Below are 54,595 nucleotides of genomic sequence, written 5' to 3' on the forward strand. Positions count from 1 at the left end.
CGTTTTGCGCTTATGCGCCACCTTTGAGGTTGTCAAAGGCCTTGAGCAGGTTGTCCATTGCCAGCTTGCAGTCTGCGGGGTTGGGCGTGCTGGCGCGCAGGGCTTCCAGGGCCCGGTCGATGGCCTTGTCCAGCACATGCCAGTCGCTGGCCGCGCGTGGCTTGATGCCGGCTTCGGCCGCATCCCAAGCGGTTTCCAGGTCCTTGATGCGGGTTTTGGCCGCCGTCAGATCGTTGTTCGCCACCAGTGCCCCGACCTCTGCGGCAATGGCATGAAACTGCGACAGGTCACCCAACTTCGAGGCACTCGGGTTCTGGCTGGCGCTGACCTGGTGAGTCGGCGCGTCGGCGGGTTTGGAGCAGCCGGCGTTCAGGCCCAGAACCACGAGTGTGGTGGCCAGGGCGAAGTGACGGATAACGCGGTGTGCATGGCGCATGGGGATGTCCTTGATTGACGGTGAAGGGTTACTCGGTGATCGCCTTGCGGTTGCTGCCGGCATTGAGTTGCGCGGCGCCGACCAGCAGCACGATCACGCACAGGAACAGCGCGCTGGTCCAGCTGGCGCCCATGCCCAGCCCGCCGTAGGTTTTGGCCTGGGTCAACAGGTCACCCAGGGACGCGCCAAACGGTCGGGTCAGGATGTAGGCGATCCAGAATGTCAGCACCGCATTGGCGCCCATGCGCCAGGCCAGTAGCGTGACCCCTATCAGCGCCGCGAAGATCACCGCGCCGAGGGTAAAGCCCAGGCCCAGGGCCTCGGTGGCCAGATCCCCTGCCGCAGTGCCCAGGGCGAAGGTGCAGAGCACCGTGGCCCAATAGAACAGCTCGCGCCGCGCAGTGGTGATATCGCGGATCGACAGGCTGCGCTCGCTGCGATACCAGAGCGCAAAAGTGACCGCCAGCAGCAGCGAAAACAGCGCCGTGCTGGTGTACAGGCTGACGTCCAGCTTGTCGGTGAGGATATCGGTGATCTGGGTGCCCACCACGCTCACCAGCACCACGTTCAGCCAGTAGAGCCAAGGGGTGCAGGCGCGGGTGCGCAATTGGCAGAACAGCGTTACGGCCAGCAGCATGGCCATGCCGAGGCTGGTGGGGCCGGCACCGAACCCGGCATCGACGGCCAGATAATCGGCACCTGTTTCGCCCACGGTGGTGGACATGATTTTGATCACCCAGAAGGACAGGGTCACCTCGGGCACTTTGTTCAGCCAGCGGGCTGCGTTGTTCATGGTCTTGACCTCTGCGATATGGCGCGTTGTGTGGCGCAGGGCAAAGGTACGGTGCAAGACTTAGCCGGGACTGAGCCGGCACGCATCTGTAGAGCCGGCGCTGAGAAAAAATCGTCAAATAAACGGTGAATGGGTGTGATCGTGTGAGGTGGATCGCCTGCGATGCAAGTGGAGCATTCGCGTTACAGCTTAGGCAATAATCAGCCTCAACCCCCCTGTGGGAGCGAGCAAGCCCGCTCCCACAGGGGAGGAGGCGTTCACAGCCTGTTTACCCCAGTGTGCCGATGATATTTACGCTGACGTTCTCCGGGATTTCATTCTGCGACAGCACATGCAGCCCCGGGCTGAAGACCCGCGCATAACGTGCCAGCAACGGGCGCAATTGCGGCATGACGGTGAGCACCGGCGGGTGGCCGTCCTTGCGCAGTTTTTCCTTGACCACCGGCATCGCATTTTGCAGCTGGTTAAGCAGGTTGGGCTCCACGGGAATGTTGTCCAGGCTCACCGGACCTGCCTGCTGGGCAATGCTCAAGGCCCCCAGCAGGGTGTTTTCCAGGGCATTGTCGAGCACGAATACGCTGATTTCATCGCGGCGCCCGCTGATACTCGCCACAATGTTGCGGCGCAAGGCATAGCGCACGTCGGATGCCAGCAGCACCGGGTCCTTGGTGGTCTCGCTGCTTTCGACCAGCGCCGTGGCTACGGTGACGATGTCGCGCACCGAGATGTTCTCAACCAGCAATTGGCGGTACACCCGGTGTTGTTGGGTATACGACAGCTGGCTTCTGAGGTTTTCGGCCAGCTTGGGTGCCAGTTCGGTCAGGCGCTGCATCAGGCTGTCGACGTCATCATGTTTGAAGATGTCCGCCAGGTTGTCGCGAATCACCTTGTTCAGATGCGTGGCGATCACCCCCGCGCAGTCCACCACCTGGTAGCCCAGGTTCAGGGCGCGGCTCTTTTCGGCGGGGTTGATCCACACCACCGGCATCTTGTAGGCCGGGTCGATGCCAAGAATACCGTCCACTTCGCCGTACAGGTCGGCCGAAGGAATGGCCATCAGGTGGTCGGCATGGATTTCGGCGCCCTCGATCTGCTCGCCGTTGATGTGGATGCTGTAGTGCGCCGCCTTGAGTCGCAGGCTGTCACGGATCTGGATCTCGGGCAGGAGAAAGCCCAGGTTCTCCGAGAGGGTCTGGCGCAGGCCGCGCACGCGCTGGGTCAGGGGGGCGCCCGCGGCCTCATTGACCAGACCCACCAGTTTGTAGCCCAGTGACACCGACAACCGCTCAACATGGGGGATGTCATCCCAGGCCAGGCTGTGGCTGCGCTCGTTGTGCATGGCCACGCTCAATGCGCTGACGGCTTCAAGTTCAGCGGCTTCGGCGGGTGGCTGAAAGCGCGACACACTCCAGGCCACACCGCCGACAATGGCGGCAAACCCGAGGAAGGCCAGATGCGGCATGCCGGGCACCAGGCCCAGTACCAGCAGGATCCCGGCCACGGTGTAGAGCAGTGCAGGCGAGGCCAGCAACTGACGGCGCACCTGAGTGGTGATTTCGGCAGATTCGTTGATCCGCGTCACGATCAGCGCGGCGGCGGTCGACAACAGCAACGCCGGGATCTGTGCCACAAGCCGTCACCAATGGTCAGCAGGGCAAATTGCTTGAAAGCCAGGCCCGCGGGCAGGTCGTAGACAAACAGGCCGATGGCAAAGCCGCCGAACAGGTTGATCAGCAGGATCAGGATCCCGGCAATCGCGTCACCGCGCACAAACTTCGATGCACCGTCCATTGCCCCGTAAAAATCGGCTTCCTTGGCGATGGTCTGGCGGCGCTGCTTGGCCTGATCCTGGGTGATCAGCCCGGCATTGAGGTCGGCATCAATGGCCATCTGTTTGCCGGGCAGGGCGTCCAGGGTAAAACGCGCCGTCACCTCGGAAATCCGCTCGCCGCCCTTGGTGACCACCATGAAGTTGATAATCATCAGGATCACGAACACGATCATCCCGACAATGAAGTTGCCGCCGATCACCACCTCGCCGAACGACTCGATCACCTTACCCGCCGCGCCCGTGCCATTGTGGCCCTCAAGCAGCACGATACGGGTCGAGGCCACGTTCAGGGTCAGACGCAGCAGGGTGGTAATCAGGATTACCGTGGGGAACAGCGAGAAGTCCAGCGGGCTTTTGGATGACACGCTGACCATCAGCACCAGCACCGCCATCGCGATATTGAAGGTAAACAGGATATCCAGTAACAAGGGCGGCAACGGCAGGATAATCATGGCCAGGATGGACAGGATAACCAGCGGGATCCCGATCCGGCCGCTGCGCAGCGTCGGGAGGAATATGTTCAGTACGTTCATGATTACGCCTTGTTCGCCATGCAATGACGAAGGTTGGGTTAAGTCGGTAGCCGCGACGCGGAACGGTCTGAATGATCTGCAGGTTTTTTTCGTCACCCAGGATCTTGCGCAGGGTGTACACCTGCTGGTTGAGGCTGCCGGGACCTACGACACGGTCCGCCCAGGCATAGGCCACCAGGGTGTCCCGCTCAATCACTTCACCCGGTTGCTGTAACAGGCGCTCAAGCAGCCTGCCAGCAGAATAGCCCAGTTCGACTGTGCGTTTTTCTTCGTCCCTGAACAAGGTCAGCGTGTATAGCACCGGGCAAAAGACAGCATGTTGCTGGCTGTGCATGGCAGTGGCATGTGCAAAAAGAGTGTTCATCAAGAGCATTCACCATGTAGGGAATACCACTTTACTATTAGGGGTATTTCGCCTTCTGTAGGGTAATTCTGAAGTTGATTTGCAAGATATATCTTATCTCCATTCCCCATGGGCTCCCGCCAGGGCGCAGAGGCGGAAGTGGCGCTTCCTGCAGGGGGAAGCGCTTGCGCAGAAAAGGGAAGCCAAGGCGTTTTATATAACCCTGCTGTCTTTTGAAAAAATACATATAGATCAAGTAGATAAGTCATCTTTTTGGGGTTGGCACGGCTTCTGCATTTGAGTGGCAGGCTGCCTGTTTCAGCCGGGTTTTCATCCCGGTTACAAGACGGCGGCCATGCCAATCGGGCCGATACTGCGCCAGGCCCGGTCTCGCGCTCCCTTCGGATCGCCGAACCCTTTGAAGATGCTGTTCATGGACCACGATATTTATGTAACCAGCCCCTTGCTGCCGGAATTGCAGGCATTCATGCCGTACCTGCAGCAGATCTGGGACAGCAAGTGCCTGACCAATAACGGCCCCTTTCATCAGACCTTCGAACGTCGATTGGCCGAGTATCTGGGGGTGGAACATCTGTCATTGTTCAACAATGGTACGACCGCCCTGTTGACCGCACTGCAGGCCCTGCAAATCGAAGGCGAGGTGATCACCACGCCTTATACCTTTGCCGCCACGGCCCATGCGCTGGTGTGGAATCACCTGACACCGGTGTTTGTCGATATAGACCCGCACACCTTCAACCTTGACCCCGTTGCCATTGAGGCGGCCATCACCGAGCAAACCCGCGCCATCCTCGCCGTACATTGCTACGGAGTACCGTGCGATGTGCGCGCCATAGAGCAATTGGCCGACCGTTACGGGTTACGCGTGCTATATGACGCTGCCCACGGGTTTGCAGTCGAGGAGGGCGGCGGCAGTGTATTGCGCCACGGCCACATGAGCGTTTTGAGCCTGCATGCCACCAAGGTGTTCAACACCTTTGAGGGGGGCGCCATTGTCTGCCCCGACGCGGCAACCAAGCTGCGGGTGGACCAGTTGCGCAACTTCGGCTTCGTCAATGAAACCTCGGTGGTGAGCTGCGGTATCAACGGCAAGATGAGCGAGTTCAACGCGGCTTTCGGCCTGTTGCAGCTTGAGCATATCGACCGGGCCCTGGAGCGGCGTGCCGCGATCGACGGCCTGTACCGCGCGCGGCTGGCTGATATCCCCGGTATCACCCTGTGCCGTGAGGCGCAGAACCACGGTTATTTCCCAATTCTGGTCGAGGACACGTTCCCGGTCAGCCGCGATGCCCTGTACGAGTTTTTCAAGACGCGACAGGTGTATGTGCGGCGCTATTTCTACCCGTTGGTCAGTGACATGCAGGCCTACGCCGATCGTACCGGACATGTGCAACAGCCCTTGCCGGTGGCCACGCAAATCGCCCGCAAGATCCTGTGCCTGCCGATTCATCCAGACCTGAGCCCGAGTGATGTCGAGCGTGTGGTGGCTGCTGTTCGCCACTGCGCTGTCGCCTCGCCCGGCTATCACCAGGCGCCATAGCGGCGCTGCAACCTGAGACACCACCATGACTGCTGAAAACTTTATTGCCAATTTTATTAACGCCACGGGTTTGTCACCCCGGTGGATATAAGCCTGGACAGCGAATTTCGTACCTTGCCCGAATGGGACTCGCTGGCTGCGCTGGGCGTGATCGTGATGTTTGACATGGAGTATCAAAAACCGTGTCCGGCGATGACCTGTACCAGGCCGTGACAGTGGGCGACCTGTACCGCTGGGTGGGTTGAGTCAATGCCGCAATGTGTCCTTCAACATGTCCGCTTTGCCGGCAGGGCCAGTTGTGTGCCCAAGGGCCGGGTTTCCAACATCACCGATTGCCCGCAGCCCATGCGCGGCGAACTTGAGCGTCTGGTACGCAATATCGGCATCGAATACCGCCGGGTGGCGCAACCCTGGTTACGGGCAGCCTGGCCCGGGCCGGCAGCGAAGTGGGCAAGCGCTGCGAGTGGCTGCTGGGGGCGACGCTGCCTTCGCAATTGGCGGACTACAGCTTTTATGACGCGGTATTGCCCGAAGGCGCCAGGATTTACCGCCATTGAAAATCCCTTTATCCCTCCCTGGCGCATGGAGGCAGGCCAGGCCTGTTTGTGTCGAGGTTCTCATGTTTTTTTTCCGGTTTCTCCCCGCAGCTCCCTTTGCTAACAGAAGTGTAACGCCATGAAAGATTTGCCTCTGGTCAGTGTGATCATACCGGCCTACAAAGCCTCCTGGTTTGAAACGGCGCTTGCCAGCGCTTGCGCGCAGACCTATGCCAACCTGGAAATCATCGTTTGCGATGACAGTGACGGGGCCATGATCGGCGCCATCGTCGAGCGCTATGCGGGCAGCCAGCAGGTGCCCATTCGCTATCAACGCAATCAGCAGCCCTTGCATGAAATGCGCAACACCGTCGAGTGCATACGGCTGGCCCGCGGTTTTTACATCAAGTTCCTGCACGACGACGATGTGCTGGCCCCGGACTGTGTGGCCCGCCTGGTTGCGACGATGGAGGCCGATCCGCACATTGCCCTGGCAACCTCCAGGCGCGAGCGCATCGACAGTGCCGGGCAGCCCCTGGCGGATATTCTGGCCACCGTGACAGCCTTTCCCCAGCCGGTGCGGGTCGATGGCCCGGGCCTGGTCTCGCTGCTGGCCGAGCACACCCTGAACTTTATCGGCGAGCCCAGTTGCGTGATGTGCCGACGGGCAGATGTGTTGGCCTACGGCGATCAATTGATGTCGCTTAATGGCCAGCCCATTGACTGGGTCGGCGACTTGAGCATTTACGTCAAGCTCCTGCAGTGCGGGCACCTGGCGTACTTGCCGCAGACCCTGACGTGGGTGCGGGTGTCGAGCGAGCAGTTCAGCCAGCAGGGGCGCGACACACCCGGTATTGGCCAGCAGGGGCATGACAACTTTCGTCACCAGCTTCGTGAACTGGGTTGGCACCAGCCAGTGGAGGGGCCACGGCAGGTGGCCGTGGCGCGACTGGACAACCCCGAGGTGGTACAGCAGGTTGATATCACTGCCCACCTCAATGACGTGCGTAACACCCTTGTACAACAGGAGCAGCAACGCCAGTGGCTGGCAGCGCGGGTGCCTAGCGAGCCGCAGTCGCGACTGATTGGCCAGCGCCTGGCACAAATGGCTGGGGGGCCGACGATTGCCGTGGTGGTGCTTGACCCCGCAGGCGACAGCCAGGCGCTGCAGGCGACCCTCGACAGCATTGCCCATGCACGCAGCACAGGGGTCATGTTGCAGGGGATTGTGCTCACGCCGCAGTTCCGCCGCCAGTCACCGGGCGATGACATGCAGTACTGCAGCTGCCAGCGCGACGGCTTTGTCGCACAGATCAACCGGATTGCCCGCAGTGGCGATCATCGCTGGTTGATGCTGGTGGAGGCGGGGGACCGCCTGACCGACAGCGGGATGCTGATCTCGTCCCTGGAGTTGCTGGACGACCCCCAATGCCGAGCCATCTACGGCGATGCAATGGTGCATGAACACGGCGATGTCATAAGCCCGGCCCTGCGCCCGGATTTTAACCTCGACTATCTGCTCAGCATGCCGGGTGTGATGGCCCGCAACTGGCTGTTTCGCGCCAGCGCGGTGGCCGAGGCGGGTGGTTTCAATGAGCAGTATCCAGCGGCGCTGGAGCTGGAGCTGATCCTGCGCATGATCAACCGCCAGGGCATGGTCGGCTTTGGCCATCTGTGCGAGCCGCTGGTCATCAACCAGCGCGCTGCGCTGGCCGACAGCCCCGAGTTTGCCGAAGTGCTGGGCTTGCACCTGCAGGAGCGGGGCTATGCCCAGGCGCAGGTGCTGAGCCTGCGCAGCGGTCAGTTCAGGATCCGCTACGGTCACCCACAGCGACCGTCGGTGTCCATCGTGCTAGTGCTCGATACGGACCTGCCGGCCCTGCAGCGCTGCGTTATCAGCCTGCTGGAGCACACCCGCTACCCGAATTACGAACTGTTGATCGTCAACAATGCCTGCGCCGATCCGCAGGCCGCCGCCTGGCTTGCCGGCAGCCGACAGCTGCTGGGCGAGCGCCTGCAGGTGGTGGACTTGCCGCTCGCCCGGGGGCGGGCATCGGCCATTAACCTGGGCGCGGCACAAGCCCGGGGCGAATACCTGCTGTTGCTGCGCAGCGACACGGTCCTGATGCAGGAGCAATGGCTGGATGAGTTGCTCAACCACGCCCAGCGTCCGGAGGTGGCGATTGTCGGGGCCAAGGCGGTGTCTACTGCACGCACGATCACCCATGCCGGGATCATCCTCGGCCTTGAAGAGAGCGCCGGCCACGGTTTTGCCGGGCAGGCGATGAGTGCTTCGGGCTATATGAACCGCCTGTTTGTCGACCAGAACTACAGTGCGGTGTCTGACGTGTGCCTGATGATTCGCCGAGAGGTGTTCGAGGCGGTAAATGGCCTGGATGCCGAGGTTTTCGAGCAGGGTGCTGCGGATATCGACCTGTGCCTGCGCGTGGCCCGCACGGGCTATCTGACTGTATGGACACCCCACGCCGCGATCATTCATGACCACCCGCAAACCGCCGTGCCCCTGGCTGTACGCCAGTCATTCCAGCGCCGCTGGGCAGCCGAGTTGCCCCGCGACCCGGCCTACAACACCAGCCTGTCCCTGAGCGATGCCGGCGGCTTCAAACTCGCCGATGCCCAACTGGCCTGGCAGCCGCTAAGCTGGAAACCCCTGCCGGTCATTCTGGCGCGGGCTGCGGATGTGTATGGGTGCGGGCATTACCGCATCATCCAGCCACTGCAGGCGCTGAAAAACGCCGGGCACGCCGAGGGCGCATTAATCCACGGTTTGCCCGGGCTGATGCAGCTGCAACGCTATGCCCCGGATACCCTGGTCATGCAACGGCCCCTGCAGGAGCAGAGCCTGGAGGCGATCGAAAAAATCAAGGCCTTCAGCCAGGTGTTCAAGGTCTATGAGCTGGACGACTACTACCCCAACGTTCCGCTGAAAAGCGTCCACCGTGGCAGTGTACCCAAGGACATCATGCGGTCGCTGCGCCGGGGCCTGGCTTGCGCCGATCGTTTTGTGGTGTCCACTGAACCGCTGGCGGAGGCCCTGGGCAACTTTCACTCGAAGATCCATGTGGTCAAGAACCGCCTTGACCCGCAGTGGTGGGCAGGCCTGCCGCCAAGCGCACGCAGGACTTCGCGCAAGCCCCGGGTCGGCTGGGCCGGAGGCTCTGGCCATACCGGTGACCTGGAGCTGATCGCCGATGTGGTCAAGGCCTTGTGCGACGAAGTCGACTGGGTGTTTTTTGGCATGTGCCCGCAGCGCTTGCGGCCCTTTGTCAAAGAATTCCACCCGGGCATCCGCATTGACCTGTACCCCGCGGCACTGGCCCGGCTGGATCTGGATCTGGCCGTGGCACCACTTGAAGATAACCTGTTCAACGCCTGCAAAAGCAATCTGCGCCTGCTGGAGTACGGTGCCTGTGCCGTCCCGGTAGTGTGCAGCGACGGTCCGAGCTATCGCGGTGACCTGCCGGTGACCCGGGTCAATAACCGTTTTCGTGACTGGGTGGAGGCAATCCGCATGCATGTCAACGACCTGGATGCGGCGGCTGTGGCGGGGGATACGCTGCGCGACTGCATACATCGGGACTGGATGCTGGACGAGGTCGGCCTGCAACAGTGGCGCAAGGCCTGGCTGGCGGATTGACCGCCAGGTAGACACGGCCCGCCTGGCGGGCCATTTTTTTGCTCAACGTAAAGCTGCCGTTAAAAAAAACGCCCCCGAATCACTTCGGGGGCGTTTTGTTGATACCGGGTTTGCCTGTAGGGGTTAGCCCAGCAACGACATGACCATGCTTGGCATTTGCCCGGTTTGCTTGAGCATGGAAATACCCGACTGCATCAGCATGGAGTTCTTGCTCATCATCGCGCTTTCGCTGGCGAAGTCGGCATCCATGATGCGGCCACGGGCCATTTCGGTGTTGTCCTTGATATTGGCCAGGTTGTTGGCGGTGTGGTTAAGGCGGTTGATATTGGCGCCGAACTGGCCACGCAGCTCACCGACTTTGTCCAGTGCGCCGGTCAGTTTATCGATCATGTCCTGAGCGCCGCTGACGCTGGTGATTTCGCTGCCCGACAATGTGCTGTCGCTGAACGGAACGGAAACCCCCGACAAGGAGGTGGCCAGGTCCGTGGCACCGCTAGAAACGTTCAGCTCCAGGGTCTCGGCCGTTGTGGCGCCGATCTGGAAGTTGACCGCGCTATTGAATTTGGCGGTGCTGTTGGTTGGGTCACTGCTGAACAGCTTTTCACCGGCAAAGCTGGTGTTGTCCATGATATTGCCCAGCTCTTTGCCCAGCTCGTTGTATTCGGCCTGCATTGCATTGCGGTCGGCATCACTGTTGGTGCCGTTGGCAGACTGGGTGGCGAGGTCTTTCATGCGCTGCATGATATCGGTCATTTCATTGAGCGCGCCATCGGCGGTCTGCAGCAGCGAGGAGGCGTCGCTGACGTTGCGCAGGGCCACGGCCATGCCTTTGGTCTGCGCGTTCATGCGGGTGGCGATCTGCAGGCCGGCGGCGTCGTCGGCTGCCGAGTTGATGCGCAGGCCGGTACCCAGGCGCTGCTGGTTGGTGGCCAGGGCGTTGTTGGTCTTGTTCAGGTTGGTCTGGGTCAGCAGCGACGAGTAGTTGGTGTGGATGGTCAGGGCCATGATCGAAATTCCTGTTGTGCATTGAGTGTCGGAGTAAAGGGCGGCGCAGTTTTTGTTGCTCGCTGACACTTAAAGGCGACGGATTGTTCGTTGCACTTAAACCGTATGGGCCATTATTTTCCAGCCTTTGCAGGTGCTGCTGTGCCTTGCCGGGAGCAAATATAAGGCAGCTGAAAAAGCGCCCCCGAATCACTTCGGGGGCGCTTTGTTGGTACCGGGTTTGCCAGCAGGAGTTAGCCCAGCAACGACATGACCATACTTGGCATTTGCCCGGTTTGCTTGAGCATGGAAATACCCGACTGCATCAGCATGGAGTTCTTGCTCATCATCGCGCTTTCGCTGGCGAAGTCGGCATCCATGATGCGGCCACGGGCCATTTCGGTGTTGTCCTTGATATTGGCCAGGTTGTTGGCGGTGTGGTTAAGGCGGTTGATATTGGCGCCGAACTGGCCACGCAGCTCACCGACTTTGTCCAGTGCGCCGGTCAGTTTATCGATCATGTCCTGAGCGCCGCTGACGCTGGTGATCTCGGTGCCCAGGGTGGAGCTGGTATACGACTCGGAGATATCGCCTATACCACTTGCCAGTGCTGAGACACTTCCGGAAACATTCAGCGCCAGGGTTTCATCCTTGGTAGCACCGATCTGGAAGGATACTTCGGCGCCGAACTTGCCGCTGGTACCGTCTTTGCTGAACAGTTTTTCACCGGCAAAGCTGGTGTTTGCCATGATATTGCCCAGTTCTTTGCCCAGCTCGTCGTATTCGGTCTGCATCGAATTGCGGTCGGCATCGCTGTTGGTGCCGTTGGCAGACTGGGTGGCGAGGTCTTTCATGCGCTGCATGATATCGGTCATTTCATTGAGCGCACCATCGGCGGTCTGCAGCAGCGAGGAGGCGTCGCTGACGTTGCGCAGGGCCACGGCCATGCCTTTGGTCTGCGCGTTCATGCGGGTGGCGATCTGCAGGCCGGCGGCGTCGTCGGCTGCCGAGTTGATGCGCAGGCCGGTACCCAGGCGCTGCTGGTTGGTGGCCAGGGCGTTGTTGGTCTTGTTCAGGTTGGTCTGGGTCAGCAGCGACGAGTAGTTGGTGTGGATGGTCAGGGCCATGAGCGAAATTCCTGTTTTGCATTGAGTATCGAAGTTAAGGGCGGCGCATCTTTTGTTGCCGCTGACACTCAAGGGCGACAGGTATCGGCGCCCGCTTAAATCCCGCTGAGAATTATTTTCCGGGGCGTTCCAGGATGCTGGTGACTCTGGCGCGGCCGATCACCCGGGCCTCGATAACCTTGCCGCTGGCGGTGTTCCTGACCCGGATCAGCATGCCCATGTGCCCGTCCTGCAGGGCTTCGCCTTCGGTGCTGGCGTGTATGTCGCCGTGATTGGCCACCACCGTGACGCGCTTGCCGCGGCGCACCTGCCAGGGCTCGACCAGCATGTCGCGGCTAAGCACTTGCTGGCTGCGGGTGCGACGCTTGGCGCTGAGACCGGCGACCTGGTCAATCCGGTTGAAATAGCCGCTGCTCTGGCGGCTCACCGCCACTTCCTGATAGCCGAGCATGGCGCTGGTGATGAGCTGTTCGCGCTCGATCACCCGGGTTGCCATCACGGCCTGGATATAGACCGTGGCCTGGACGGTCACGTCAACCGACCATGCCGGTGCAGAGCAGGCAAGGGTCAGGCGCAGGCGCCCGTAGCCACTCCAGTGCTGTTCTATGCCTCTGGCCTGCAATGGCTGCTCGCAGGGCCCGGTGGGGGCGCTGTCGGGCAGGGCAAAGACCTTCTGGGTAAAACGCGGGTTTTGCCAGCCTTCCTCGGCGGCCTTGTCGGCCAGCTGTTGCGTGAAGTACTGGTGTACGGCCTGGTCGACTTGCCGGTCCAGCGCTTCATTGGCTGGCGCGTTGCTGCTAGCCAATGCCAGCAGCAGGGCACACAGCGCCCCGGCGGGGGAAGCACCGCTTCCTCCCGATTGCCCGTCAGGGCCTGGAAGCGGAAGCCGGACGGTCACCGATTGTTCTGTGAGTTTCATAAATAGTCTTATAAATCATGATGTTACTGTTGTTTTTAGAAGTGGGCACGGTTCCTGCTATTACCTGCGGGCAAGAGGCACGGCCTCACCTTCAATCAATGGTACCTGCAATGAGTATAAGGATAGATGAGGCCCTCGGTGTGCATACGCGTGCGCTTGGGTTGCATATGAAACGTACCGAAATACTGGCGGCCAATCTGGCCAACGAAGACACCCCGGGGTTCAAGGCCCGGGATCTGGATTTCGCTGCAGAAATGAACCGCAACAGCGCCGCGTCCGGCAACCGTGCTCAGGCTCTCCTGCAATACCGTGTGCCGGCCCAGGCATCGCAGGACGGCAACACCGTGGAGTTGAGCGTTGAACAGGCGGCCTTCGCCAAGAGCACCTCGGATTACCAGACCAGCCTGACCTTTCTCAACATGAAATTTCGCGGCCTCAAACAGGCCATTGAAGGACGCTGACCCTTATGGCTTTTGACTCTATCTACCAGATCGCCGGCTCTGCCATGAATGCCCAGACCGTGCGCCTGAACACTGTAGCCAGCAACCTGGCCAACATCGACTCGGCCGCAGGTACCGCCAAGGATGTATACCAGGCCCGCAAGCCGGTGTTTGCCGCCGTCTATGAAAACAACCAGTTGACCCGTGGCGTTGGCATGGGCGGAGCCCATGTGCAAGTCATGGATGTGGTGACCTCGGGGCGCGAAGCGAAAAAACGTTATGAGCCCGACCATCCTCTGGCCGACAGCAGCGGCTCGGTGTTCTACCCGGACATCAGTGAAATCGAAGAAATGACCGACATGATGTCCGCGACCCGCAGTTTTGAAACCGGGGTGGAAGTCCTCAATCGTATCAAGAGTATGCAGCAAGGCCTGCTCAAACTGGGAGAAGCCTGATGAGCACCGTCAATAACGACACACGCAACACGGGTAATACCGGGCAGCAGGGGCCAAAAACTAACGGCGCTGAAATGCAGGACACCTTCATTCAATTGATGGTTGCGCAAATCAAGAACCAGGACCCCACCAAGCCGGTGGACAGCAGCGAGTTCCTTAGCCAGTTCGCCACCATGTCCCAGGTGCAAAGCCTGGAAAAAATGTCATTTCTGACCGAAAACAACATGGTGCTGCTGGAAAACCTGCAGTACCTGAGCGCGTCCACCCTGGTGGGCCAGACCGTCAAGGTCAGCACCGAACAACTGGACCTGGGCGACAAGAAAGTGCAGGCCGAAGTGGAGTTGCAACACAGCGCTTCGGACCTTGTTGCGGTACTGACCGACGCCAACGGCGTGAAAACCGAAATCCCGCTGCCACCCAGTGAGCCGGGCCGGGTCGGCTTTGATATCGACCCCCAGGCATTGGGCTTGAAACCGGGCAAGTACGCTATTGAAGTCAAGTCTGCCAGCGGTGAAAGCCTGAAGGTTGAAGTCAAGGGCAAGGTCAACAGCGTGCGCCTGGGCAGTGATGGCCCGGTGTTGTCCATCGAAGGTGTCGGTGAGGTGCCTTTCTACAAAATCACCGAATTCAGTGAAGACTCGGTGTTTGCCGGTGTCATGGCGCCCACCGGGCTCAATCCTTTCCAGCGCTCCCTCAGTCAATTTGCAAAAGGTCAACGTTCATGAGTTTCAATATCGCCCTGACCGGGCTCAATGCCGTGTCCCAGCAGCTCAATACCATCAGCAACAACATTGCCAACTCCGGCACCGTGGGCTTCAAGTCGTCGCGTACTGAGTTTGGCAGCCTGTACTCCGGCACCCAGGCGATGGGGGTCGGAGTGTTGGGGCATACCCAGAGCATGAGCCTGGGTGGCTCGCACTTTGCCACGGGCAACAACCTCAACCTGGCAATCTCCGAAAGCGGCTTTTTCGTAACCCGCAGCCCCAGCGGCGATATCAACTACACCCGCGCCGGCGCCTTCGGCAAGGACCGCGACAACTTCCTGGTGGATGCCAGCGGCCAATACCTGCAGGGCTACCCCGTGGATGCAGCGGGTAATCTGCAGGTGGGTATCGTCAGCGATCTGCGCCTGCAGAACGGCAACCTGCCGGCCAAAGCCACCGACCGGGTCGATTTCGTGGCCAACCTGGATGCCAACAAGGCAGTGGTCAGCGTCACGCCATTCGATCCGGCCAACGTCAACAGCTACACCAGCAGCCAGACCACGCCGGTGTACGACTCCCAGGGCAAGCAGCATTCCCTGACCCAATATTTCGTCAAGACCGCGGACAACACCTGGGAGACCCATTACTACGCTGGCAACACCGCAGTGGGTGGCCCCGAAAGCATGACGTTCGATACCTCGGGCCAGCTCAGCACGCCGCTGGCGCCGGTCAATATCAGCTTCACCCTGCCGGGGGTGAATGCCATGAGCATCGATATCGACTACACCCGCAGCACCCAGAGCGCCTCGGATTTCTCAGTCACGACCAACAACCCCAACGGCTATTCCGCCGGTGAAAACACCGGTGTCACGGTCGAGAAAGACGGCAAGGTCTACGCCACTTACAGCAACGGTGAACGGATGCTGCAAGGCCAGGTGGTGCTGGCCAACTTCGCCAACCCCAATGGTCTGAAAAACGAAAACAACACCCGCTGGAGCGCCACGGGCGAATCGGGTAACCCGCTGATCGGCGCCCCGGGCACCGGCCTGTTTGGCGACCTGACGGCAGGCGCGCTGGAAAGTTCCAACGTCGACATGACCCAGCAACTGGTCGGCCTGATGGAAGGCCAACGCAACTACCAGGCCAACAGCAAGGTGCTGTCGACCAACAAAGAGCTGACCCAAGTGCTCTTCAACTCCATTTGAGGATGACCGATGGATCGTTTGGGATACACCGCAATGACCGCCGCCAGCCGCACCATGACGGCGCTGGACGTGCGCGCCAACAACCTGGCCAACGTCAATACCCCGGGCTTTCGCAGCGACCTTGAGCAATCGGCCAGTGTTGCCGTGCAGGGCTACGGCTATGACAGCCGGCACCTGGCCCACTCACAGGGCAATGGTGTCAGCCTGGCGCCCGGCGCGCTGATGGCCACCGGTCGGGACATGGATTTTGCCATCAAGGGCCCGGGCCTGATCGCGGTGCAAGGGCCGGAAGGTGAAGCCTATACCCGTCACGGCAGCCTGCAGGTGGATGCCGACATGCAACTGACCCTCAACGGCCGTGCCGTGCTGGGCGAGGGCGGGCCGATCGTACTGCCTCAGTTCGACTCTATCCGCATTGCCGGTGACGGACGCATTTCGGTGCTGCCCCGCGGCGAGCCGCTAATGGTCGAAATCGATCAGATCAAACTGGTGGACGTGCCAGCCGGGCAATTGAGCAAGGACAGCGCCGGGTTGCTGGTGACCCGCAATGGCGTGCCAGCGGCAACCGACGACAACGTGCAACTGGTGTCCGGGTTTCTGGAAGCCAGCAATGTCTCGGCCATCGATCAGTTGGTCGGGACCATGAGCCTGAGCCGGTTGTTCGAGACCCAGGTAAAGATGATGAAAGCCGCCGAGGACTTGTCCACGTCGGGTAACAGTTTGATGCGCGGCAATTGATGCCCGCCAGGAATTGACACATGAGCTCTGCACTCTGGATCAGCAAGACCGGCCTGGCCGCGCAAGACAAGGCGATGGCCGCCGTGGCCAACAACCTGGCCAACGTCAACACCGTCGGTTTCAAAAACGACCGCGTGGTGTTCGAAGATTTGTTCTACAGCATTGAAGTCCCGCCCGGCGCCCAGGCTGACGAGGTCAACACCGTGCCTACGGGCATTCAGCTTGGCAGCGGCGTGCGAGTGGTGGGCACGCAAAAGGTGTTTACCGAAGGCAACGTGCAGACCACCGGCCAGCCGATGGATCTGGCCATCAGTGGTCCGGGGTTCTTCCAGATTGAAGGCCCCAACGGTGAAACCTTCTACACCGAAAACGGCCAATTGCAACTCAATGCCGAAGGCATGCTGGTCAACACCCAGGGCCTGCCGCTGAGCCCGGCAATCCAGCTGCCGGTAGGGCACAAGAATTTCATGGTGGGCACTGACGGGATTGTCACTGCGATTTTGCCCGGGGGTACCGAGCCGGTTCAACTGGGGCAGATCACCCTGGTCAACTTTGCCAACCCGGCCGGCCTGCAGGCCCTGGGCGGCAATTTGTACCAGGAATCGGTTGCCAGTGGTGCGCCGGTCGAAGGCGTCGCCGGCCAGGATGGCCTGGGGCAGATCAAGCAGGGCCAACTGGAAGGCTCCAACGTGGAAGTGGTGGAAGCAATGGTCTCGATGATGGCCATCCAGCGCGCGTATGAAGCCAATGCCAAGGTACTGGACGCCTCGTCCGGTATGTTGAAATTCCTTAACCAGACTGTCTGAGCAGGCCTATGCGTATTTTCATCCTGTTGTCTCTGGCGTTACTGCTCGGTGGTTGCCAGAGCTTCAACGAAATGCTGCCTGATGAGGACTCCAGTGTCTTCGAACCGCCGCCGCTGGATTACAGCGTGCCGGCCACCAGCAGTGGCGGGCTGTACCGTCAGGGGTACGGCGGTTCGCTGTACCAGGACAAGCGGGCAGTTCGGGTGGGCGACATTCTGACCATCGTGCTCGATGAGTCGACCCAGTCGAGCAAAAGTGCCGGCACCAGCTTCGGCAAGAAGTCGGGTGTAGGCATCGATATCCCGACCATCATGGGCAAGGCCTATCCCAATCTGGAAACCAAGCTGGGCGCGGGTCGGGACTTTTCCGGCTCATCCAACAGCTCGCAGCAGAACACCCTGCGCGGCTCGATTGCGGTGACGGTGCATCAGGTCCTGCCCAACGGCACCTTGCTGGTCAAGGGTGAGAAGGCGCTGCGCCTGAACCAGGGGGACGAGTTTATTCGCCTGGCGGGGCTGGTGCGCATTGACGACATCAACCGCTACAACCAGGTGTCTTCCCAGAGCGTGGCCAACGCCCGTATTTCCTATGCCGGGCGAGGGGTGCTCAATGACAGCAACTCGCCAGGCTGGCTGACACGCTTTTTCGCCAGCCCCTTGTTTCCGATGTGAGTGGACAGTTTTTTATGCGTAGCGTTCTCAATAGTGGGCTGATTGCACTGGCCCTGTTGCTGGCCTTGCCCGTGCGGGCAACCCCGCTGATGGATCTGGTGGATATCGAAGGTATCCGTGCCAATCAGGTCATCGGTTATGGCCTGGTGGTGGGGCTTGATGGCAGTGGCGACAAGAATCAGGTCAAGTTTACCAATCAGTCAGTGGTCAACCTGGTCAAGCAGTTCGGCATCAACCTGCCGCCCAATGTCGATCCCAAGTTGAAAAACGTGGCAGCGGTGACGGTAACGGCAACCATTCCTGCTTCGTACAGTGTCGGGCAGACCCTGGACGTGACGGTCTCGTCCCTGGGCGATGCGAAAAGCCTGCGCGGAGGGCAACTGTTGCTGACCCAACTGATGGGCGTGGACGGTGAGGTCTATGCCCTGGCCCAGGGGGCGGTAGTGGTGGGTGGGGTCAAGGCCTCGGGGCGCAGCGGTTCGAGTGTGGCGGTCAACAGCTCCAACTCGGGGCTGATCCCCAACGGGGCGACGGTCGAGCGGATGATCCCCAGCGATTTCAATGAGCGCGCCGACGTCATGCTCAACTTGCGCAAGCCCAGCTTCCAGACCGCCAGCCGGGTTGCCGAAGCGGTCAATGCGCGCTTTGGCGCCGGCAGCGCCACGGCCCTGAGCGGCACCAAGGTGGCGGTAACCGCGCCGATTTCCAGCAACCAGCGGGTCAGCTACATGGCGGTGCTGGAGTCGCTGGACGTGCAGGAAGGCCGGGTGCGACCCAAGGTGGTGTTCAACAGCCGCACCGGCACCGTGGTGGTGGGGCAGGGGGTGCGGGTCAAAGCTGCGGCCGTATCCCACGGCAGCTTGACCGTGACCATCAGTGAAACCCCGCAGGTCAGCCAGCCGGGGCCGTTCTCCGGCGGGCAGACCGCCGTTGTACCGCGCACCGACATCGACGTCAGCCAGCAGCGCAACCCCATGTTCGCCTGGCCCGATGGCGCCGACCTGGACAACATCATAAAGACGGTGAACAGCCTCGGGGCAACACCGGATGATGTGATGAGCATCTTGCAGGCACTGGAACAGGCAGGTGCCCTGAACGCTGAATTGATCGTGATTTAAGGTCCATCGCCATGAGCATTACCCCTATTTCGCAACACCGTAAACCGCTGCAGCACACCCCCGGCGATGCAGCTGTGGCGCGTCAGGCCAAACTGGAAAATGTCGCGGAGCAGTTCGAAGCGATGTTCCTGCAGCAGATCCTCAAGCAAATGCGCAAGGCAGGTGACGTACTGTCCGAAGACAGCCCTATGCGCAGCCGCCAGGGCGATACCTTGCGCGAGTTCCATGATGAAGCCTTGGCCCAGAATCTGGCTGGCCAGCGCAAGAGCGGCATTGCCAACATGCTGGTCAAGCAGTTGTCCCATGGCCAGGCACCTGTCACACCGGCGGTTGCGCCGCTGCAGAACGGGCAGTGCGCCACGCCAGTGGCTCCTGTGGGGTTACTGGAGGCAAACAAGGCGTTGACCGCGGTGCGGGCAACCCATTACGACATGCCGCCTGCCGCCCCGAAACCGCACATGGTGGACAGCCTGCTGGCGCCCATTGTCAACACCTGGCAGCGCGGTATCGACAGCCTGGGCAAAGGTGCCGCCGGGTTGATGGCGTTGGTTGAAAAAGTCATCCAGTACGAGTCCGGTGGCCGCGTGGCGGTGGTATCGCCCAAGGGCGCCCGTGGCCTGATGCAACTGATGCCGGGGACCGCCCGGGAAATGGCCCAGGAGCTGAACCTGCACTACAGCGAGCAGCGTCTGGTCCGTGATGGCGAGTACAACAAGCAGTTGGGCACGGCCTACCTGGACAAGTTGCTCAAGCGCTATGACGGTGCCACGGCGCTGGCGGTGGCCGCCTACAACGCCGGCCCCGGGCGGGTAGACGAATGGCTCAAGAGCAATGGTGACCCGCGCAAGGGTGCGATTAGCGTCAGCCAGTGGGTTGAGCGCATTCCCTTCAAGGAAACCCGCAACTATACCCGGTCGATCCTGGCTGATCTGGGCAAGCCCGCGCTGCCGCGCACGGTGCGTGTTGAGGAGGCGGCATTTAAGTCCGCGGCCGATAGGGTCGCCTTAAACACTCAGGCCCCCACTTCCACCGTCAACCGTGCAACCGAACGCACTTCACCGGCCTTTGCCCAGAATGTGCGGGTTGCGCGCAAGGAGATTGAAACATGAGCCTTATGAGCCAGATCGGTTATTCCGGTGTATCAGCGGCACAAATCGCCCTGAACAGCGCTGCGCAGAACATTGCCAACGTCAACACACCAGGCTACAGCCGGCTGACTACCCAGTTGGGCTCGGTCGGCGGGCAAGGCCAGCAACAGGTGGGCGGCGGGGTCCATGTCATCGGCGTCAAGCGCATGAGCGACAACTTCAAGACTCAACAGCTGTGGCGCGCTACCACCGACATGCATTACTACCAGGCCGGCCAGGACTACCTCAGCTCGCTCGAAGGGGTAATGGCGGGCGAAGGCTCCAGCCTGGGCACCGGGCTCAACAACTTTTATGCGGCCCTGAGTGCGGCCAGCAGCAGCCCCGGTGATATCCCGTTACGCCAGCAGATCCTGTCCGAGATGAAGAACCTCAGCCAGCGCTTCAACGGGCTCAACAACAATATCGACAACCAGCTCAAGGCCCTGCATGAGCAGCGTTCGGCCATGGGCAACGAAATCAACGGCCTGACCCAAAACCTGGCGCTGCTCAACCAGAAGATCATCCAGGCCGAGTCCGCCGGTGCCGACAGCTCGGCGCTGCGCGACCATCGCGAGTCGCTGGTGGGCGAGCTGAGCAAATACGCCGACCTGCGCGTCAACGAAAGCCGTGACGGTTCGCTGACCGTGTCCCTGGCCAACGGCCAGCCGCTAGTCAGTGGCAAGACTGCCGGGCAATTGTCGATCAGCCTCAACGCAGCGGGCGAACAGGAAGTGGCCCTGACCTTTGCAGGTACCAGCTTCCCCTTGCGCCAGGACAGCCTGGGTGGTGCCTTCGGCGGGCTCTACAGTGTTGAGCAGAACAGCCTGCTGCCAGCGCGTGAAAGCCTCAAGGAGATGGCGCAGGCCCTGGCCACCCTGGTCAACGATACCCTGGCCGGCGGCTACGACCTCAATGGCAACCCGGGGCAGCCGCTGCTTGCGTTTAACCCCAACAGCAGCAACGGTCTGCTCCAGATCAATGACCTCAAGCCTGAGGAATTGGCGTTTTCTGACACGGCCGGGGAAAGCGGTAACAACAAGGTGTTGTTGGCGCTGATCGAACTGAAAAACACCCGGGTCACGGTGGGCGGCAATTCAGTCACTCTCAATGAAGCCTACAGCGGCATGCTGGGTGACGTGGCCAGTGCCAGCCGGCAGAACCAGGCCGATCTCAAGTCCGCCTCGACCGTCGTTGAACAAGCGCAGAACCAGCGCGACAGCGTGAGTGCGGTGAGTGACAGCGAAGAAGCCCAGGCCGTTATGGAATACAACAAGGCCCTGCAAGCCAACATGAAGGTCATCCAGACGGCCAACAGCATTTTCGACACCATTCTGGCGGCTGTTTGACACCCGGCCCCGACTTGATTAAAGGCTTACGACCATGCGAATCAGCAACGCCCAAACCTCTGCCCTGATGCACGCCAACATGAACCGCAATGCCGAAGCCATTGGCAAGTTGCAGGCGCAAATCGGCAGCGGCCTGCGCATCCAGAAACCTTCGGACGACCCGATTGCCAGCGCGCGGTTGATGCGCATCGAGCGCGAGCAGGCCAGCCTGGGGCAGTACAACCTCAATATTGGCCGCGTATCGGACAACCTGATGGTGCAGGAGACCTATTTGAAATCCGCCTCCGACGCCATGCTCAGCGTGCGCGACCTGCTGTTGTGGGCCAGCAACGACAGCAACAGCGGCGAGGATCTGTCAGCCATCGCGGGGGAAATGTCGAGCCTGGAGCAGAGCATTGTCAGCTACTTCAATGCCAAGGACGAGGCGGGCAATTACCTGTTCTCCGGCACGCTGAGCAACACCCCGGCGGTCACCTTCGATGCGGCCACTGGCAGCTATACCGTCACTGGCAATGACCAGTACCGCCAGGCGGTGGTCGGCAACGGGGTAATGATTGATGACAACGTGACTGCCCACTCCATTCTGGGCAGCGGTGCCGACCTGCTCAACGATCTGCACGGTCTGATCGACAGCCTGAAGAGCGCGCCCAATGACCCGGCCACCCGCCAGCAGCTCAAGGACACGCTGGAGTCCCTGGACCAGACCCACGGCCGGGTGCTGGGCCAGTTGACCGAGCTGGGCGGGCGGCAGAACACCCTGAGCCTGCTGGGCAACGGCAATGCCGATGTGTCGCTGGTCAACCAGAAGATCCAGGGTGACCTGTCGCAGCTGGATGTGGGCGCTGCCTTCTTGCAGGTCAGTGGCTACGAGCTGTCGATGCAGGCCAGCCAGAAGGTCTATACCCGCGTGGCGGCTATCTCCCTGTTTGACCTGATGTAAACCGAGCCGGAACACCAGACATGAAAGTTGTAAACGAACGTTCGGCCATCGCCTCCTATGACCTGGGCATGCGTACCCGGGCCCAGTTGCGCGATACCACCCCCCAGCAGCGCGTCGGTAATGCCAGGTCGCCCGAGGCTGCCCCTGCGCCGCGTCAGCCGGGTAAAATGGCGGGGCTGAGCCTGCAATTGAACCAGCAGTCGTCCTCTATCCAGGCCGCGCACCGTTACCTGACTCAGGTGACCGAGCAACTGAGCAGTTTTAAACGCGATCTGGGCCGTGGCCTCAGCGGCGCCACCAAGGGTGGCCCGGACGTTGAAACCCTGGGGCGCTCGGTCAAGCGCCTCAACCACCTGCTGGAGAACCGCAGCCGGTTGTCCGCCGCCAGCGTCGATGCGCAGCTGGGCCTGAATCTGGATCAGCCCTTGCGCAGCCGTTTTACCATCAAGGGCCTGGAATCACTGCAGGGTGTGCAGGCCTCGGGCAGCGAGACCCTGTTGTTCAGTGCCGGGCGCCACATGCCGGGGCCGATTGCCGTGGTGCTGGACGATGACCTGAGCGACAGCCAGATCCTGCGTCGCTTCAACACCAGCCTGGCCCAGGCCGGCCTGCATGCCGAAGTCACCGCGCAGTCGCAGTTGCGCTTTTCGGCCGCGGAGTCGCAGTGGGGCAAGCTCAAGGACCAGATGTCGATCCAGGGTGAAGACAAACTCTTCCCCCGGGCCAGTTTCAGCCCGGTGCAAAGCCGGGAAGAGAACCTGCTGGGCGCGCCGCTGGTTGCTCCCCAAGGCACCAGCCGCGCCGAACTGCGCCAGTTGCTGGACACGGTGGACAAAGGGCTGGTCAGGGTCAACGGGGTGATCGAGCAGCTCAACCAGCGCCAGGGGCACGCCCGGGAGCAGATCGGCCGCCACGAAAGCCGGGATGAAAAACGCTGGGCCCATGATTTCGCCACGCGGGCCTTTGCGCATGACACGGGGCAGGGCCGTGACTACCTGCAGGTGGCACAACTGGTGCAGTGCCAGGCCAATGTGTCGCGGCACCGGGTGGTCGGGCTGATGGGCTGACGCCACGGGCTGGCTGCGCCAGTACCTTGCCCTGCAGCCGTCAAGCCTCTTGCGGGAGCAACAGTGACTGTTCGTAGGCGCGGGTCATGACCTGCCAGGTGCCGGCATCGGCCGGTATCAGGTGCTCGATGCGCAGTGACGTGACGGTGATGTCCAGCGGCATGCCGAAGGTGGTGAAGGTGGACATGAAGTTCAGCTCGCCATGAGGGCAGGCAATACGGGTCAAGACCAGTGGCGGCATTTCCCGTGGTGGGGCTGCGGGGGTGTCCGGGGCTTTGAGGGTTTGCATAAGGCTTGCCAGTTCGGGGTTGGCCAGGGCCTCGCGGCTCGCCCGTTGCCAGGCCAGGTTTCTTATTTCTTCGTGGTTGATCAGGTGATCGCCCAGGCCACCGGGTTGCACCAGGGTGGTCAGCAGGTTCAAACCTTGGGCCGCCTCTGCGGGCAACCCGACCAGATTGAACAGGGCTGCAGTACTGGCGTTGGCTGCCAGCACCTCCCAATGACTGCCCAGCACGATCGCCGGAGCCGGATTGTTGGCGTGCAACACATGGCTGATGGCTTCACGCACGGCGTCCATTGCCGGTGAAGACAGCGGTGTGGTTTCGTAACGTGGCGCATAACCCGAGGCCAGAAACAGGCTGTTGCATTGCTCCAGCGGAACCTCAAGGGCCATCAGCAGGTTATGCAAGGTGCCGGGCCCGGGTTTGGCGCGCCCGGTCTCGATACAGCTCAAATGGCGTTGGGAAATTCCTGTGACCAAGGCCAGCTCCAGCTGGCTCATGCGGGCCTGACGGCGCAGCAAGCGCAGTTGCGGGCCAGCAGTTGTCGGGGCGTTGATGCGGGGAAAGGTCGGGTTGTTCATCCATAAACTCTGACAGGGGTAAACGGCCGGGTCCATGACCCGTGAGGTCATTGCCGGTGGGGCAAAAGTATCACTAACTGGGCCCTTATCCACTTCGTCAATTCGGTAAATCCAATGAAAAAGCCCTATCTCGCCCTTGCCGCCTTGCTCGGTTTCTCTGCTTATACGGCCTTCACGATGTTGACGGCCCAACAGTCCCTGGTGGCTTTCGCACTGGAGTTGATGGCCAGCCCGGACACCGCCCAGGTGGTGATCGACCTGTACCTGCTGGCGGCGCTGGCATGCGTGTGGATGTACCGCGATGCACGCGGCAAAGGCCGCTCGCTGGCCAGTGTGCTGCCATACCTGCTGCTGACGGCGGTGTTCGTTTCCATCGGCCCGCTGCTGTATATCGTGGTCGAGGGGTTTGCCCGCACCCCGGCACCATCTGCCGGGTATCGCTGAAAACGCCCCGCAAACCTTGTTATTGCGACATCTCGGACATTTGCACACTGGTGTGGATTGGATTCACCCCCGCATAATGCTGGCACAAAAACAGTATGGCGTAGCGCAGAAGGGGTGATGGGTTGTCGAACAGTGATAACAGCGTGGTCGAGCTGAACTGGGCCGAGGTAGGGGATGGTTTCAAGCAACTGTTGCCCATTTCCATGTTTGTCGTGATCTTCGGTGTGGCCTTCGGCCTGGCTGCCGCGCAGACCGGTTTGGACAACAGCGCCAGTTTGTTGATGAGCGCGTTGGTATTTGCCGGGGCCTCGCAGTTTGGCGCCCTTGATCTGTGGGGCGCACAGGTGCCGGTCGTACCCCTGATCGTCACGGTGTTTGCCATCAATGCCCGCCATCTGTTGATGGGCGCGACCTTGTATCCCTGGCTGCGCGAGCTGCCTGCGGCCAAGCGCTATGGCGTGATGATGGTGATCTCGGACGCCAACTGGGCGATGTCGATGCAGGCGTTCAACAGCGGCAAGTCGGGTATCGGCCTGATCCTGGGCGGTGGCCTTGCTCTGTGGGCGGCCTGGGTGCTGGGCAGTTGGCTGGGGGTGTATTTTGGCAGTGAAATCCAGGACCCGGTCAGCCTGGGGCTGGACATGGTCATGGGCTGCTTTTTGCTGGCGATGGTGATTGGCGGGCAAAAAAACCTGCGCATGCTGATTATCTGGTGCGTGGCAGCTGCTTCGTCGCTGCTGGCGTACCGCTATTTGCCTGAAAACAGCCATGTGGTGGTCGGCGCATTGGCGGGCGGTGTGTTGGGCGCGGTGTGGATGGAGAAGAAAAAATGAGCATCGATACCGCCGGCTACGGCACCTTCATCATTGTTTTGATCATGGCTGTGGTCACGCTGATCACCCGTTTGGGCGGGGTTTTCGTGATGTCCTTTGTGCCCATCAACTACCGGGTGCAGCAATTTATCAGTGCCATGTCGGGCTCGGTGCTGGTTGCCTTGCTCGCGCCCTTGGCCCTCAACGGGGATAACGGCGCACGACTGGCGTTGCTGACCACGGCGGCAGTGATGCTGCTGCTCAAGAAACCGCTGCCGGCGATTGCCGCCGGGGTGATCGCGGCTGCGCTGTTCAGGCATCTGTAAAGGGCTGTTGTTCAAATTGACGGCTGATTGACTCGCTGGCTCAGCTCCTGGGCCGACTCCTTGCGCTCGGAATAGCGGTCTACCAGATCCGGACGATCGCGCAGCAACAGGGTGAACTTCACCAGTTCTTCCATGACATCGACCACGCGGTCATACAGCGCAGACGGTTTCATGCGGTTGTGCGAGTCAAACTCCAGATAGGCCTTGGGTACCGAGGACTGGTTGGGGATGGTGAACATGCGCATCCAGCGGCCCAACACACGCAGTTGATTGACCACGTTAAAGGACTGGGAGCCGCCGCACACCTGCATCACGGCCAGGGTTTTACCCTGCGTCGGGCGCACGGCACCCAGGGCCAGTGGCACCCAGTCGATTTGCGCCTTGAACACCGCCGACATGGCCCCGTGACGCTCCGGTGAACACCACACCTGGCCTTCAGACCATTGCATCAGCTCCAGCAGCTCCTGGACTTTGGGGTGATCATTCGGCGCATCATCGGGCAGCGGCAGGCCAGAGGGGTTGAAGATCCGTGTCTGGGCGCCGAAGTGTTCGAGCAATCTGGCTGCTTCCTCGACCAGCAGGCGGCTGAACGAACGTTCGCGGGTCGAGCCATACAACAGCAGGATGCGTGGCTTGTGCGGGTTGTCGGGTTGAGCGGTTTTGGCAGGAATCAATGTGCTGTCGAGATTGGGCAGTGTGTCGTTCATGGTGGCTCCGGTTACAGGGTACTGATGCGGTCGAGTTCGCGTTTGAGTGCCGCGGGCTCAAGCCGGGCAAAGGGCAGGGCAAGAAAGGCCCGGCAGCGCGTTTCGATATGTGCCAGGGTGGCGTGGAACGCGGCGGCTACCGTGGCCTCGCCACCCTTGACCTCCGAGGGGTCTGCCAGCCCCCAGTGGGCTTTGATGGCCGGGCCGAAATACACCGGGCACGCCTCGGCGGCGGCCTTGTCGCAGACGGTAATGACAATATCCGGCGGGTTGTCTTCAAAGGCGTCATTGCCCTTGCTGCTCAGGCCGTCAATGCCGATGCCGGCTTCTTGCAGGGTCATCAGGCTGCGGGGCAACACCTGGCCCCTGGGAAAGCTGCCAGCACTGATGGCCTGGAACCCTTGCGGCGCCAGGTGGTTGAACATGGCTTCGGACAGGATGCTGCGACAGCTATTGGCGGTACACATAAACAGAACGCGCATGGTATTTGCTCTTTGCGGGGGTAGTTAAAGGCTCAGGCGCAAAGCCAGGGCAGACAGGGTGACCAGCAGAATCGGCAGGGTCAGGATCAGCCCCACCTTGAAGTAGTAACCCCAGGTGATACGAATTCCCTTGCGTGCCAGCACATGCAACCACAGCAACGTGGCGAGGCTGCCGATGGGGGTGATTTTCGGGCCCAGGTCGGAGCCGATGACATTGGCGTAGATCATGGCTTCGCGGATCACCCCGCTGGCCTCACTGGCCTGGATCGACAGGGCGCCGAGCAAGACCCCGGGCATGTTGTTCATCACCGAAGACAACAGCGCGGCGAGCGCGCCGGTGCCCAGGGTGGCGGCCCAGAGGCCGGATTCGCCCAGCTGGTTGAGGGTCAGTGTCAGGTGGTGGGTCAGCCCGGCATTTTTCAACCCGTACACCACCAGGTACATGCCCAGCGAGAATGTCACCACCTGCCAGGGTGCTTCGCGCAACACCCGCCGTGTTGAAATGACATGGCCGCGGGCAGCCACAGCGAACAGCAGGGCGGCGCACACGGCGGCAATCGCACTCACGGGGATACCCAGCGGCTCCAGCGCAAACAGGCCCGCAAGCAGCAAGGCCAACACCGCCCAGCCCACCTTGAAGGTCAGTGGGTCGCGTATGGCGCTGCGTGGCTCGGGCAGTTGCTCCAGCGAGTAGTGGCGCGGAATGTCCCGACGGAAAAAAACGTACAGCACCAGCAGGGTGCTGGCGATGGCAACCAGATTGACTGGCACCATGACGGCAGCATATTCGCTAAAGCCCAGATGGAAGTAGTCTGCCGATACGATATTGACGAGGTTGGAAACCACCAGCGGCAGGCTGGCCGTATCGGCAATAAACCCCGCAGCCATGACGAATGCCAGGGTCGATGCGGCACTGAATCGCAGGGCGAGCAGTATCGAGATAACAATCGGGGTGAGGATCAGCGCAGCGCCGTCATTGGCAAACAGTGCTGATACCCCGGCCCCCAACAGCACGCTAAATACAAACAGGCGCCGGCCGTCACCCTTGGCCCAGCGAGCCACATGCAAGGCTGCCCACTGGAAGAAACCGGCCTCGTCGAGCAACAGGCTGATAATGATCACGGCGATGAAGGTGGCAGTGGCATTCCAGACAATGGCCCACACCAGGGCAACATCGCTGAGCGAGACCACACCTGCCAGCAATGCCAGGCCCGCACCCAAAGATGCGCTCCAGCCTACGCCCAGGCCTTTGGGTTGCCAGATGACCAGAACCAGAGTGACTAAAAAAATAGCGAAAGCGCTAAGCATGATAAATCTCGGCTGGTTATAGGGTCAGCAGCAGGCCGGCGTACTGAGCGGGCGGTCGCCCATGGCAGCAAGTCGTGCGCTGTCATGGGCCAGCCAGTCGGTATTGGCGCTCAGGGTTGTGTCGATGACAGTGCGTACCCAGTCCGGCAGTTGCGGGTTAAGCCGGTAATACACCCACTGCCCCTGGCGGCGGTCGAGCAACAGCCCGCAACCACGAAGCTGGGCCAGATGGCGCGAAACTTTTGGCTGGCTGTCGTCAAGGGCACAGACCAGCTCACATACACAGAGCTCGCCCTCGCGGGCGATCAGCAGGGTGGCCCTGGCGCGGGTTTCATCAGACAGGCATTTGAACAGGGCGGCGGGACTGAGCATGGTGATTCGCTTTGTATATGTGGAAATACGAATATACGGATATCCATATGTGATGGCAACCCCGATCTCCCGCAAGGCGTGCTCGATAAAGGTGGGAGCCGGGCTTGCCCGCGATGGCTACGCCGCGGTGTGCCTGACTGACCATATCGCCCGAATCGCGAGCAAGCCCGCTCCCACAAGGTCGGCGCAATGCCTGTGGGAGCCGGGCTTGCCCGCGATGGCCGCGCCGCGGTGTGCCTGACTGATCATATCGCCCGAATCGCGAGCAAGCCCGCTCCCACAAGGTCGGCGCAATGCTTGTGGGAGCCGGACTTGCCCGCGATGGCCGCGCCGCGGTGTGCCTGACTGACCATATCGCCCGAATCGCGAGCAAGCCCGCTCCCACAAGGTCGGCGCAATGCTTGTGGGAGCCGGGCTTGCCCGCGATGGCCGCGCCGCGGTGTGCCTGACTGACCATATCGCCCGAATCGCGAGCAAGCCCGCTCCCACAGGGGGGGCGCGTGCCGGTGCTTTACCCGGGCCTGCTCACCGCGCATCATGTGCCGCCCCCACACTGGCGGGCATCCGTGGTGAAAAGGAACAGCAGTTGAACGAACACACATTGTCCATGCGCCTGGAACGCGTGGCGGCACATATGCCGGCCGGTGCGCGGCTGGCCGATATCGGCTCGGATCATGCCTATTTGCCGGTGGCGTTGCTGCGCCGTGGTGCCATTGCTGCCGCAGTGGCGGGCGAGGTGGCCTTGACCCCGTTTCACGCTGCCCGGCGTACCGTGCGCGAAAATGGCCTTGAGCAACACATCAGCGTGCGCCATGCCAATGGTCTGGCGGCGATTGCTGCGCAGGACGAGATTAACGTGGTCAGCATCTGCGGCATGGGCGGCGAGACCATCCGCGATATTCTTGCAAGCGGCAGCGCCCACCTCAGCGGACGGGAGCGCCTGGTCCTGCAACCCAATGGCGGCGAGCAGCCCTTGCGCCAATGGTTGATGGAAAACCACTACCACATCCTCTGCGAAGAGTTGCTGCAGGAAAACCGCTTCTACTACGAAATCATCGTCGCCGAACGTATCGGGCCGGTCAGTTACAGCGCTGAGCAACTGTACTTTGGCCCCTTGCAGATGCAGGCGCGCAGCCCGTTGTTTCTGGGCAAGTGGCAACGCATGCTGGTTGAGAAGCGCAAAGTGTTGAGCAATCTGGCCCAAGCGCGCCAGGCCGTGCCCGAGGCCCGGATGGAGGAAATTGCCCAGCAGGCCAGGTGGATCAGCGAACTGCTGGCCTGACCTTCAACTCATGCTGCGCAGCCATGCCAGCAAGTGTGCCTGAGGGCTGGCGGCGGGCAACGCGGCGGGTGACAGCAGGCAGTAACCTGAACCGTCCTCGACAAAACCCAGGGGTGCGCTCAGCACGCCGCTGTGCAGATCGTCACGCACCAGATGCCAGGGGCCGATGGCCACGCCCAGCCCGGCGACGGCTGCCTGCAGGCTGAAATAAAAGTGCTCGAAATACTGCCCCGCCGCCTCGGGCAGCGCCATGCCCGTCGCGCCGGCCCATTCCTGCCAGGCCTGGGGCCGTGTACGCGAGTGCAGGGGTGGCGCGTCGGGGCGCAGCACGGCGCCGGCAGGCTGCCCGGCGAACCACTGCGCCACTTTGTCCGGGCGACACACCAGGCCGATCTTTTCCGCAAACAAGGGCTCGGCGTGGTAGCTGTCAGGCCAGGGGAAATCGTCCCGGCGGATGGCCAGGTCGATGGTGCCATTGAACGTGAATGGTCCGCCGCCCGCGACCAGCTGCATGTCGATCTGCGGGTGCCGGGCCTGAAAGTCCGGCCAGCGCGGGATCAGCCAGCGCATCAGTAATGTCGGCTCACACGACAGCACCCAGCTGCGCTTCCGGGCGGCGTTGGCGCGCAGTTCGTTGATGGCCCGGGATATCAGGCCGAACCCGTCGCCGGTGGCCCTGGCCAACACGCGCCCGGCATCCGTGAGAAACACGCGGCGGCTGCGGCGTTCGAACAGCGCCACGCCCAGCTCATTTTCGAGCAGGCGCACGGCACGGCTGACGGCCCCGGGAGTGAGGTGCAGCTCGACGCCAGCGTGGCTGAAGTTTTCCAGGCGAGCGGCTGCTTCGAAGCAGCGCAGGGCCAGCAGTGAAGGCAGGCGTGTCTGGTTTAATGGTGAGTCTGGCTCACAATGGTTGTCAGAAAGCATCGTTATTGCTCAGGGACCGTTGGCCATAACATGGCGTGTATGTGAATTGTCGACAGGATACGCCATGACAGAATTGATAGCTGTAATCACAATAACCATGCTGGCCATCATCAGCCCGGGGCCGGACTTTGCAATGGTCACGCGCAACAGCTTGCTGCAGTCGCGCCGCGCCGGGGTGTTCACGGCCCTGGGTATCGGCCTTGGCGTGCTGGTGCATGTGGCCTATACCCTGGTGGGTGTAGGTCTGCTGATTGAGCAGTCACCGTGGCTGTTCAATACCCTCAGGCTGGCGGGTGCCTGCTACCTGATCTACCTCGGAGTGAAGATGCTGCGGGCCAGGGCAGGAGGGGTGGCAGCGGCTGGCATGCTGGCACCGCTGTCGGATCTGGCGGCGCTGCGCACAGGTTTTTTCGCCAATGTCCTGAACCCCAAGACCACCCTGTTTATTGTCAGCCTGTTTATCCAGGTGGTACGACCCGAAACGCCGCTGGCCGTGCAGATCGGTTATGGCGGCTTTATTTCAGTAGCACATATGGCGTGGTTCACGCTGGTTGTACTGTGTTTTTCAACGGGGACGGTACGCCAGCAGCTGCTGGCCGTGCGGCACTGGGTAGACCGTGTATTCGGCGGGCTGCTGGTGGGGTTTGGGGTGTTGCTGGCAGTGGGGCGCTGAGCCTGGTCAGGGCTCCAGGTTGCTGTCGAACATGGCAATAAAGCGCTGGATCAGCGGTGACGGGTTGTTGGCATGCCAGTTCATGTACAGGCCGATGGTCGGGTTGGCAGGCCCTGTCAGCGGCCGGATCGGGCGGAACGCAACCTTGTCGCGCAGTGTCGAGGCGGCAATCGACTGTGGCACCAGGGCCACGCCAAAACCACAACTCACCAGGCCGATCAGGGTATGCAGCTGTGCAGCCTCCTGGACCACCCGGGGAGAGAACCCGGCGGCTTCGCACAGGCCGACCAGTTGGCCGTGATAGCCGCTGCCCAGGGCTTGTGGGGTGAAGACAAAGTCTTCGTCGGCGAAATCGCGCAGCTCGACAGGCCCTGACTGGGCCTTGGGATGATCCAGGGGCAGGGCCATGACAATGGCTTCGTCGAGCAACAGGCGCGATTCGAGGGCGGCTGCGCTGAAGGGCAGTTTGCGCATAAAGGCGATATCGGCTTCGGCGGCCAGCAGCGCCTTGGCCTGGCAGGAGGAGGGCATCTCCTTGATCACCAACTGGACCAAGGGGAAGGCCTGGCGAAACTGCCTGAGCGTGTTGAGCAACGGCTCGTAGTACGCAATAGACACCGCAGTGACCGTGAGTACGCCGGCAACCCCTTGCGCCACCTGGCGTGCGTATGCGACCCCCTGTTCCAGCTCCTTGAGTGTGCGATAGGCCGTCTGCACAAAGGCCTGGCCTGCCGGTGTCAGCACCACCTCGCGCCTGCTGCGGGTGAACAGGCGCAAGCCCAGCTTGTCTTCCAGACGGCTGATCGCCTGGCTCAGGGGGGGCTGGGCCATATGCAGGCGTTCGGCTGCCTTGTGAAAATGCAGCTCCTCGGCCACCGCGATAAATTGGCGGAGCAGTCGGGTTTCGATCATGTGCAGTGTTCCTTACTTTGAACCGTGGTATCTACGCGGTGGGAGCGGGCTTGCTCGCGATGCAGGCGCCGCGCTGCTTCGGTTGAACGGCGTCAATACTATCGCGCGCCAGCCGAACCGTCGCACTGGCGCTCCTGTCAGGGGGCGGCGCTGATATGCACCGGGTATCAATCGGTCTGTCGATCGGTATTAAACAACGCGTCTGTTGATTGCTACGGTGACGTCTCAATCAAGAGGACAGCCCTATGGACTTTACCGGCAAAACCGCAATTGTCACGGGCGCTGGCCGGGGCCTGGGCTTGAGTTATGCCAGCGAGCTGGCACGGCTGGGCGCCCATGTGCTGATCAGTGATATTGGTGCAGACAGCCAGGGTGCGGCGGCGGATGCCAGCGTTGCCCTTGATGCCGCGCAGGCGCTTGCCGCCCGGGGCTACAGCGTGATTGGCCATCACGGTGAGCTGGTCAGCGAGGCGGGGTGCCGGCAGTTGGTCGAAACAGCCGTCGAAGCGTTCGGGCAACTGGATATTGTGATCCACAACGCCGGCTGGGTCGGTTACCAGGCCATTGAAGAGGCACAACCCGAGTTTATCGAGCGGACGCTGGGGGTCAATGTGTATAGCCCGATCTGGCTGTGCAAGCATGCCTGGCCGTACCTGCGCCAATCATCGGCGGCGCGGGTGGTGCTGACGTCTTCGGACCGGGCCATGTACCAGCCCTATGCCCAGCCGGGTCTGACGGCCTACGCCGCCGGCAAGATGGCACAACTGGGCATCATGAATGCCCTGAGCATGGAAGGCGCGGTCGATGGCATTCTGGTGAACGCGATTTCGCCGGTGGCCAAGACCCGGATGTGGGGTGTCAACGGCGAACCGGACAATCTCAAGCCCCAGTGGGTGACCCCGGGGGTGATCTTTCTGGCCTCGGATCAGTGCCAGGACAGCGGCTATATTTTGCGGGCCAGCAATGGCCAGTTCACGGCAACCCGGTTTGTCGAGAACCCGGGGGTGGACTACCCCCTGGATCTGGCCCGGATCAAGGCCGGCAGCGCCGAGCAGGTCGCCCGGCTGTGGGCGCGGATCAAGGAGTGTTGAGGCCGGGTTCGGTCGGGTTAATTGTGCTTAACACTTAAGTAGGGAGGGGTTGGCGCAATGGCTTGAAAAAGCCCGGGGCGGGTGGATCAGCGGCGGTTTTTATCACTGCAGTATTAGTCCTTAAGTGCAGTCACGGCCGCCCTATAGAGAGTGTTAATACCAAGGAGTGAGTTGTGGGTTCGCGCGCGTGGCGTTGTCATGTTTCAAGGATGGAAACTCCCTCTGATGCGAGTGCAGGGAGCTTTCGAACTCAGGCATGACAGATTCAAGGGAGCTGATTATGAACACCTCACTCTGGTTGAAAACAAGCACGGCCCTGTTGTTGGTCATGAGCGCCAGCCTGGCGGGCTGCCACAGCGGCGGTGGCGGCCATCACAGCAGTGACAGCGCAAGTACGCCAACGACCCCGACCGATCCGACCACACCCACGGATCCCACTACACCGACTGACCCGACCGATCCAACCACACCGACCAACCCTTCAGTTACCCCGCCTCTGGTCACGGGGCAGGTAGCCGGTGAGGTCGGCACTGGCTTGGGCGGTGTTGGTACCCTGGTCAGCGGCGTGGGCACCACCCTGACCAGCGTTCCGGTGGTCGGCGCGGCGGGCGGGCTGGTGGTCAATACCGGCAATGCGGTGACGTCCATTACCGATGGCGTCACCAACGGCCTGGGTTCGCTGGGTACGGACAAAAACTCGCTGGGGATCACCGTTGCCGGTGTTACCAACGGGGTCAGTGATATTGGCAAAGGGGTTTCATCACTCGGTACCGGTGTCAGCGGTCTGGTCGACAACACACCGATCAGCCAGGTGCCGCTGGTGGGCGGTGTTGTCGGCAAGGTCACCGACACCGCAGGCGGGCTGGTGAACAAGGTCGGCACCACCGTGACCATGCTCGGCAACACGCTGACCACAAATGTGACCAGCGGGCAGTTGGGCAAGGCTACCGGCGGTTTGAATGACAAGGTCGTGGTCCCCGTAATCTCGCTGGTGGAAAACGTCACAGGCAAGGTGGGCACCACCACCGGCCTGGGGCAGCCAGTGGACGGGCTGTTGACGAAGGTTGGCGGCGTGGTCGGCGGGTTGGGTGACAAGGTGGTCGATACCGGCAAAAACCCGCTCACCAATGTGGTGGGTGGTGTACTGGGCGGTGTGGGTGGGGCACTGGATAAATCCGGCGGTTACCTGAACCCGGCGACAACCACCGGCACTGGCACCACTACCGGCGGGCTGGGCGGTTTGCTGGGCGGGCTGGGCGCTGCCACCGGCGCAACCGGTACGCAGACAAACACCGGCGGCTCAGGCGGTTTACTGGGTGGCAGCACTGGCTTGCTTGGCAGCCTGGGCGGTACTACCGGTACCCAGACCGGCACCGCTGGCTCGGGTGGGGCAAGCGCTTCCGGTGGTCTTGGTGGCCTGCTTGGCGGCTTGCTCAACAAAAACTGACGGGGCGCGCGCGGACGGTGTTGTACGGTTCGGTCTGTACCCCTGTTGTTCAGGTGCAGACCGGGCTGTTTTTCGTTCACCTATGGCCTGTTTTATTGGCAATTGCGTCCTCTGCCAGCGCTGGGCATTATCCATGTCCGCACTCAAGGAAGCTTTCCCATGGTCACTGCGACACTGCATCTGATGTGCGGCAAGATTGCATCAGGCAAATCAACCCTGGCCAAAACCCTTGCTGTGCAACGCCGCGCGATTTTGCTGAGCGAGGATAAATGGCTCGCCTCCCTTTATCCCGGGGCGATCAATTCGGTAACCGATTACACAGGCTACAGCCTGAGGATTCGCAGTGTGCTGGGGCCTCTGGTGGTCGACATGCTGGAGTTCGGTGTGAGTGTGGTGCTGGATTTTCCGGCCAATACCATCGCCAGCCGCGAGTGGCTGCTGGGCCTGGCAGAAACGGCACGAATGCCGCACTGCCTGCACTATCTCGATGTAGACGATGAGGAGTGTCGTGCGCGGCTGCATGTGCGCAACCGGCTTGCCGAACATGACTTCGCCGCGTCGGATGCCGAGTTTGACCTGATCACCAGCTACTTCCGTGCCCCGGGCGCAGACGAGGGCTTGGTGATTGTCACTTACCCGCGGCTTCTTGCATGATCCAGTGCATAAATGCCCTGACCTCATCCCGTTGCATTGCCTCCGCGCGCGTGACGGCGTAGTAGGCAAAGCGTGCCGGCCACGGCTTGTCCATGACTTGCACCAGTCGGCCTGCAGCGATTTCTTCGGTTGCGTATTCCTGGGGCACCAAGGCCAGCCCCTGGCCGGCTTCGGCTGCGCGGATCAATAAAAAATCGTCCTCGAAAGCCGTGCCGCGTTCTGCGCGCGGGTCTTTGCCTACGTCATGGGCGCTGAGCCACAAAAGCCAGTCGGCACGGTCAGCGTCGTGCAGCAGGGGGAGGTCGAGACAGTCCTGCGGCTGCGTCAGCGGCGGGTAGTCGGCCAGCAAAGCCGGGCTGGCAACGGGCACCAGCACGGGCGCCATCAGGCGGGTCACCTGCAGGCCGGGATACACCCCAAGCCCGTGGCGCAAGGCAATATCGACACGCCCGCGGTGCATGTCCACCAGCGCGGAAGTGGCCTCGACACGCACCTCGATTTCCGGATGCAGGCGGTTGAATCGCCCCAGGCGCGGCACCAGCCATGAGGCGGCAAAAGTGGCCACCGTGCTGATCGTCAGGGTCTGGCGCGCAGTGCTTTGTTGCAGCGTCTGCATGGCCTGTTCGATTTGCCCGAAGGCCTCGAACAGGGCCGGGTGCACAGCGGCGCCGGCCTCTGTGAGCCGCAGGCCGCTGCGTTCGCGGGTAAACAGCGGCATGCCGACCCGGTCTTCCAGCAGGCGGATCTGCTGGCTGACTGCACCTGAGGTGACATTCAGGGCTTGTGCGGCCGCCTTGATGCTGCCTTGCTGGCCTACTTCGACAAACGCTCGCAAGGCGAGAAGGGGCAGTGAAGTCGCCATGGGCTTTAGTTTTCCTGAATCCGGTGTGCAGAAAGGATCGTTTCCGCCGACGCACAGCGCAAGCGATGATGTTCAGAGTTTAGAGAAGCTGAGCAGGTTCAGTAAAACTATATCTAACCGGACGCCCTGCATGAACCCCATGATCACGTTGTATACCGACAGCTCGCCCAATGGTTTCAAGATCACCATTGCCCTGGAGGAACTCGGTTTAACCTACCACCTGCGGCACATAAAAATTGACCAGGGCGAGAACCGCAGCCCGGCGTTTTTGCGCCTCAACCCCCACGGGCGCATCCCGGTGCTGGTCGATGCCAGCAACGGCATCACGCTGTTTGAATCGGCAGCCATCCTGCTGTATCTGGCCGATATCACGGGTCGACTCTTGCCCGTCGAACCGGCTAAACGCTGGGAAGCCATCCAGTGGCTGATGTTTCATGCTGCCAGCGTGGGGCCTGTGATGGGCCAGCGCGTTCACTTCGAGCTGTTTGCCGCAGACAAAAATCCCCAGGCCATTGCACGCTACCGATCCTTGATGGATGAAGCCTTTGCCACCCTGGACAACCGCCTGGCCGAGCATCCCTATCTGGCCGGTGACGAGTATTCGATTGCCGATATCGCCCAGTTTGGCTGGAGCCATATCGCCCAGGTCATCGACTTCGATTTCAGCGCCTATAAGCACCTGAGCACCTGGTACCAACGCATTGGCGCCAGGCCCGCCGTGCAGCGCGGCATTGCTCTGCCAACGCGCGCCACAGGCGCTTGAATCAGGGGGCCAACATGAACACTACTGATCAGGCCACAGGCCAGTCCTCGCCCGCATTTGCCAGCCACCGCGGTTATCGGCGCATGTTCGCGGCCAATCAGCTGACCCTCGGGATTTTTTTGCCATTGCGCTTTTACAAGGGTGACATGGCGGTGCTGGCCGGGCAGGCCGAGCGGGTTCGCGACCTCGACCGATATGGTTTTGCCGCGGTCTGGGTGCGCGACGTGCCGCTGTTCGATCCGGCGTTCGGTGATGCGGGGCAAGTATTCGACCCCTTTACCTACCTGGCTTTTCTGGCAGCGCACACCCAGCGCATTGCGCTGGCCACCGGCAGTGCGATCTTTTCGTTACGCCATCCCGTTGACCTGGCCAAGGCCAGTGCCACCATCGATCAGTTGTCGAATGGACGGCTGGTCATGGGTATTGCCTCGGGAGACCGGGCCATTGAGTTCCCCGCCTATGGTCTTGAACACGCCCGGCGGGGTGAGCGGTTTGCCCAGAGCGTGACGTATTTCCGCCAGCTGATGCAGGCCCGTGCGCCCGTTATCGATTCTGCGCTGGGGCACATGGCCGGAGCCGAATTTCTGCCCCGACCCGTGGCGGGGGCCATCCCGCTGATGGTCACCGGTTCGTCCCGGCAATCACTGGCATGGATCGGCGAACACGCCGACGGCTGGCTGACCTTTCCCGAATCGACCCACGACCGCCAAGGGCCGCAGCGCCTGGCCGAGAAGATCCGGGCCTGGCGCCAGTTGATCCCGGACGGCGGGTTCAGGCCGCATATGACCAATGAATGGCTCGACCTGGTTGATGACCCCGATTATCCCCGCACACCTTTGCAGGGCGGTTATGTGTTGCGCACCGGACGCAATGGCTTGATTGACCTGCTGGGTGAATGGCAAGCGGCAGGTGTCAACCATGCGGCCCTGGGGCTGCAGTTTTCGGCCCGGCCTGCGGCAGAGGTCATCCAGGAACTGGCTGAAGACGTACTGCCGCATTTTCCGTCACATCAGGTGCCGGAGGGGGCTGGGCTGGCATGGTGAAGACAACGATCAGCTTACCGTTTTCATCTCCACAACCGGCGTGCTGCGTGTGCGTGACACGCTCAGGCCCAGCAGCCCGCCGAGCACTAGCGCGCCGGCCATAAAGTACATGGCCGCCTGGGTGTTGCCGGTCAGTTGGGTCAGCCAGCCGACCACAATGGTGCTGAAAAAGCCGGCGACATTGCCCAGGGAGTTGATCAGCGCGATCCCGGCCGCTGCTGCGGCGCCGCCGACCACGGCGGTGGGCATGCCCCAGAACACCGGCAAGCTGCTGATCATCGCCGCAGTGCCGATGGTCAGGCCGATCATCGATAACCACAGGCTGGCGCCGAACAGGGTGCCGAAAATCACCCCGCCAGCGCCGATAAAGGCGCAGATCGCCAGGTGCCAGCGATACTCGCGAACCCGGTCGCTGCTGCGCCCCACCAGCACCATGCACACGGTAGCCACCGAGTAGGGAATCGCGCTCAGCACGCCGATGGCCCAGGGTTCGGCGACACCACTGTTGCGGATAATGGTCGGCATCCAGAAACTGATCACGTACTGGCCCAGCACCAGGCAAAAATACACCGCGCCCAGCAGCCAGATTTTCGGGTTGAGCAGGCCGTCGCGCACCGAATGATGGGCCTTGGCCCTGGCTTCGCGATCCAGCGCGGCCTGCATGCCGCGTTTTTCGTCGGGGCTGAGCCAGCGGGCGTCGGCAATCCGGTCGTGCAGCAGGAAGAACACAGCGGCGCCCAGGGCCACGGCCGGCAAGCCTTCGATCACGAACAGCCATTGCCAGCCGGCGTAACCCGCCACGCCATCGAGGGTCTGCATGATCAAGCCGGAAATCAGTGAACCCAGCATGCTGGAGATCGGCAGGGCGGCGATAAACAGGGAAATCATCACACCCCGGCGATGGCTCGGAAACCAGGTGGTGAGGTAGAAAATGATCCCCGGGAAGAAGCCCGCCTCGGCAATGCCGATCAAAAAGCGCAGCAGGTAGAAGCTCATGGGCGTTTCGACAAACATCATGGCCGCCGACAGCAGGCCCCAGCTCATCATGATCCGCGCGATCCAGCGCCTGGCGCCGTACTTGTGCAAGGCGATATTGCTGGGGATCTCGAACATCAGGTAGCCGACAAAAAACACCCCGGCCCCCAGCCCGTAAACCGCTTCGCTGAACTTCAGGTCATCGAGCATCTGCAACTTGGCAAAGCCGACATTGACCCGGTCCAGATAGGCCACCAGGTAACAAACCATTAGCAGCGGAATGACCCGCCATGCGGTCTTGCGGTAGGCCGAGTGCAGGGCGTGGTCCGGCATGTCGGCGGGGAGCGGCGCTTGGGTGTTCATGTTGAGCCTCATTGTTGTTGTTTTAGGGGCGGTTTGCAGATCACAGCGCACGGCCTCCCGGCCAGTCACCGCCCGCGCACATGGCGCGCACGACTTCGCGGATCAATTCGCTGATCAGGGTTTTCAGGTGGCTGGCAGGCATCGAGGCACAGCTGCAAATGCCCAGGGTGCGGGACAGGCCGTCAGCGGCAATGCGGTGGGCAACCAGACGGCCGTCTTCAATTTCGCGCACGGCCAGGTTCAGCGGCATGATGGTGTGCCCGATACCGGCCTCGACCGCACTTTTAAGGATATGCACGGAGTTGACCTCCATGACGATTTCGCCAACGGCCAGGCCGTGCTGTTTGACCGCGTGTTCAACCAGCGTGCGCGTGCAGTGGCCGTGGGCCTGGCTGGGGAACACCAGCGGCCGGGCCAGCGCTTGCTCCAGGCACACCTCGCCGGCCGCGGGGGCATCGGCGGCATCGGCGCGGTGGATCAGGTAAAAATCCTCTTCGATCAATGCGCTGAACAACACTTGCGGGGGCAGGTCGATGGCGCTGAACAGGGCCAGATCAATGCGCCCGTGCAGCAACTGGTCCATGACATTGCCGGTCAGTTCTTCGTTGAGATGGAAGGCCACCTGCGGGTAACGGGCGGCCACGGCACGCATCAGCGGCATGGCCAATAGGGTGGCGACGCTTTGCGGCAGCGCCACGGTAATCGAACCGCTGAGGGAGTCGGGGCTGCTGCTGACCGCAGCCCGGGCATCACCCAGATGCTTGAGCATGCCCTGGGCGTATTCGTAAAACACCTTGCCGGCCTCGCTGGCGACTACGCCGTTGTGGCTGCGATGGAACAGCTGCACCCCCAGGTCGTCCTCCAGCGCCGACATCTGCTTGCTCAATGCCGATTGCGCCACATGCACCTGGCGGGCGGCGCTGGACAGGCTGCCGCAATCGATCACGGCGACAAAGTATTTGATCTGGCGGATTTCCATTGCGGTGCTTCCTGCAGGGCTCGGCTATACGGGCCGACGATGGTAGCGCGGGTCAGCCTGCGGAGCGTGCGCGAGGGAAAATCTTGCCGGGGTTCATCAGCTGTTTCGGGTCGAGCGCCGCCTTGATCGACTGCATGACGTCCACGGCGTTTTGCCCGTGTTCAACGGCCATAAAGTGCTGTTTGGTCAAGCCGATGCCGTGTTCGCCGGTGCAACTGCCCTGCAGGGCAATGGCCCGCTCGGCCAGGCGATGGGCCACGGCTTCGGCGCGTTCGATCTCGTCGGGGTTGTGCGGGTCGACCAGGATCACGGCATGGAAGTTACCATCGCCGACATGGCCGAAAATCGGTGCGAGAAAGCCGTTTTGCGCCAGATCCGCCGCCGTGGCTTCAATGCACTCGGCCAACCGCGAAATCGGCACCACGGCATCGGTGGTCAGGGCGCGGCAACCGGGGCGCAGGGCGAGGGCGGCGAAGTAGCCGTCATGCCGGGCCTGCCACAGGCGGCTGCGATCCTCTGGATGCACGGCCCACTCGAAGTCCATGCCCTGATGTTCATCGGCGACCATGCGCACGGTCTCGATCTGCTCTTTTACGCCGGCTTCAGAACCATGCAGCTCAAATAGCAGGGAGGGCGCCTCGCGCAACTGCGTGCTGCTGTAGGCGTTGAGGGCGCGCATGGTCAGGGCATCGAGCAGTTCAATGCGGGCGACCGGTACACCGAGCTGGATGATCTGGATCACCGCGCGCACGGCCAGGTCCACGCTGGGAAAGCGGCACACGGCCGCCGAAATGGCTTCAGGAATCGGGTGCAGCTTGACGGTCAGTTCGGCGATGGTCGCCAGCGTCCCGCCCGAACCGACCAGTAAATGGGTCAGGTCATAGCCGGCGGAAGACTTGCGCGCCCGCCCGCCGGTGTTGATCACCCGGCCATCGGCCAGCACCGCCGTCATGGCCAGTACGTTTTCGCGCATGGTGCCGTAGCGCACGGCATTGGTCCCGGAAGCACGGGTCGCCGCCATGCCGCCCAGGGACGCATCGGCACCGGGGTCGATGGGGAAAAACAGCCCGGTGCCATGCAACGCCGCATTCAACTGTTTGCGGGTTACCCCCGGTTGTACGGTGGCGTCCATATCGTCAACGCGAATGGCAAGCACCTGGTTCATCCCCGACACATCCATGCTGACGCCACCGTGGGAGGCCTGCAGCCAGCCTTCCAGCGAGGTGCCGCTGCCATAGGCGATCATCGGTGTATCGTGGCGATAACAGGCGCTGCTGATATTGACGATATCCTCAAGGCTGTTGGCGTAGGCCACGGCATCCGGGGGCATGGGGTCCAGCGCGGAAATATCGCTGCCGTGGTGCTCGCGCACGCTGGCCGAGGTGGAGAAGCGGGTGCCGAGCAATTGGCCCAGCTCCTCGCGCAAGGATTCGGCCAGGGGCGGATGCTCACAGGCAGCAGGAAGGCTCATCAGGCAATCTCCGTTTTTTCTGCGCCATCTGTGGCAGGCGGCATATATGGGGAGTTATGGCTTATCTTAGGCAGCCTTTGGTACACACTCGTAGTGCTGATTTCAGATGGAGCCATCTGTTTTTGAGATGGCCTGTGACAGACGTGATGATCAAGAAGGAACTTGAGTTGAGTGACTGGGAAGCCTATTACCAGGCAAGTGAACAGCGCGGGCAATCGCCCTTGCTGAGCAGGGCCTTGAGCCTGATCAGCGCGAATGAGGGTTCACGTCAGGCCGTGGACCTGGGGTGTGGGGCCGGAATGGAAACCCGGCAATTGCTGGCCGCAGGCTGGGACGTACTGGCCATTGACCGCGAAGCTGGCGCCATTGCGCGAACATCTGCCTTGTCACAGGGTGTCAGCGGTGGCCGGCTGGCGACCCTGGCCTGCGATTTTGAACAGCTGACGCAGTTACCGGCCTCCAGATTGATCCATGCTGGTCTCGCCTTGCCGTTCTGTCGGCCAGAATATTTTGAGACCCTTTGGCGGCTTGTTACTGCGGCGCTTGAACCGGGTGGTGTATTTGTCGGCCATCTGTTTGGCGAGCGGCACGGCTGGGCGGCACTTGCCCATATGACCTTTCACACCGAAGCGCAGGCGCGCTTGCTGTGCGGTAATCTTGAGCTGCATCTGTTACGCGAATTCGAACAGCCGGGTGCCAGTTTGCAGGGGGACATGGCCTGGCACCGCTTCGATATCATTGCCAGCAAGCCGCAAGGCGACGATAAATACCGTACTGAACCAAGGAGCCGGCGATGAAGGGAAGTTGCGCCTGCGGTGCCGTTGGCTATGAAATTGACCGTATCGACCTGCCTGTCAGCCATTGTCATTGCCAGTCATGCCGCAAAACCCATGCTGCTGCATTTGTCACCACGGCCGGTGTATTGCGTGAGCACTTCCATTGGACGAGGGGGCAGGAAAAGCTCAGCAACTACGAGTCTTCCCCCGGCAAGCTGCGGCGCTTTTGCTCGCTGTGCGGTTGCCACCTTGTGGCTGAACGTGATGGCGCCGCGGCTGTGATTGTTCGTATTGCGACCCTGGACGAGGACCCGGGCGATCGCCCGCAATACCATATCTGGGCTGAGCAGGATGCCCCATGGCTTGAACATGAAGACCTTGCGGTATACCCGCAATGGCAGCCGGGGCGCTAAGGCTTCAGTGGCATTCTTTAACTTTTATCAGGGAGATAACCGTTAGTGGCCCGTGCATCCATTCAAACCCTGCGCCCGCTGCACGAGCTGGATTACCATGACAGCAGATCAGTCCTGCTGCCTGTGCAGATCACGGCTCTGCAAGCCTGGAACCTGATGACGGCCGAGCAGGGGCCGCTGATGCGCCTGGCGTTTCGAACCCGGGACGCAATTTCTGCGTTATTTGGCGTCAAGCGCATCGGTGGTTTCTCCGGTACCCGGCGTGAGGCCGTCCAGGCAGGCGATTATCTGGATTTCTTCCTGGTGGAGTACAGCGCCCCCGAGGTACTGGTGCTGACCGAGCGTGACCGGCATCTGGATGTCATGACCTGTGTTTCGCTGGCTGATCGCGTACTGACAATCACCTCCTCTGTGGTCACCCATAACACCTTTGGCCGCCTCTATATGCTGCCGGTGGGGCCAGCACACAAACTTATCGTCAACAGCTATCTCAAGCGCCTGCAGCGCAAGCTGCAAGGGATGGAGCCCTGAATTTATGAACATAACCACAAGACTTGCCGACCAGGCGGATATCCCGGCGATTTTTGCCATCCGCACCAGCGTCAGGGAGAACCATCTCTCCCTTGAACAGCTCACTGAAATGGGCATCACGCCCCAAGCCATCAGCCAGGCACTCCTGGCTGCGCCATGCATTTGGGTGGCTGAAATCCAGGGTGTGCCGGCAGGTTTTGCCATGGCCGATGCAGACGATGGTTGCGTATTTGCCGCTTTTGTACGGCCTGAGTACGAGGGGCAAGGGCTGGGCCGTAGCCTGATGGCCAGGGCCGAGGCGTTCCTGTTTGAACAGCATCGCACGATATGGCTGGAAACCGCAGAAAACAGCCGTGCCAGCGGCTTCTATCGAAGCCTTGGCTGGCAGTTGGTGGCGCACTTGCCCGAAGGCGATGTGCGTTTTGAAAAGAACCTGATATAGGGTCGCAAAGGAGCAAGATGCAGATTCGCTTAACGCAAACCAGGGACTGGATGCTCTTGAAAAGTGTACGTCTTGCCGCACTGCAGGATGCGCCGACGGCATTTGGCGTGAGCTATCAGACGGCGGCCAGCGACACCGATGAACAATGGCAGGAGCGCGCCTCGTCGCAGATCGGTACGCAGTTCTGGCTGGCCTTCGAGGGCGCCAGGCCGGTCGGCATGATAGGCGCGAGGATCAGCTAGGCGGCCCGCTATAACCTGATCGGCATGTGGGTTGCGCCTCAATGGCGCGGTGCCGGTGCCGCTGCCCGACTGGTGGGCGCAGTGAAAGCCCGGGCGCGGCAGAGTGGTCATGACAGTGTGTATCTGGACGTATCCCCGGACAATGACAGAGCTTGCGGCTTCTATCTGAATCAGGGTTTTGTCTTTATGGACGAATGGGAGCCCTTGGCCAGCCACCCCCATATCAGGGTGCAGACGATGCGTTGGGACGTGGGCGGCTGAATTGTGCTGTAGGGACAGAGGCGGGGGCGGGCCAGGTTCCACTTGCTGCCGCGCTGCAAAAACCAGCCTGAGCCAGCCCATAAACGCCTCTCGTCGAAATATCTGTCAGATAAATTGACCAGAATAGTCCTACGCAGTTAACTGTACGTTCATACAGTTATCGTAAGGCGTGCGTCATGAGCTTCACTTCCCTCGGTCCCATTGCAGCAGATGGCGTTCGCCTGCCACTTTGCTCCTTCAAAGTCCCCGCCGGGTTTCCGTCGCCGGCGGCGGATCATATCGAGAAGGAGATTTCCCTTGATGAGCTGCTCGGTATCCGTGCGCCCCATGTGTACCTGGTGCGCATCGATGGCGACAGCATGCAGGGTGTGGGGATTTATTCCGGCGACCTTGCGGTGGTTGACCGCGCCATCGAGCCAGGCCACGGTCATGTGGTGGTGGCGCTGCTCAATAACGATCCGATCTGCAAGCGTCTGTGCCTGCGCGGCAAGAGCGTGGTGCTGCAATCCGAAAACCCCAAGTACCCGGATCGTTATGTACTGGAAGGCGATGAGCTGACAGTCTGGGGCGTGATTACCTACACCGTGCGCAGTCATGGCCACTAAGTCTGCGCCGGTTTTCGCGCTGATCGACTGCAACAGCTTTTACGCCAGCTGCGAGCGCGTGTTCAGGCCTGATCTGGCCAGGGTGCCGATCGTGGTGCTGAGCAACAACGACGGCTGCGTGATCGCCCGCAGTTATGACGCCAAGCCCCATGTGAAGATGGGCGAGCCGTATTTCCAGATCAAGGATCGCCTCGAGCAGTTGGGGATCGTGGCGTTCTCGTCCAACTATGCGCTGTATGGCGACATGAGCGAACGGGTCATGAGCCTGATCGAGGCGATGCTGCCTGCGGTGGAGGTGTACAGCATCGACGAGTCCTTTGCCGACCTCAGCGGCATCGTTGATGCCACCGCGATGGGGCGCCAGTTGCGCAGCCGCATCCTGCAATGCACGGGCATTCCGGTGGGGGTCGGCATTGCCCATACCAAGACCCTGGCCAAACTGGCCAACCACACGGCCAAGCGCTTGCAGGCGCACACCGGTGGTGTGGTCAACCTGTGTGGCGACCATGAACGCGACTGGGTGTTGCGCAACACCGCAGTCTCGGAAGTCTGGGGGGTAGGGCGGCGCATGACCGCGCATCTTGAAGGCATGGGTATCAAGACGGCGATGGACCTGGCCAAAGCTGATCCGTGGTCATTGCGAAAAAAGTTCAGCGTGGTGATTGAGAAAACGGCGCGTGAGCTATCGGGCACGGCCTGCCTGGAACTGGACGAGCCCGATCCGCCCAAACAGGAAATCTGCTGCAGCCGCATGTTCGGCAAGCGCCTGACCGAGCTGGCGCCGATCAAGGAAGCCGTGGCCACCTACATGATGCGCGCCTCGGAAAAGCTCAGGGCACAGAAATCGTACTGCAAAAAGGTGCGCGTCAGCATTCGCACCGGCATGTTCAACCCGGACGAAGCGAAGTACGCCAAGGGCGTGGTGGTGACCCTGCCATACCCCACCGATGATGTGCGGCTGCTCACCCGGGCTGCAGTGGATGCTGTGGCGCATGTGTTCCAGCCAGGCTTCAGATACAGCAAGGCCGAGGTCATGCTGCTGGACCTGCGTCAGCCGGGGGAGTTTTCCGATGATCTGTTTGCCGTCAATCAACCGGCAGAGGCTTCACGGGTGATGGCGGTGCTGGACGCCATCAATGGCCGCTGGGGCAGGGGCACACTGCGGGCAGCCAGCGTGCCGGGCAAGCCGGACTGGGGTATGCGCCGGGAAATGATGAGCCAGAGTTATACGACACGGGTGGATCAGCTTTGGCGAGTGTCGAGCCATTAACGATGCGCCTCACACGGTGACCGCCAAACCTGTGGGAGCCGCCATCGCGTAAAGGCCCGACTCCCACAACAGGCGGCGAGTTAACGCACGGCTTGGCAAAACCCGCTGATCGCCTCGCAAGCCTTGTGCAAGGACCTTTCATCCAGCGCATAGGCAATGCGCAGATACGGCCCCAGGCCAAAGGCGCTGCCCTGCACCACGGCCACATTGGCTTCGTCGAGCAGGGCCAGGGCAACATCTTCGTCGGTGTGCAGCACCCGGCCTGCTGGCGAGGTGCGGCCGATCAAGCTGGCACATGAGGCGAATGCGTAGAAAGCGCCGGCCGGGCTACAGCACTCCAGGCCGATGGCGTTGAGCCGTTCGACCATCAGGTCACGACGGCGCTGGAACGCCGCGCGACTGGCATGGATAAAGTCCTTTGGCCCCTCCAGTGCCGCCAGTGCGGCCTGTTGCGAGACCGCGCAGGCCCCCGAAGTCTGCTGGCCCTGCAGCGTTTCCATCGCCTGCAGCAGCCAGCGCGGGCCGGTGGCAAAGCCGATGCGCCAGCCGGTCATGGCGTAGGCCTTGGACACACCGTTCATGGTCAGGGTACGCGCCGCCAGCCGGGGCTCTACCTGGGCCAGGGTGTAGAACCATTGATCATCGAAGATCAGGTGTTCATAGATATCGTCGGCCAGGATCAGCACATGGGGGTGGGCCAGCAGCACGTCAGCCAGCTCGCGCAGTTCGTCGCGGCTATACACGGCGCCGGTGGGGTTGGAGGGCGAATTCAGGATCAGCCAGCGGGTCTGCGGGGTAATTGCAGCGGCGAGCAATTGGGCGGTGAGCTTGAAACCGCTGGCCGCGTCACAGGTCACGATGTGCGGTTCACCGCCGCACAACTGCACGATTTCAGGGTAGCTGACCCAATACGGCGCCGGGACTATGACCTGGTCACCCTCATTGAGGGTCGCGGCCAGGGCGTTATAGATCACCTGCTTGCCTCCGTTGCAGACCAGGGTGTCCTGCCAGCTGACATCCAGGGCATTTTCGCGACGAAACTTGGCCGCCACCGCTTCTCGCAGTGAGCGCACACCGGCGACCTGGGTGTAGCGGGTGTGCCCCTGTTCAATGGCCTGGAACGCAGCGGCACGCACATGTTCCGGGGTGTCGAAGTCCGGTTCGCCCGCGCACAGGGAGATGATCTGCGCGCCTTGTGCCCGACGCTCCGCCACGCGGTCGATGATCCGGTAGGTCGCCGAAGGCTGTGCGCTGGCCAGGCGCCGGTTGAGCCGTTGGATATCGTCGGTCATGCGCGGCTTCTCCATTCGGTCAGGTTCATCAGTTCAAGGGTGGTACGGCCTTCACTCAATGCCTGCATCATGTGGGCTTCCTTGTCGGCACGCGCTTCGCCTTCGGCCAGGGTGCGCGCCACTTGTGTATGGGGAATGATGATGACGCCATCGTCGTCGGCCACCACCCAATCCCCCGGCGCAACAGGGACACCGGCGAAATGGAAAGCCTGTCCCACGGACGGGGCGCTGCTCTTGAGCGTGCCCCTGACCGAAATGCCCCGGGCAAAGACCGGGAATTGATGCTTTTTCAGGGCCGCGATATCACGAACCCCGCCATCGATGACCAGGCCCGCCACCCCGGCGGCTTGTGCCGCAACGGTAAGTACCTCGCCCCAGTAGCCGGCCATAAAGTGGCCGGTGCCCACCACCAGCACGCTGCCACGCGGGGCGCGCTCCAGGGCCAGATGCAAGGCCAGGTTGTCACCCGGTGAACACTGCAGCGGGTAAGCCGGGGCGGCGATAAAGGCGCCTTCCCAGATCGGGCGGATATCACTGTCCACGGCGCAAGGCAGGTGCGAAGCCTCATAGAGCGTCGAGCTGCCCAGCGCTTTTGCCCGTTGGTAGTAAGGGTTCATCAGGCTTTCCTCTGCAGGTTGTGATACCCCAGGGCGGCCCGGGCGCTTTCAAGGGTCTGGCCTTGGCCGATAAGGCCACGGATATCGGCTTCGACCCGCTCGATCTGGCGCGCACAGGCTGCCACTTCAGCGGCCCGGGCACGGGGCACGATGACCACGCCATTGGCATCGGCAACCACGATATCGCGGGCGCAAACCCGTGCCGTGCCAATGGACACGGGCTGGTTGAGCGACTGCACCTGCACACGGTCCTTGCCGGTGCGCATAAAGCGGCCCCGGCTGAAGATCGGATAACCGTCGCCCAGCGCCTTGTTGACGTCACGGCATACACCGTCGATCACAGTGGCGGCGATATGCCGGTTTCCGGCGTACTGGGTCATGATGTCGCCCCACACGGTGCAGTCGGTACGCCCGGCATTGTCGATCACCACCACATCACCTGGTAGCACGGCGTCGATAAAGTCGCCTACGGTGCCGGCAGGCACACTGGCGGCAACGTACTGCACGGTAAATGCCGGGCCGACGACCACCTGGCTGTAGTTGCCCAGCGGCGCGATGCCCAGGCATTGGCCGGGCAGGCCGAGCTTGTCCAGGGCATCGGAAACAGCAGGGGTGTCGAGGCCGTCAAACAGGGCCACCAGTGCTTTGTCATCAAGGTTCATCAGGCGTGCTCCGGGGCAATGGCGTCGAACTGTGCGTCGTGCATGACCTCAGCCACCGAGCAACCGCTGCGCACAGCCTGCAGCATGCCTGCCTGGCGGTGGGCGATACGCTCGCCAAGTTCGATGACTTGCTCGATATGGCCCTGAGGCACAAATACCGTGCCGCAGTTGTCGGCGATCACATAGTCGTCTTCACTGACGGCCACGCCTGCCACGGTGATAGTGACCCCAGCACCGATCTGCCGCACGCGGTTGCGTGCGCTGATCATGGTCACGCCACGGCCATACACCGGGTAACCGATGGCGGCACTGCCGTCGATATCCCGGCTGCAACCGTCGATCACGGTGCCCCGCAGTTGTTTTGCCGTGGCGGCGTTGGCGAGGATATCGCCCCAGCAGGAGATGCCTTCGAGACCGCCTGCGATTACCAGCACCCGGTCAGCACTGTTGATCTGTGCGACCACGGGGGTGATCAGGTGCGCGCTGGAGGCCTTTTCGCACTGGGCTGCCAGCAACACGGTGCTGGCGCGGCCGACAATTTTTGGACAGTTCCACAGGGGCCGCAGCCCCACGGTGGCACCTGCCAGGCCGAGGAAATCCAGGGCATCGGATACCGTGTTGGTATCCAGTGCCGCCAGGCGTTCGAGCAAGGTGTTGCTGGGTTGAGTCATTGCGCTGCCCTCAGGTCATTAAGGCAGCCAGTGTCAGCGAGGCTGTTTGATAGGTATATTCCTGTTAACGTAAGACTTGCATATGTTTAACCTATGGATGAAGCATGATCAATTTTCGCCTGATTCGGCATCTGTGGCTGTTTCTGACCGTGGCCGAAGAGCAGAATTTCGGCCGTGCCGCCAAGCGCCTCGGCATGTCCCAACCGCCACTGAGCGAGCAGATCCAGGTGCTGGAACAGGCGCTCAAGGTCAAGTTGTTCGAGCGCTCACGCCGCGGCGCCAAGCTGACCCCGGTGGGCGCGGCGATCCTGCCCGCGGTGCGCAAGTTCGCCGAGCAACTGGAGCGCCTGGAGCTGGCTGTGGAGGAAGCGCTGGGAGGGCAGTCGGGGATGCTGACCATCGGTGCGATTTCAACGGCCATGTTTGATGTGCTGCCGGGGTTGATTGAGCAATTGAAAGAGGCATACCCGCACCTGACCGTCTCTGTGCGGGAAATAGACAGCGTCGAGGCGGTGCCGGCGCTGGAAGCGGGGGATATCGATCTGGCGTTCGCCCGCCTGGACGGTGACCTGGGCGCCTCGATCCAGTCCGTGCCGCTACTGGAAGATCGCCTGGTGCTGGCCCTGCCCAGCGACCATCCCCTGGCGGCGCGCACGCGGATCAGCCTGTCGAGCTTGTCCAATGAACCTTTGGTGATGTTTTCGCGCCAGGTCAGCCCGGTGTATTTCGACAACTTGATTGCCACCTGCCGGGCCAGCGGTTTTTCCCCGCGGGTGCTGCATGAAGTGCGTTCAGTGGCCTCGCAAATTGCTTTTGTCAGCTATGGCCAGGGCATTGCGCTGGTGCCGGCATCCATGAAAAAACTGGCCCCTGCCAATGTGGTGTTTCGCGCGCTGAGCCAGAAACTCAGCGTGGTCACCACCGCCGTGGCCTGGAATACCGGACGGCCCAACCCGTTGATCGCAGAGGTGCTTGCCCGGTTAGGCGCCAAGGCTTGATGGCGGCCGACTTTCATGGCGCCGCTTCAGGCTCGGGCAATGCCTCTGCAACCAGTTCGATCCAGTGTCGCACCGGGGTTCTGCCAGCGCTGTCGAGGTGCGCCTGGCAGCCGATATTGGCGGTGACGATGACCTGCGGGTGCCCGCTTTCCAGCGCGTTGAGTTTGTTGTCGCGCAGTTGCCGGGACAGTTCGGGCTGGGTCAGTGAATAGGTACCCGCCGAGCCGCAGCACAGGTGGCTGTCGGGCACGGCGCTCAGGTTGAAGCCCAGCTCAGTGAGTACGCCTTCAACCGCGCCGCCGAGTTTTTGCGCGTGCTGCAAGGTGCAGGGGCAGTGGAACGCCAGTCGCAGATCGCTGCGCACGCCAAGTGTGCCCAGCGGCTCGTCGCGCAGCACTTCCACCAGGTCCCTGGCCAGCGCACTGACCCTGGCTGCTTTTTCGGCATAGGCCGGGTCGCTGCCGAGCAGGTGGCCGTAGTCCTTGATAAAGGCACCGCAGCCGCTGGCGGTTTGCACGATCGCTTCGGCCCCTTGGGCAATCCCCGGCCACCAGGCATCGATATTGCGGCGGGCGCGATCAAGGCCGGCGGCCTGGGCGTCCAGATGATAATCCACGGCACCGCAGCACCCGGCTTGCGGCGCCGGGATTACGCTGATACCCAAGCGGTCGAGCACGCTGGCCGTGGCTGCGTTGGTGTTGGGTGACAGGCCCGGTTGCACGCAACCTTCGAGCAGCAGTACGAGCCGCGCATGCTGGCGGCTCGGGCGGGGGATGGGTGCAGGCGGGGTGCGCGGCAGCCTGGCCTGCAGGGGGGAGGGCAGCCAGGGGCGCAATACCTGCCCGCTGCCGATCAGGCCCTTGAACAGCGCGGCATTGGCTATTACGCGGCGCAAGCCTTCGCGCACCAGGCGCTGGGCCAGCGGCCTTGGCACCCGGGCATCGACCAGCGCGCGGCCGATATCCAGCAGGTTGTGGTAGTCGACCCCCGAAGGGCAGGTGGTTTCGCAGTTACGGCACGACAGGCAACGGTCCAGATGCTGCTGGGTCTTGCGTGTCACCGCATTGCCTTCAAGCACCTGCTTGATCAGGTAAATCCTGCCCCGGGGGCCATCCAGTTCATCGCCGAGCAACTGGTAGGTCGGGCAGGTGGCGTTACAGAAGCCGCAATGCACGCAGGTGCGCAGAATGCGTTCGGCTTCTGCGGCACGGGGCAGTTGCCGGGCGAGTTCGCTCAGGGTGGTCTGCATGGCTCAAAGCTCCGCGTACAGTCGACCGGGGTTGAAAATACCCTGCGGGTCGAGCTGGTATTTGAGGCTGCGCTGATAGCGCAGCAGGGCCGCAGGCAGCGGCTGGAACGGGCTGTCGACAAGGCCGCGGCTGTAGCAGGTGGCATGCCCGCCGACCTCGGCGACGACAGCGCGAATCCAGCTCGCTTCGGCATCCGACTTGAGCCAGCGCTGGGCGCCGCCCCAATCGATCAACTGCTGGCCGGGCAAGGCCAGGGCCGGGGTGTTGTTGGGCAGGGACAGGCGCCAGAGAGGCGAGCCAGCGGTGAAAAAATCCAGGCGCTGTGCGTTCAGATCAGCCCAGAAGGCGCCGTCCAGCAGATCGCCGCCCAGCCGCTCACGGGCGGCTGCCACCGAGCCTTCACCGCCCTCAAGGCGCAGGTGCAGACGCTGCCCGTCGTGGCAGGCGGCGCTGATCGGCAGCGGTTGCTGCCCCCACTCGGCCAGGCGCAGCAGGGCACGTTCGCTGCTCATCTGCAGGCTGATGCTCAGGCACTGCCGTGGTTTGGGCAGCACCTTGAGCGACACCTCGGTGATCACCCCAAGAGAGCCGTAACTGCCTGCCATCAGCCGTGACAGATCATAACCGGCAACGTTTTTCATCACCTCGCCGCCAAAACGCAAATGCTTGCCGTGCCCGGTGATGACCCGGGTGCCCAGCACATAGTCCCTGACCGAGCCCGCCCACGGCCGGCGAGGCCCTGACAGCCCGCTGGCAATCATGCCGCCCACCGTGGCGCCAGCGTAGGCGGGTGGCTCGCAGGGCAGCATTTGGCGTGACTGTTCCAGTACATGGGTCAATTGCGCCAGCGGTGTGCCGCAACGGGCAGTGATCACCAGTTCGGTGGGGTCATAGCTGACGATACCGCGATGGTTGCGAGTGTCGAGCACTTCGCCGGCCACGGCGCGGCCCAGGAACATCTTGCTGTTGGCGCCCTGAATGCGTAGCGCAGTGCCGCTGTGCAGGGCCTGGTTGACCTGCTCCAGCAGCACGCTGCTGTTATCGAGATCCTCGCTCGTGTGCATCAGAAACGCTCCAGTTCGGGGAAGGGCAACTGCCCGCCGTGTACATGCATGGCGCCGAATTCGGCGCAGCGGTGCAGGGTCGGGATGTTCTTGCCGGGGTTGAGCAGGCCAGCAGGGTCGAAGGCGGCTTTGACGGCATGAAACAGGGTCAGTTCGTCGCTGTTGAACTGCGCGCACATCTGATTGATCTTTTCGCGACCCACGCCGTGCTCACCGGTAATGCTGCCCCCGACTTTCACGCACAGCTCAAGGATCTTGCCGCCCAGGGCTTCGGCGCGATCAAGCTCGCCGGGCTGGTTGGCATCGAACAGGATCAGCGGGTGCATATTGCCGTCACCGGCGTGGAACACGTTGGCAACCCGCAGGTTGTAGGCGGCCGACAAGGCGGCAATGGCCTGCAGCACGCCCGCCAGTTGCCGGCGCGGAATGGTGCCGTCCATGCAATAGTAATCCGGCGCAAGGCGGCCCACGGCGGGAAAGGCGTTCTTGCGTCCGGCCCAGAAACGTACCCGTTCGGCCTCGTCCCTGGCCTGGCGGACTTCGCTGGCACCCGCCTGCTCCAGTACCTGGCGCACGCGGTTGCAGTCGTCGTGGACATCGGCCTCAACGCCATCGAGCTCGCACAGCAAAATGGCCTGGGCATCAACAGGGTAGCCGGCATGAATAAAGTCTTCGGCGGCGCGGATGGCCAGGTTATCCATCATCTCCAGGCCGCCGGGGATGATGCCGGCGGCGATGATGTCGGCCACGGCCCGGCCGGCTTGCTCGACACTGTCGAAGGCCGCCAGCAGCACCTTGGCGGTCTGCGGTTTGGGCAGCAGCTTGACCGTCACCTCGGTGATGACCCCGAGCATGCCTTCGGAGCCGGTAAACAGCGCCAGCAGATCGAAACCTGGCGCGTCGAGCGCGTCCGAGCCCAGGGTCAGCGGTTCGCCGTCGACGGTCAGTACCTCGATCCTGAGCAGGTTGTGGACGGTCAGGCCGTACTTCAGGCAATGCACGCCACCGGCGTTTTCCGCGACATTGCCGCCGATTGAGCAGGCGATTTGCGAGGACGGGTCGGGCGCGTAGTACAGGCCAAAGGGCGCCGCAGCCTGGGATATCGCCAGGTTGCGTACCCCCGGCTGAACCCGTGCAGTGCGCGCGCCAGGGTCGATATGGAGGATTTTGTCAAAGCGCGCCATCACCAGCAGCAGGCCTTTTTCCAGGGGCAAGGCACCGCCGGACAACCCCGTGCCGGCCCCCCGTGCGACCACCGGCACGCGCATCTGATGGCAGATGCGCAACAGCTCTTGCACCTCGTCGAGGTGACGGGGCAATGCCACCAGCAGGGGCGTGGTGCGATAGGCCGACAGCCCGTCGCACTCGTAGGGCGCGAGTTGTTCACGCTCATGCAGGACTTCAAGCT

54 protein-coding genes and 3 pseudogenes (1 of these 57 only partly in view) are annotated in these 54,595 nt (G+C 61.9%); 32 read left to right on the forward strand and 25 right to left on the reverse strand.

All coding sequences use genetic code 11. The features are described from left to right. Positions 1 to 10 precede the first annotated feature (10 nt). The 4 genes and pseudogenes from BLU25_RS02285 to BLU25_RS02300 all read right to left on the reverse strand — a co-directional run. Positions 11 to 436 (reverse strand): hypothetical protein, encoded by a 426-nt coding sequence (locus BLU25_RS02285; protein ID WP_016780749.1) that lies wholly within the window; start codon positions 434 to 436, stop codon positions 11 to 13. Between the two features lie 28 nt (positions 437 to 464). Then, on the reverse strand, positions 465 to 1,229 hold the full coding sequence (locus BLU25_RS02290) for a COG4705 family protein (protein ID WP_029611391.1): 765 nt from the start codon (positions 1,227 to 1,229) through the stop codon (positions 465 to 467). A gap of 268 nt (positions 1,230 to 1,497) precedes the next feature. Then, positions 1,498 to 3,593, reverse strand: a pseudogene (locus tag BLU25_RS02295) (flagellar biosynthesis protein FlhA). Between the two features lie 100 nt (positions 3,594 to 3,693). Beyond that, positions 3,694 to 3,966 (reverse strand): annotated as a pseudogene (locus BLU25_RS02300) (winged helix-turn-helix domain-containing protein); the annotation flags it as partial. A 403-nt stretch (positions 3,967 to 4,369) separates the two neighbouring features. Between BLU25_RS02300 and BLU25_RS02310 the strand changes: the two are divergent. Then, positions 4,370 to 5,497 carry a DegT/DnrJ/EryC1/StrS family aminotransferase gene (locus BLU25_RS02310; protein WP_016780754.1) on the forward strand — a complete coding sequence of 376 codons (1,128 nt, stop codon included), beginning with the start codon at positions 4,370 to 4,372 and terminating at the stop codon, positions 5,495 to 5,497. Between the two features lie 675 nt (positions 5,498 to 6,172). Further along, positions 6,173 to 9,691: a glycosyltransferase gene (locus BLU25_RS02325; protein WP_083369502.1), complete on the forward strand. Its 3,519-nt coding sequence runs from the start codon at positions 6,173 to 6,175 to the stop codon at positions 9,689 to 9,691. A gap of 123 nt (positions 9,692 to 9,814) precedes the next feature. On the opposite strand, the gene lafA (BLU25_RS02330) is transcribed toward BLU25_RS02325, so the two are convergent. From lafA (BLU25_RS02330) to flgA, 3 genes are all read right to left on the reverse strand, one after another. Beyond that, positions 9,815 to 10,696 (reverse strand): lateral flagellin LafA, encoded by an 882-nt coding sequence (lafA, locus tag BLU25_RS02330; protein WP_016780757.1) that lies wholly within the window; start codon positions 10,694 to 10,696, stop codon positions 9,815 to 9,817. A 233-nt stretch (positions 10,697 to 10,929) separates the two neighbouring features. Continuing rightward, complete coding sequence (gene lafA, locus BLU25_RS02335; RefSeq protein ID WP_016780758.1) at positions 10,930 to 11,802, reverse strand: lateral flagellin LafA; 873 nt, start codon at positions 11,800 to 11,802, stop codon at positions 10,930 to 10,932. A 112-nt stretch (positions 11,803 to 11,914) separates the two neighbouring features. Beyond that, positions 11,915 to 12,721, reverse strand: a complete 807-nt coding sequence (flgA, locus tag BLU25_RS02340) for a flagellar basal body P-ring formation chaperone FlgA (protein ID WP_016780759.1) — start codon at positions 12,719 to 12,721, stop codon at positions 11,915 to 11,917. A gap of 110 nt (positions 12,722 to 12,831) precedes the next feature. Here flgA and flgB point away from each other — a divergent pair, with 110 nt between their 5' ends. From flgB to BLU25_RS02400, 12 genes are read left to right on the forward strand one after another with little or no spacing between them, the layout of a single operon-like run. Next, positions 12,832 to 13,182: a flagellar basal body rod protein FlgB gene (flgB, locus tag BLU25_RS02345; protein ID WP_029611392.1), complete on the forward strand. Its 351-nt coding sequence runs from the start codon at positions 12,832 to 12,834 to the stop codon at positions 13,180 to 13,182. Positions 13,183 to 13,187: 5 nt separating this feature from the next. Then, a complete protein-coding gene (gene flgC / locus BLU25_RS02350; protein WP_016780762.1) occupies positions 13,188 to 13,616 on the forward strand; it encodes a flagellar basal body rod protein FlgC in 429 nt (142 codons plus the stop codon). Beyond that, complete coding sequence (locus BLU25_RS02355; RefSeq protein WP_016780763.1) at positions 13,616 to 14,341, forward strand: flagellar hook capping FlgD N-terminal domain-containing protein; 726 nt, start codon at positions 13,616 to 13,618, stop codon at positions 14,339 to 14,341. Before flgC ends, BLU25_RS02355 begins: the two co-directional genes overlap by 1 nt. After that, complete coding sequence (flgE, locus tag BLU25_RS02360) at positions 14,338 to 15,525, forward strand: flagellar hook protein FlgE (protein WP_016780764.1); 1,188 nt, start codon at positions 14,338 to 14,340, stop codon at positions 15,523 to 15,525. Before BLU25_RS02355 ends, flgE begins: the two co-directional genes overlap by 4 nt. Positions 15,526 to 15,534: 9 nt before the next feature. After that, complete coding sequence (locus tag BLU25_RS02365; RefSeq protein WP_029611393.1) at positions 15,535 to 16,263, forward strand: flagellar basal body rod protein FlgF; 729 nt, start codon at positions 15,535 to 15,537, stop codon at positions 16,261 to 16,263. A gap of 20 nt (positions 16,264 to 16,283) precedes the next feature. Continuing rightward, positions 16,284 to 17,069, forward strand: a complete 786-nt coding sequence (flgG, locus tag BLU25_RS02370; protein WP_016780766.1) for a flagellar basal-body rod protein FlgG — start codon at positions 16,284 to 16,286, stop codon at positions 17,067 to 17,069. 8 nt (positions 17,070 to 17,077) lie between these two features. Continuing rightward, positions 17,078 to 17,740, forward strand: coding sequence for a flagellar basal body L-ring protein FlgH (flgH, locus tag BLU25_RS02375; protein ID WP_016780767.1), 663 nt, complete (start codon positions 17,078 to 17,080; stop codon positions 17,738 to 17,740). 14 nt (positions 17,741 to 17,754) lie between these two features. Further along, positions 17,755 to 18,858, forward strand: a complete 1,104-nt coding sequence (locus BLU25_RS02380) for a flagellar basal body P-ring protein FlgI (protein ID WP_016780768.1) — start codon at positions 17,755 to 17,757, stop codon at positions 18,856 to 18,858. Between the two features lie 11 nt (positions 18,859 to 18,869). Beyond that, a complete protein-coding gene (locus BLU25_RS02385; RefSeq protein ID WP_083369503.1) occupies positions 18,870 to 19,967 on the forward strand; it encodes a lytic transglycosylase domain-containing protein in 1,098 nt (365 codons plus the stop codon). Next, complete coding sequence (gene flgK, locus BLU25_RS02390) at positions 19,964 to 21,331, forward strand: flagellar hook-associated protein FlgK (protein ID WP_016780769.1); 1,368 nt, start codon at positions 19,964 to 19,966, stop codon at positions 21,329 to 21,331. Before BLU25_RS02385 ends, flgK begins: the two co-directional genes overlap by 4 nt. Before the next feature lie 34 nt (positions 21,332 to 21,365). After that, the gene (gene flgL / locus BLU25_RS02395; RefSeq protein WP_016780770.1) at positions 21,366 to 22,271 is read left to right on the forward strand and encodes a flagellar hook-associated protein FlgL; all 906 of its coding nucleotides are present in this window, start codon (positions 21,366 to 21,368) and stop codon (positions 22,269 to 22,271) included. A gap of 20 nt (positions 22,272 to 22,291) precedes the next feature. Further along, positions 22,292 to 23,338: a hypothetical protein gene (locus tag BLU25_RS02400; RefSeq protein WP_016780771.1), complete on the forward strand. Its 1,047-nt coding sequence runs from the start codon at positions 22,292 to 22,294 to the stop codon at positions 23,336 to 23,338. Positions 23,339 to 23,378: 40 nt separating this feature from the next. Here BLU25_RS02400 and BLU25_RS02405 read toward each other — a convergent pair whose 3' ends face one another. Then, the gene (locus BLU25_RS02405; RefSeq protein WP_016780772.1) at positions 23,379 to 24,200 is read right to left on the reverse strand and encodes a helix-turn-helix domain-containing protein; all 822 of its coding nucleotides are present in this window, start codon (positions 24,198 to 24,200) and stop codon (positions 23,379 to 23,381) included. A gap of 114 nt (positions 24,201 to 24,314) precedes the next feature. On the opposite strand from BLU25_RS02405, the gene BLU25_RS02410 reads away from it, so the two are divergent. The 3 genes from BLU25_RS02410 (at position 24,315) to BLU25_RS02420 (ending at position 25,782) form a co-directional block, all read left to right on the forward strand. Beyond that, positions 24,315 to 24,644, forward strand: a complete 330-nt coding sequence (locus tag BLU25_RS02410; RefSeq protein WP_016780773.1) for a DUF2834 domain-containing protein — start codon at positions 24,315 to 24,317, stop codon at positions 24,642 to 24,644. 122 nt (positions 24,645 to 24,766) lie between these two features. Next, positions 24,767 to 25,477 carry an AzlC family ABC transporter permease gene (locus tag BLU25_RS02415; RefSeq protein ID WP_016780774.1) on the forward strand — a complete coding sequence of 237 codons (711 nt, stop codon included), beginning with the start codon at positions 24,767 to 24,769 and terminating at the stop codon, positions 25,475 to 25,477. Further along, positions 25,474 to 25,782 carry an AzlD family protein gene (locus BLU25_RS02420; RefSeq protein ID WP_016780775.1) on the forward strand — a complete coding sequence of 103 codons (309 nt, stop codon included), beginning with the start codon at positions 25,474 to 25,476 and terminating at the stop codon, positions 25,780 to 25,782. The genes BLU25_RS02415 and BLU25_RS02420 overlap by 4 nt, the downstream gene beginning before the upstream one ends. 11 nt (positions 25,783 to 25,793) lie before the next feature. Here BLU25_RS02420 and arsH read toward each other — a convergent pair whose 3' ends face one another. The 4 genes from arsH to BLU25_RS02440 are packed head-to-tail and all read right to left on the reverse strand — an operon-like array spanning position 25,794 to position 28,651. Beyond that, positions 25,794 to 26,489: an arsenical resistance protein ArsH gene (gene arsH / locus BLU25_RS02425; RefSeq protein WP_083369504.1), complete on the reverse strand. Its 696-nt coding sequence runs from the start codon at positions 26,487 to 26,489 to the stop codon at positions 25,794 to 25,796. A gap of 11 nt (positions 26,490 to 26,500) precedes the next feature. After that, positions 26,501 to 26,971, reverse strand: a complete 471-nt coding sequence (locus BLU25_RS02430) for an arsenate reductase ArsC (RefSeq protein ID WP_016780777.1) — start codon at positions 26,969 to 26,971, stop codon at positions 26,501 to 26,503. A gap of 24 nt (positions 26,972 to 26,995) precedes the next feature. Beyond that, positions 26,996 to 28,279, reverse strand: a complete 1,284-nt coding sequence (locus BLU25_RS02435; protein WP_029611394.1) for an arsenic transporter — start codon at positions 28,277 to 28,279, stop codon at positions 26,996 to 26,998. 24 nt (positions 28,280 to 28,303) lie between these two features. Beyond that, on the reverse strand, positions 28,304 to 28,651 hold the full coding sequence (locus BLU25_RS02440; protein ID WP_016780779.1) for a metalloregulator ArsR/SmtB family transcription factor: 348 nt from the start codon (positions 28,649 to 28,651) through the stop codon (positions 28,304 to 28,306). A gap of 586 nt (positions 28,652 to 29,237) precedes the next feature. On the opposite strand from BLU25_RS02440, the gene BLU25_RS02445 reads away from it, so the two are divergent. After that, positions 29,238 to 29,933 (forward strand): tRNA (adenine(22)-N(1))-methyltransferase, encoded by a 696-nt coding sequence (locus tag BLU25_RS02445; protein ID WP_029611395.1) that lies wholly within the window; start codon positions 29,238 to 29,240, stop codon positions 29,931 to 29,933. A gap of 3 nt (positions 29,934 to 29,936) precedes the next feature. Here the strand turns inward: BLU25_RS02445 and BLU25_RS02450 are convergent, their stop codons facing one another. After that, entirely contained in the window at positions 29,937 to 30,860 is a 924-nt protein-coding gene (locus BLU25_RS02450; RefSeq protein ID WP_016780781.1) for a LysR family transcriptional regulator, read from the reverse strand. 64 nt (positions 30,861 to 30,924) lie between these two features. Here BLU25_RS02450 and BLU25_RS02455 point away from each other — a divergent pair, with 64 nt between their 5' ends. After that, complete coding sequence (locus BLU25_RS02455; protein ID WP_029611396.1) at positions 30,925 to 31,533, forward strand: LysE family translocator; 609 nt, start codon at positions 30,925 to 30,927, stop codon at positions 31,531 to 31,533. 6 nt (positions 31,534 to 31,539) lie between these two features. Here the strand turns inward: BLU25_RS02455 and BLU25_RS02460 are convergent, their stop codons facing one another. Continuing rightward, positions 31,540 to 32,445, reverse strand: a complete 906-nt coding sequence (locus BLU25_RS02460; RefSeq protein ID WP_016780783.1) for a LysR substrate-binding domain-containing protein — start codon at positions 32,443 to 32,445, stop codon at positions 31,540 to 31,542. A gap of 245 nt (positions 32,446 to 32,690) precedes the next feature. On the opposite strand from BLU25_RS02460, the gene BLU25_RS02465 reads away from it, so the two are divergent. The 3 genes from BLU25_RS02465 to BLU25_RS02475 all read left to right on the forward strand — a co-directional run bounded on the left by BLU25_RS02465 (position 32,691) and on the right by BLU25_RS02475 (position 35,637). Next, a complete protein-coding gene (locus BLU25_RS02465) occupies positions 32,691 to 33,536 on the forward strand; it encodes an SDR family NAD(P)-dependent oxidoreductase (RefSeq protein ID WP_016780784.1) in 846 nt (281 codons plus the stop codon). A 280-nt stretch (positions 33,537 to 33,816) separates the two neighbouring features. Continuing rightward, a complete protein-coding gene (locus BLU25_RS02470) occupies positions 33,817 to 34,983 on the forward strand; it encodes a collagen-like triple helix repeat-containing protein (RefSeq protein ID WP_083369505.1) in 1,167 nt (388 codons plus the stop codon). 159 nt (positions 34,984 to 35,142) lie between these two features. After that, positions 35,143 to 35,637: a P-loop nucleotide/nucleoside kinase family protein gene (locus BLU25_RS02475; RefSeq protein WP_016780786.1), complete on the forward strand. Its 495-nt coding sequence runs from the start codon at positions 35,143 to 35,145 to the stop codon at positions 35,635 to 35,637. Here the strand turns inward: BLU25_RS02475 and BLU25_RS02480 are convergent. Beyond that, positions 35,612 to 36,499, reverse strand: coding sequence for a LysR substrate-binding domain-containing protein (locus BLU25_RS02480; protein WP_016780787.1), 888 nt, complete (start codon positions 36,497 to 36,499; stop codon positions 35,612 to 35,614). The genes BLU25_RS02475 and BLU25_RS02480 overlap by 26 nt on opposite strands. A gap of 139 nt (positions 36,500 to 36,638) precedes the next feature. Here BLU25_RS02480 and BLU25_RS02485 point away from each other — a divergent pair, with 139 nt between their 5' ends. Together BLU25_RS02485 and BLU25_RS02490 are read left to right on the forward strand one after the other, a co-directional pair. Beyond that, on the forward strand, positions 36,639 to 37,262 hold the full coding sequence (locus tag BLU25_RS02485; protein WP_016780788.1) for a glutathione S-transferase family protein: 624 nt from the start codon (positions 36,639 to 36,641) through the stop codon (positions 37,260 to 37,262). 14 nt (positions 37,263 to 37,276) lie between these two features. Then, positions 37,277 to 38,305, forward strand: coding sequence for an LLM class oxidoreductase (locus BLU25_RS02490; protein ID WP_016780789.1), 1,029 nt, complete (start codon positions 37,277 to 37,279; stop codon positions 38,303 to 38,305). Between the two features lie 9 nt (positions 38,306 to 38,314). Here the strand turns inward: BLU25_RS02490 and BLU25_RS02495 are convergent, their stop codons facing one another. The 3 genes from BLU25_RS02495 to BLU25_RS02505 are packed head-to-tail and all read right to left on the reverse strand — an operon-like array spanning position 38,315 to position 42,093. Continuing rightward, positions 38,315 to 39,643, reverse strand: coding sequence for an MFS transporter (locus tag BLU25_RS02495; RefSeq protein WP_016780790.1), 1,329 nt, complete (start codon positions 39,641 to 39,643; stop codon positions 38,315 to 38,317). Positions 39,644 to 39,683: 40 nt separating this feature from the next. Beyond that, positions 39,684 to 40,622 carry a LysR family transcriptional regulator gene (locus BLU25_RS02500; RefSeq protein ID WP_016780791.1) on the reverse strand — a complete coding sequence of 313 codons (939 nt, stop codon included), beginning with the start codon at positions 40,620 to 40,622 and terminating at the stop codon, positions 39,684 to 39,686. Between the two features lie 52 nt (positions 40,623 to 40,674). After that, the gene (locus BLU25_RS02505; RefSeq protein WP_016780792.1) at positions 40,675 to 42,093 is read right to left on the reverse strand and encodes an FAD-binding oxidoreductase; all 1,419 of its coding nucleotides are present in this window, start codon (positions 42,091 to 42,093) and stop codon (positions 40,675 to 40,677) included. A gap of 146 nt (positions 42,094 to 42,239) precedes the next feature. Here BLU25_RS02505 and BLU25_RS02510 point away from each other — a divergent pair, with 146 nt between their 5' ends. From BLU25_RS02510 to umuC, 7 genes and pseudogenes are all read left to right on the forward strand, one after another. Next, entirely contained in the window at positions 42,240 to 42,890 is a 651-nt protein-coding gene (locus tag BLU25_RS02510) for a class I SAM-dependent methyltransferase (protein ID WP_016780793.1), read from the forward strand. Continuing rightward, on the forward strand, positions 42,887 to 43,282 hold the full coding sequence (locus BLU25_RS02515) for a GFA family protein (protein ID WP_016780794.1): 396 nt from the start codon (positions 42,887 to 42,889) through the stop codon (positions 43,280 to 43,282). Before BLU25_RS02510 ends, BLU25_RS02515 begins: the two co-directional genes overlap by 4 nt. 45 nt (positions 43,283 to 43,327) lie before the next feature. After that, a complete protein-coding gene (locus BLU25_RS02520; RefSeq protein WP_016780795.1) occupies positions 43,328 to 43,813 on the forward strand; it encodes a DUF2867 domain-containing protein in 486 nt (161 codons plus the stop codon). 4 nt (positions 43,814 to 43,817) lie between these two features. Beyond that, a complete protein-coding gene (locus tag BLU25_RS02525) occupies positions 43,818 to 44,255 on the forward strand; it encodes a GNAT family N-acetyltransferase (RefSeq protein WP_016780796.1) in 438 nt (145 codons plus the stop codon). A 17-nt stretch (positions 44,256 to 44,272) separates the two neighbouring features. Beyond that, positions 44,273 to 44,758, forward strand: a pseudogene (locus BLU25_RS02530) (GNAT family N-acetyltransferase). A gap of 176 nt (positions 44,759 to 44,934) precedes the next feature. Then, the gene (locus BLU25_RS02535; protein WP_016780798.1) at positions 44,935 to 45,363 is read left to right on the forward strand and encodes a LexA family protein; all 429 of its coding nucleotides are present in this window, start codon (positions 44,935 to 44,937) and stop codon (positions 45,361 to 45,363) included. Beyond that, positions 45,353 to 46,633 (forward strand): translesion error-prone DNA polymerase V subunit UmuC, encoded by a 1,281-nt coding sequence (gene umuC, locus BLU25_RS02540; protein WP_016780799.1) that lies wholly within the window; start codon positions 45,353 to 45,355, stop codon positions 46,631 to 46,633. Before BLU25_RS02535 ends, umuC begins: the two co-directional genes overlap by 11 nt. 80 nt (positions 46,634 to 46,713) lie before the next feature. Here umuC and BLU25_RS02545 read toward each other — a convergent pair whose 3' ends face one another. The 4 genes from BLU25_RS02545 to BLU25_RS02560 are packed head-to-tail and all read right to left on the reverse strand — an operon-like array spanning position 46,714 to position 49,875. Beyond that, positions 46,714 to 47,925, reverse strand: coding sequence for a pyridoxal phosphate-dependent aminotransferase (locus tag BLU25_RS02545; protein WP_016780800.1), 1,212 nt, complete (start codon positions 47,923 to 47,925; stop codon positions 46,714 to 46,716). Further along, positions 47,922 to 48,542 (reverse strand): RraA family protein, encoded by a 621-nt coding sequence (locus tag BLU25_RS02550; protein ID WP_016780801.1) that lies wholly within the window; start codon positions 48,540 to 48,542, stop codon positions 47,922 to 47,924. The genes BLU25_RS02545 and BLU25_RS02550 overlap by 4 nt, the downstream gene beginning before the upstream one ends. Next, positions 48,542 to 49,204 (reverse strand): RraA family protein, encoded by a 663-nt coding sequence (locus BLU25_RS02555; RefSeq protein WP_016780802.1) that lies wholly within the window; start codon positions 49,202 to 49,204, stop codon positions 48,542 to 48,544. The genes BLU25_RS02550 and BLU25_RS02555 overlap by 1 nt, the downstream gene beginning before the upstream one ends. Further along, positions 49,204 to 49,875 carry an RraA family protein gene (locus BLU25_RS02560; RefSeq protein WP_016780803.1) on the reverse strand — a complete coding sequence of 224 codons (672 nt, stop codon included), beginning with the start codon at positions 49,873 to 49,875 and terminating at the stop codon, positions 49,204 to 49,206. Before BLU25_RS02560 ends, BLU25_RS02555 begins: the two co-directional genes overlap by 1 nt. A gap of 104 nt (positions 49,876 to 49,979) precedes the next feature. On the opposite strand from BLU25_RS02560, the gene BLU25_RS02565 reads away from it, so the two are divergent. After that, on the forward strand, positions 49,980 to 50,873 hold the full coding sequence (locus BLU25_RS02565; protein WP_016780804.1) for a LysR family transcriptional regulator: 894 nt from the start codon (positions 49,980 to 49,982) through the stop codon (positions 50,871 to 50,873). Between the two features lie 13 nt (positions 50,874 to 50,886). Here BLU25_RS02565 and glcF read toward each other — a convergent pair whose 3' ends face one another. The 3 genes in view from glcF to glcD are tightly spaced (at most 3 nt apart) and all read right to left on the reverse strand, a layout consistent with a single transcriptional unit that may run on beyond the window. Next, a complete protein-coding gene (gene glcF / locus BLU25_RS02570; RefSeq protein ID WP_016780805.1) occupies positions 50,887 to 52,122 on the reverse strand; it encodes a glycolate oxidase subunit GlcF in 1,236 nt (411 codons plus the stop codon). Between the two features lie 3 nt (positions 52,123 to 52,125). Then, the gene (gene glcE, locus BLU25_RS02575; RefSeq protein WP_016780806.1) at positions 52,126 to 53,187 is read right to left on the reverse strand and encodes a glycolate oxidase subunit GlcE; all 1,062 of its coding nucleotides are present in this window, start codon (positions 53,185 to 53,187) and stop codon (positions 52,126 to 52,128) included. Beyond that, positions 53,187 to 54,595, reverse strand: partial view of a glycolate oxidase subunit GlcD gene (glcD, locus tag BLU25_RS02580; protein WP_016780807.1) — the 3' portion only. Its footprint extends 91 nt past the window's final position; 1,409 of the gene's 1,500 nt are visible here — the last part of the coding sequence; its start codon lies beyond the right edge, outside the window; its stop codon occupies positions 53,187 to 53,189. Before glcD ends, glcE begins: the two co-directional genes overlap by 1 nt.

The organism is Pseudomonas fragi (genome assembly GCF_900105835.1).
Taxonomy (GTDB): domain Bacteria; phylum Pseudomonadota; class Gammaproteobacteria; order Pseudomonadales; family Pseudomonadaceae; genus Aquipseudomonas; species Aquipseudomonas fragi.

Coding starts and splice junctions, on each gene's coding strand:
- BLU25_RS02455 (WP_029611396.1), top strand. CDS start 30,925: ATGACAGAATTGATAGCTGTAATCACAATAACCATGCTGGCCATCATC.
- BLU25_RS02410 (WP_016780773.1), top strand. CDS start 24,315: ATGAAAAAGCCCTATCTCGCCCTTGCCGCCTTGCTCGGTTTCTCTGCT.
- arsH (WP_083369504.1), bottom strand. CDS start 26,489: ATGAACGACACACTGCCCAATCTCGACAGCACATTGATTCCTGCCAAA.
- flgC (WP_016780762.1), top strand. CDS start 13,188: ATGGCTTTTGACTCTATCTACCAGATCGCCGGCTCTGCCATGAATGCC.
- BLU25_RS02325 (WP_083369502.1), top strand. CDS start 6,173: ATGAAAGATTTGCCTCTGGTCAGTGTGATCATACCGGCCTACAAAGCC.
- BLU25_RS02470 (WP_083369505.1), top strand. CDS start 33,817: ATGAACACCTCACTCTGGTTGAAAACAAGCACGGCCCTGTTGTTGGTC.
- BLU25_RS02380 (WP_016780768.1), top strand. CDS start 17,755: ATGCGTAGCGTTCTCAATAGTGGGCTGATTGCACTGGCCCTGTTGCTG.
- BLU25_RS02355 (WP_016780763.1), top strand. CDS start 13,616: ATGAGCACCGTCAATAACGACACACGCAACACGGGTAATACCGGGCAG.
- lafA (WP_016780758.1), bottom strand. CDS start 11,802: ATGGCCCTGACCATCCACACCAACTACTCGTCGCTGCTGACCCAGACC.
- flgE (WP_016780764.1), top strand. CDS start 14,338: ATGAGTTTCAATATCGCCCTGACCGGGCTCAATGCCGTGTCCCAGCAG.
- umuC (WP_016780799.1), top strand. CDS start 45,353: ATGGCCACTAAGTCTGCGCCGGTTTTCGCGCTGATCGACTGCAACAGC.
- BLU25_RS02365 (WP_029611393.1), top strand. CDS start 15,535: ATGGATCGTTTGGGATACACCGCAATGACCGCCGCCAGCCGCACCATG.
- flgH (WP_016780767.1), top strand. CDS start 17,078: ATGCGTATTTTCATCCTGTTGTCTCTGGCGTTACTGCTCGGTGGTTGC.
- glcF (WP_016780805.1), bottom strand. CDS start 52,122: ATGCAGACCACCCTGAGCGAACTCGCCCGGCAACTGCCCCGTGCCGCA.
- BLU25_RS02430 (WP_016780777.1), bottom strand. CDS start 26,971: ATGCGCGTTCTGTTTATGTGTACCGCCAATAGCTGTCGCAGCATCCTG.
- BLU25_RS02545 (WP_016780800.1), bottom strand. CDS start 47,925: ATGACCGACGATATCCAACGGCTCAACCGGCGCCTGGCCAGCGCACAG.
- BLU25_RS02505 (WP_016780792.1), bottom strand. CDS start 42,093: ATGAGCCTTCCTGCTGCCTGTGAGCATCCGCCCCTGGCCGAATCCTTG.
- BLU25_RS02435 (WP_029611394.1), bottom strand. CDS start 28,279: ATGCTTAGCGCTTTCGCTATTTTTTTAGTCACTCTGGTTCTGGTCATC.
- BLU25_RS02565 (WP_016780804.1), top strand. CDS start 49,980: ATGATCAATTTTCGCCTGATTCGGCATCTGTGGCTGTTTCTGACCGTG.
- BLU25_RS02310 (WP_016780754.1), top strand. CDS start 4,370: ATGGACCACGATATTTATGTAACCAGCCCCTTGCTGCCGGAATTGCAG.
- BLU25_RS02440 (WP_016780779.1), bottom strand. CDS start 28,651: ATGCTCAGTCCCGCCGCCCTGTTCAAATGCCTGTCTGATGAAACCCGC.
- BLU25_RS02400 (WP_016780771.1), top strand. CDS start 22,292: ATGAAAGTTGTAAACGAACGTTCGGCCATCGCCTCCTATGACCTGGGC.
- BLU25_RS02405 (WP_016780772.1), bottom strand. CDS start 24,200: ATGAACAACCCGACCTTTCCCCGCATCAACGCCCCGACAACTGCTGGC.
- BLU25_RS02555 (WP_016780802.1), bottom strand. CDS start 49,204: ATGAACCTTGATGACAAAGCACTGGTGGCCCTGTTTGACGGCCTCGAC.
- BLU25_RS02560 (WP_016780803.1), bottom strand. CDS start 49,875: ATGACTCAACCCAGCAACACCTTGCTCGAACGCCTGGCGGCACTGGAT.
- BLU25_RS02465 (WP_016780784.1), top strand. CDS start 32,691: ATGGACTTTACCGGCAAAACCGCAATTGTCACGGGCGCTGGCCGGGGC.
- BLU25_RS02515 (WP_016780794.1), top strand. CDS start 42,887: ATGAAGGGAAGTTGCGCCTGCGGTGCCGTTGGCTATGAAATTGACCGT.
- BLU25_RS02535 (WP_016780798.1), top strand. CDS start 44,935: ATGAGCTTCACTTCCCTCGGTCCCATTGCAGCAGATGGCGTTCGCCTG.
- flgL (WP_016780770.1), top strand. CDS start 21,366: ATGCGAATCAGCAACGCCCAAACCTCTGCCCTGATGCACGCCAACATG.
- BLU25_RS02450 (WP_016780781.1), bottom strand. CDS start 30,860: ATGCTTTCTGACAACCATTGTGAGCCAGACTCACCATTAAACCAGACA.
- BLU25_RS02385 (WP_083369503.1), top strand. CDS start 18,870: ATGAGCATTACCCCTATTTCGCAACACCGTAAACCGCTGCAGCACACC.
- BLU25_RS02495 (WP_016780790.1), bottom strand. CDS start 39,643: ATGAACACCCAAGCGCCGCTCCCCGCCGACATGCCGGACCACGCCCTG.
- BLU25_RS02510 (WP_016780793.1), top strand. CDS start 42,240: ATGATCAAGAAGGAACTTGAGTTGAGTGACTGGGAAGCCTATTACCAG.
- BLU25_RS02485 (WP_016780788.1), top strand. CDS start 36,639: ATGATCACGTTGTATACCGACAGCTCGCCCAATGGTTTCAAGATCACC.
- BLU25_RS02285 (WP_016780749.1), bottom strand. CDS start 436: ATGCGCCATGCACACCGCGTTATCCGTCACTTCGCCCTGGCCACCACA.
- BLU25_RS02460 (WP_016780783.1), bottom strand. CDS start 32,445: ATGATCGAAACCCGACTGCTCCGCCAATTTATCGCGGTGGCCGAGGAG.
- lafA (WP_016780757.1), bottom strand. CDS start 10,696: ATGGCCCTGACCATCCACACCAACTACTCGTCGCTGCTGACCCAGACC.
- flgG (WP_016780766.1), top strand. CDS start 16,284: ATGAGCTCTGCACTCTGGATCAGCAAGACCGGCCTGGCCGCGCAAGAC.
- BLU25_RS02490 (WP_016780789.1), top strand. CDS start 37,277: ATGAACACTACTGATCAGGCCACAGGCCAGTCCTCGCCCGCATTTGCC.
- glcE (WP_016780806.1), bottom strand. CDS start 53,187: ATGCACACGAGCGAGGATCTCGATAACAGCAGCGTGCTGCTGGAGCAG.
- flgB (WP_029611392.1), top strand. CDS start 12,832: ATGAGTATAAGGATAGATGAGGCCCTCGGTGTGCATACGCGTGCGCTT.
- BLU25_RS02475 (WP_016780786.1), top strand. CDS start 35,143: ATGGTCACTGCGACACTGCATCTGATGTGCGGCAAGATTGCATCAGGC.
- BLU25_RS02420 (WP_016780775.1), top strand. CDS start 25,474: ATGAGCATCGATACCGCCGGCTACGGCACCTTCATCATTGTTTTGATC.
- flgA (WP_016780759.1), bottom strand. CDS start 12,721: ATGAAACTCACAGAACAATCGGTGACCGTCCGGCTTCCGCTTCCAGGC.
- BLU25_RS02525 (WP_016780796.1), top strand. CDS start 43,818: ATGAACATAACCACAAGACTTGCCGACCAGGCGGATATCCCGGCGATT.
- BLU25_RS02480 (WP_016780787.1), bottom strand. CDS start 36,499: ATGGCGACTTCACTGCCCCTTCTCGCCTTGCGAGCGTTTGTCGAAGTA.
- BLU25_RS02500 (WP_016780791.1), bottom strand. CDS start 40,622: ATGGAAATCCGCCAGATCAAATACTTTGTCGCCGTGATCGATTGCGGC.
- BLU25_RS02550 (WP_016780801.1), bottom strand. CDS start 48,542: ATGAACCCTTACTACCAACGGGCAAAAGCGCTGGGCAGCTCGACGCTC.
- flgK (WP_016780769.1), top strand. CDS start 19,964: ATGAGCCTTATGAGCCAGATCGGTTATTCCGGTGTATCAGCGGCACAA.
- BLU25_RS02290 (WP_029611391.1), bottom strand. CDS start 1,229: ATGAACAACGCAGCCCGCTGGCTGAACAAAGTGCCCGAGGTGACCCTG.